The sequence below is a fragment of the Streptomyces sp. NPDC059256 genome (assembly GCF_042753785.1).
Taxonomy (GTDB): domain Bacteria; phylum Actinomycetota; class Actinomycetes; order Streptomycetales; family Streptomycetaceae; genus Streptomyces.
The window spans coordinates 1-57,224 of the sequence record NZ_JBHYZO010000011.1 but is presented as its reverse complement, the minus strand read 5'-3'; the positions used below and the strand labels follow the sequence as shown (position 1 = coordinate 57,224).

The 57,224-nt window shown below is 69.1% G+C and carries 52 protein-coding genes; 35 read left to right on the top strand and 17 right to left on the bottom strand.

Going from position 1 to position 57,224, the window contains the following annotated elements; translation table 11 throughout:
* The first annotated feature begins 220 nt into the window (after window positions 1-220).
* Window positions 221-922 carry an HAD family phosphatase gene (locus tag ACFXJL_RS22845; protein WP_329016384.1) on the top strand — a complete coding sequence of 234 codons (702 nt, stop codon included), beginning with the start codon at window positions 221-223 and terminating at the stop codon, window positions 920-922.
* Window positions 923-1,432: 510 nt separating this feature from the next.
* Complete coding sequence (locus ACFXJL_RS22840; protein WP_384695163.1) at window positions 1,433-3,031, top strand: ABC transporter substrate-binding protein; 1,599 nt, start codon at window positions 1,433-1,435, stop codon at window positions 3,029-3,031.
* Between the two features lie 78 nt (window positions 3,032-3,109).
* Here the strand turns inward: ACFXJL_RS22840 and ACFXJL_RS22835 are convergent, their stop codons facing one another.
* Entirely contained in the window at window positions 3,110-3,781 is a 672-nt protein-coding gene (locus ACFXJL_RS22835) for a response regulator transcription factor (protein ID WP_358878241.1), read from the bottom strand.
* Window positions 3,782-3,791: 10 nt separating this feature from the next.
* On the bottom strand, window positions 3,792-4,676 hold the full coding sequence (locus tag ACFXJL_RS22830; protein WP_358878240.1) for a RecB family exonuclease: 885 nt from the start codon (window positions 4,674-4,676) through the stop codon (window positions 3,792-3,794).
* A gap of 123 nt (window positions 4,677-4,799) precedes the next feature.
* Here ACFXJL_RS22830 and ACFXJL_RS22825 point away from each other — a divergent pair, with 123 nt between their 5' ends.
* From ACFXJL_RS22825 to ACFXJL_RS22815, 3 genes are all read left to right on the top strand, one after another.
* Entirely contained in the window at window positions 4,800-6,068 is a 1,269-nt protein-coding gene (locus ACFXJL_RS22825) for a site-2 protease family protein (protein ID WP_329016372.1), read from the top strand.
* A gap of 109 nt (window positions 6,069-6,177) precedes the next feature.
* Window positions 6,178-7,065: a tRNA (adenine-N1)-methyltransferase gene (locus ACFXJL_RS22820; RefSeq protein ID WP_358878239.1), complete on the top strand. Its 888-nt coding sequence runs from the start codon at window positions 6,178-6,180 to the stop codon at window positions 7,063-7,065.
* A gap of 236 nt (window positions 7,066-7,301) precedes the next feature.
* Window positions 7,302-7,883: a hypothetical protein gene (locus ACFXJL_RS22815; RefSeq protein WP_358878238.1), complete on the top strand. Its 582-nt coding sequence runs from the start codon at window positions 7,302-7,304 to the stop codon at window positions 7,881-7,883.
* A 57-nt stretch (window positions 7,884-7,940) separates the two neighbouring features.
* Here the strand turns inward: ACFXJL_RS22815 and ACFXJL_RS22810 are convergent, their stop codons facing one another.
* Window positions 7,941-8,252 carry a ferredoxin gene (locus tag ACFXJL_RS22810; RefSeq protein WP_358878237.1) on the bottom strand — a complete coding sequence of 104 codons (312 nt, stop codon included), beginning with the start codon at window positions 8,250-8,252 and terminating at the stop codon, window positions 7,941-7,943.
* A gap of 273 nt (window positions 8,253-8,525) precedes the next feature.
* Here ACFXJL_RS22810 and arc point away from each other — a divergent pair, with 273 nt between their 5' ends.
* The 6 genes from arc (at window position 8,526) to prcA (ending at window position 14,613) form a co-directional block, all read left to right on the top strand.
* Window positions 8,526-10,292, top strand: a complete 1,767-nt coding sequence (gene arc / locus ACFXJL_RS22805) for a proteasome ATPase (RefSeq protein ID WP_329016362.1) — start codon at window positions 8,526-8,528, stop codon at window positions 10,290-10,292.
* Between the two features lie 240 nt (window positions 10,293-10,532).
* A complete protein-coding gene (dop, locus tag ACFXJL_RS22800; RefSeq protein WP_358878236.1) occupies window positions 10,533-12,044 on the top strand; it encodes a depupylase/deamidase Dop in 1,512 nt (503 codons plus the stop codon).
* Between the two features lie 149 nt (window positions 12,045-12,193).
* Window positions 12,194-12,409: a ubiquitin-like protein Pup gene (locus ACFXJL_RS22795; RefSeq protein ID WP_329016359.1), complete on the top strand. Its 216-nt coding sequence runs from the start codon at window positions 12,194-12,196 to the stop codon at window positions 12,407-12,409.
* A gap of 403 nt (window positions 12,410-12,812) precedes the next feature.
* Window positions 12,813-12,989: an endonuclease domain-containing protein gene (locus tag ACFXJL_RS22790; protein WP_358878235.1), complete on the top strand. Its 177-nt coding sequence runs from the start codon at window positions 12,813-12,815 to the stop codon at window positions 12,987-12,989.
* A complete protein-coding gene (gene prcB / locus ACFXJL_RS22785) occupies window positions 12,941-13,786 on the top strand; it encodes a proteasome subunit beta (protein ID WP_358878234.1) in 846 nt (281 codons plus the stop codon). The genes ACFXJL_RS22790 and prcB overlap by 49 nt, the downstream gene beginning before the upstream one ends.
* A gap of 62 nt (window positions 13,787-13,848) precedes the next feature.
* Complete coding sequence (gene prcA, locus ACFXJL_RS22780) at window positions 13,849-14,613, top strand: proteasome subunit alpha (RefSeq protein WP_329016351.1); 765 nt, start codon at window positions 13,849-13,851, stop codon at window positions 14,611-14,613.
* 136 nt (window positions 14,614-14,749) lie between these two features.
* On the opposite strand, the gene ACFXJL_RS22775 is transcribed toward prcA, so the two are convergent.
* Entirely contained in the window at window positions 14,750-15,826 is a 1,077-nt protein-coding gene (locus ACFXJL_RS22775; RefSeq protein ID WP_384695154.1) for a LacI family DNA-binding transcriptional regulator, read from the bottom strand.
* A 146-nt stretch (window positions 15,827-15,972) separates the two neighbouring features.
* Here ACFXJL_RS22775 and ACFXJL_RS22770 point away from each other — a divergent pair, with 146 nt between their 5' ends.
* From ACFXJL_RS22770 to ACFXJL_RS22715, 12 genes are all read left to right on the top strand, one after another.
* Window positions 15,973-17,283 carry an MFS transporter gene (locus ACFXJL_RS22770; RefSeq protein ID WP_358878232.1) on the top strand — a complete coding sequence of 437 codons (1,311 nt, stop codon included), beginning with the start codon at window positions 15,973-15,975 and terminating at the stop codon, window positions 17,281-17,283.
* Between the two features lie 9 nt (window positions 17,284-17,292).
* Window positions 17,293-18,654, top strand: coding sequence for a Pup--protein ligase (gene pafA / locus ACFXJL_RS22765; RefSeq protein WP_329016342.1), 1,362 nt, complete (start codon window positions 17,293-17,295; stop codon window positions 18,652-18,654).
* A 130-nt stretch (window positions 18,655-18,784) separates the two neighbouring features.
* Window positions 18,785-19,723: an FKBP-type peptidyl-prolyl cis-trans isomerase gene (locus tag ACFXJL_RS22760; RefSeq protein WP_384695150.1), complete on the top strand. Its 939-nt coding sequence runs from the start codon at window positions 18,785-18,787 to the stop codon at window positions 19,721-19,723.
* Between the two features lie 97 nt (window positions 19,724-19,820).
* Complete coding sequence (locus ACFXJL_RS22755) at window positions 19,821-20,192, top strand: FKBP-type peptidyl-prolyl cis-trans isomerase (protein WP_384637369.1); 372 nt, start codon at window positions 19,821-19,823, stop codon at window positions 20,190-20,192.
* A gap of 144 nt (window positions 20,193-20,336) precedes the next feature.
* Complete coding sequence (locus ACFXJL_RS22750) at window positions 20,337-21,317, top strand: helix-turn-helix transcriptional regulator (RefSeq protein ID WP_384695147.1); 981 nt, start codon at window positions 20,337-20,339, stop codon at window positions 21,315-21,317.
* A gap of 17 nt (window positions 21,318-21,334) precedes the next feature.
* Window positions 21,335-22,345, top strand: coding sequence for a WYL domain-containing protein (locus tag ACFXJL_RS22745; protein ID WP_358878229.1), 1,011 nt, complete (start codon window positions 21,335-21,337; stop codon window positions 22,343-22,345).
* Window positions 22,346-22,441: 96 nt separating this feature from the next.
* Complete coding sequence (locus tag ACFXJL_RS22740) at window positions 22,442-22,705, top strand: hypothetical protein (protein WP_384637363.1); 264 nt, start codon at window positions 22,442-22,444, stop codon at window positions 22,703-22,705.
* A 10-nt stretch (window positions 22,706-22,715) separates the two neighbouring features.
* On the top strand, window positions 22,716-22,913 hold the full coding sequence (locus ACFXJL_RS22735; RefSeq protein WP_384695143.1) for a hypothetical protein: 198 nt from the start codon (window positions 22,716-22,718) through the stop codon (window positions 22,911-22,913).
* 399 nt (window positions 22,914-23,312) lie between these two features.
* Window positions 23,313-23,606, top strand: a complete 294-nt coding sequence (gene tatA / locus ACFXJL_RS22730) for a Sec-independent protein translocase subunit TatA (protein ID WP_358878227.1) — start codon at window positions 23,313-23,315, stop codon at window positions 23,604-23,606.
* Window positions 23,607-23,668: 62 nt separating this feature from the next.
* A complete protein-coding gene (gene tatC / locus ACFXJL_RS22725) occupies window positions 23,669-24,631 on the top strand; it encodes a twin-arginine translocase subunit TatC (RefSeq protein ID WP_358878226.1) in 963 nt (320 codons plus the stop codon).
* Between the two features lie 89 nt (window positions 24,632-24,720).
* Window positions 24,721-25,620, top strand: a complete 900-nt coding sequence (locus ACFXJL_RS22720; protein WP_384695140.1) for a diacylglycerol kinase — start codon at window positions 24,721-24,723, stop codon at window positions 25,618-25,620.
* 260 nt (window positions 25,621-25,880) lie between these two features.
* Entirely contained in the window at window positions 25,881-28,712 is a 2,832-nt protein-coding gene (locus ACFXJL_RS22715; RefSeq protein WP_384695338.1) for a DEAD/DEAH box helicase, read from the top strand.
* Window positions 28,713-28,882: 170 nt separating this feature from the next.
* On the opposite strand, the gene ACFXJL_RS22710 is transcribed toward ACFXJL_RS22715, so the two are convergent.
* The 6 genes from ACFXJL_RS22710 to ACFXJL_RS22685 form a co-directional block, all read right to left on the bottom strand.
* The gene (locus tag ACFXJL_RS22710) at window positions 28,883-29,812 is read right to left on the bottom strand and encodes an ADP-ribosylglycohydrolase family protein (protein ID WP_384695137.1); all 930 of its coding nucleotides are present in this window, start codon (window positions 29,810-29,812) and stop codon (window positions 28,883-28,885) included.
* A 204-nt stretch (window positions 29,813-30,016) separates the two neighbouring features.
* Window positions 30,017-31,387: a cryptochrome/photolyase family protein gene (locus ACFXJL_RS22705; protein WP_384637353.1), complete on the bottom strand. Its 1,371-nt coding sequence runs from the start codon at window positions 31,385-31,387 to the stop codon at window positions 30,017-30,019.
* 257 nt (window positions 31,388-31,644) lie between these two features.
* Window positions 31,645-32,391 carry an anti-sigma factor domain-containing protein gene (locus tag ACFXJL_RS22700; RefSeq protein ID WP_384695133.1) on the bottom strand — a complete coding sequence of 249 codons (747 nt, stop codon included), beginning with the start codon at window positions 32,389-32,391 and terminating at the stop codon, window positions 31,645-31,647.
* The gene (locus ACFXJL_RS22695; RefSeq protein WP_384695130.1) at window positions 32,388-32,972 is read right to left on the bottom strand and encodes a sigma-70 family RNA polymerase sigma factor; all 585 of its coding nucleotides are present in this window, start codon (window positions 32,970-32,972) and stop codon (window positions 32,388-32,390) included. The genes ACFXJL_RS22700 and ACFXJL_RS22695 overlap by 4 nt, the downstream gene beginning before the upstream one ends.
* A 271-nt stretch (window positions 32,973-33,243) precedes the next feature.
* On the bottom strand, window positions 33,244-33,705 hold the full coding sequence (locus ACFXJL_RS22690; protein WP_384695127.1) for an ABA4-like family protein: 462 nt from the start codon (window positions 33,703-33,705) through the stop codon (window positions 33,244-33,246).
* Window positions 33,702-34,652, bottom strand: coding sequence for a hypothetical protein (locus ACFXJL_RS22685; protein ID WP_384695124.1), 951 nt, complete (start codon window positions 34,650-34,652; stop codon window positions 33,702-33,704). The genes ACFXJL_RS22690 and ACFXJL_RS22685 overlap by 4 nt, the downstream gene beginning before the upstream one ends.
* 139 nt (window positions 34,653-34,791) lie before the next feature.
* Here ACFXJL_RS22685 and ACFXJL_RS22680 point away from each other — a divergent pair, with 139 nt between their 5' ends.
* Window positions 34,792-35,442 (top strand): MerR family transcriptional regulator, encoded by a 651-nt coding sequence (locus tag ACFXJL_RS22680; protein WP_358878218.1) that lies wholly within the window; start codon window positions 34,792-34,794, stop codon window positions 35,440-35,442.
* Window positions 35,443-35,765: 323 nt separating this feature from the next.
* On the opposite strand, the gene ACFXJL_RS22675 is transcribed toward ACFXJL_RS22680, so the two are convergent.
* Together ACFXJL_RS22675 and ACFXJL_RS22670 are read right to left on the bottom strand one after the other, a co-directional pair.
* Window positions 35,766-36,611 (bottom strand): siderophore-interacting protein, encoded by an 846-nt coding sequence (locus ACFXJL_RS22675; protein ID WP_384695119.1) that lies wholly within the window; start codon window positions 36,609-36,611, stop codon window positions 35,766-35,768.
* Between the two features lie 85 nt (window positions 36,612-36,696).
* On the bottom strand, window positions 36,697-37,602 hold the full coding sequence (locus ACFXJL_RS22670; RefSeq protein WP_384637535.1) for a 5'-3' exonuclease H3TH domain-containing protein: 906 nt from the start codon (window positions 37,600-37,602) through the stop codon (window positions 36,697-36,699).
* A 469-nt stretch (window positions 37,603-38,071) separates the two neighbouring features.
* Here ACFXJL_RS22670 and ACFXJL_RS22665 point away from each other — a divergent pair, with 469 nt between their 5' ends.
* The 4 genes from ACFXJL_RS22665 to ACFXJL_RS22650 all read left to right on the top strand — a co-directional run bounded on the left by ACFXJL_RS22665 (window position 38,072) and on the right by ACFXJL_RS22650 (window position 42,578).
* Complete coding sequence (locus tag ACFXJL_RS22665; protein ID WP_384695117.1) at window positions 38,072-39,271, top strand: glycine betaine/L-proline ABC transporter ATP-binding protein; 1,200 nt, start codon at window positions 38,072-38,074, stop codon at window positions 39,269-39,271.
* Window positions 39,264-41,060, top strand: coding sequence for an ABC transporter permease/substrate binding protein (locus tag ACFXJL_RS22660; protein ID WP_384695114.1), 1,797 nt, complete (start codon window positions 39,264-39,266; stop codon window positions 41,058-41,060). Before ACFXJL_RS22665 ends, ACFXJL_RS22660 begins: the two co-directional genes overlap by 8 nt.
* A gap of 174 nt (window positions 41,061-41,234) precedes the next feature.
* Window positions 41,235-41,831, top strand: coding sequence for a helix-turn-helix domain-containing protein (locus tag ACFXJL_RS22655; protein ID WP_384695111.1), 597 nt, complete (start codon window positions 41,235-41,237; stop codon window positions 41,829-41,831).
* Between the two features lie 21 nt (window positions 41,832-41,852).
* Window positions 41,853-42,578 carry a helical backbone metal receptor gene (locus ACFXJL_RS22650; protein ID WP_384637532.1) on the top strand — a complete coding sequence of 242 codons (726 nt, stop codon included), beginning with the start codon at window positions 41,853-41,855 and terminating at the stop codon, window positions 42,576-42,578.
* On the opposite strand, the gene ACFXJL_RS22645 is transcribed toward ACFXJL_RS22650, so the two are convergent.
* Complete coding sequence (locus tag ACFXJL_RS22645; protein WP_384695108.1) at window positions 42,505-43,647, bottom strand: TDT family transporter; 1,143 nt, start codon at window positions 43,645-43,647, stop codon at window positions 42,505-42,507. The two genes, ACFXJL_RS22650 and ACFXJL_RS22645, sit on opposite strands and share 74 nt — an antisense overlap.
* A 70-nt stretch (window positions 43,648-43,717) precedes the next feature.
* Between ACFXJL_RS22645 and ACFXJL_RS22640 the strand changes: the two genes are divergently transcribed.
* A complete protein-coding gene (locus ACFXJL_RS22640) occupies window positions 43,718-44,641 on the top strand; it encodes a LysR family transcriptional regulator (RefSeq protein WP_358878212.1) in 924 nt (307 codons plus the stop codon).
* On the opposite strand, the gene ACFXJL_RS22635 is transcribed toward ACFXJL_RS22640, so the two are convergent.
* Complete coding sequence (locus ACFXJL_RS22635; protein ID WP_384637529.1) at window positions 44,529-45,341, bottom strand: gamma-glutamyl-gamma-aminobutyrate hydrolase family protein; 813 nt, start codon at window positions 45,339-45,341, stop codon at window positions 44,529-44,531. The genes ACFXJL_RS22640 and ACFXJL_RS22635 overlap by 113 nt on opposite strands.
* Window positions 45,342-45,926: 585 nt before the next feature.
* A complete protein-coding gene (locus ACFXJL_RS22630; protein WP_358878211.1) occupies window positions 45,927-46,655 on the bottom strand; it encodes an FCD domain-containing protein in 729 nt (242 codons plus the stop codon).
* 79 nt (window positions 46,656-46,734) lie between these two features.
* Here ACFXJL_RS22630 and ACFXJL_RS22625 point away from each other — a divergent pair, with 79 nt between their 5' ends.
* The 3 genes from ACFXJL_RS22625 (at window position 46,735) to ACFXJL_RS22615 (ending at window position 50,476) form a co-directional block, all read left to right on the top strand.
* The gene (locus ACFXJL_RS22625) at window positions 46,735-48,099 is read left to right on the top strand and encodes a glutamine synthetase family protein (protein WP_358878210.1); all 1,365 of its coding nucleotides are present in this window, start codon (window positions 46,735-46,737) and stop codon (window positions 48,097-48,099) included.
* Between the two features lie 214 nt (window positions 48,100-48,313).
* Window positions 48,314-49,687, top strand: coding sequence for an aldehyde dehydrogenase family protein (locus tag ACFXJL_RS22620; RefSeq protein WP_384695104.1), 1,374 nt, complete (start codon window positions 48,314-48,316; stop codon window positions 49,685-49,687).
* Between the two features lie 6 nt (window positions 49,688-49,693).
* Window positions 49,694-50,476 (top strand): 3-oxoacyl-ACP reductase, encoded by a 783-nt coding sequence (locus ACFXJL_RS22615; RefSeq protein WP_384695101.1) that lies wholly within the window; start codon window positions 49,694-49,696, stop codon window positions 50,474-50,476.
* 42 nt (window positions 50,477-50,518) lie between these two features.
* On the opposite strand, the gene ACFXJL_RS22610 is transcribed toward ACFXJL_RS22615, so the two are convergent.
* Window positions 50,519-51,721, bottom strand: a complete 1,203-nt coding sequence (locus ACFXJL_RS22610) for an amino acid deaminase/aldolase (RefSeq protein ID WP_384695098.1) — start codon at window positions 51,719-51,721, stop codon at window positions 50,519-50,521.
* 1,277 nt (window positions 51,722-52,998) lie between these two features.
* Between ACFXJL_RS22610 and ACFXJL_RS22605 the strand changes: the two genes are divergently transcribed.
* On the top strand, window positions 52,999-54,000 hold the full coding sequence (locus tag ACFXJL_RS22605) for a hypothetical protein (protein ID WP_384695095.1): 1,002 nt from the start codon (window positions 52,999-53,001) through the stop codon (window positions 53,998-54,000).
* A complete protein-coding gene (mycP, locus tag ACFXJL_RS22600; protein ID WP_384637320.1) occupies window positions 53,997-55,271 on the top strand; it encodes a type VII secretion-associated serine protease mycosin in 1,275 nt (424 codons plus the stop codon). Before ACFXJL_RS22605 ends, mycP begins: the two co-directional genes overlap by 4 nt.
* 138 nt (window positions 55,272-55,409) lie before the next feature.
* Here the strand turns inward: mycP and ACFXJL_RS22595 are convergent, their stop codons facing one another.
* Entirely contained in the window at window positions 55,410-55,997 is a 588-nt protein-coding gene (locus tag ACFXJL_RS22595) for a serine hydrolase (protein ID WP_384695091.1), read from the bottom strand.
* A gap of 129 nt (window positions 55,998-56,126) precedes the next feature.
* Here ACFXJL_RS22595 and ACFXJL_RS22590 point away from each other — a divergent pair, with 129 nt between their 5' ends.
* Window positions 56,127-56,867 carry an SseB family protein gene (locus ACFXJL_RS22590; RefSeq protein WP_384695088.1) on the top strand — a complete coding sequence of 247 codons (741 nt, stop codon included), beginning with the start codon at window positions 56,127-56,129 and terminating at the stop codon, window positions 56,865-56,867.
* The last annotated feature ends 357 nt before the right edge of the window (window positions 56,868-57,224 follow it).

Below are 57,224 nucleotides of genomic sequence, written 5' to 3'. Positions count from 1 at the left end.
CGCGTCCAGTCACCGCCCTACGGCCCCCTGCGCTGCCCTGCGGCACTCGTGCCGTCGTGGGGTACGTGCCGCCGTATGGCCCCCGGGGTAGCGCATTGGCCGAGCACATCCATCTGACGAGCCGTACACTGGTCGGTCCAGTACAGGCCGGTCGACTGTCTCCGCGGGAAAGCCATGGGGAGAGGCGGCCGGCCTTCTCGTCCCTCATGGAGGTGTGCCGATGACCAGCACGGTCCCTGCGTCCCTGACCCGGTCGGCGGAGAGCTCTGCCCTACAGGCGGTCTTCCTCGACATGGACGGCACCCTCGTGGACACCGAGGGCTTCTGGTGGGAAGCCGAGCGTGACGTCTTCGCCGACCTCGGTCATGAGCTGGACGAAGCCTGGCGCGATGTCGTCGTCGGAGGGCCGATGACCCGCAGCGCCGGATACCTCATCGAGGTGACGGGCGCCGACATCGCCCTCCCGGAACTGACCGTGCTGCTGAACGACCGCTTCGAGAAGCGCATCGCCAGCGGGGTGCCCCTGATGCCGGGTGCCGAACGGCTCTTGGCCGAGTTGGCCGAGCACCAGGTGCCCACCGCTCTGGTGTCCGCCTCCCACCGAAGGATCATCGACAGGGTGTTGGACTCCCTGGGGCCGCAGAACTTCCGGCTGTCGATCGCGGGCGATGAGGTGCCGCGCACCAAGCCCCACCCCGACCCCTATCTGTTGGCCGCCCGTGGCCTGGGTGCCGAGCCCGCTCGATGCGCCGTCATCGAGGACACGGCGACCGGGGTCGCCTCCGCCGAGGCCGCTGGGTGCCGGGTCGTCGCGGTCCCGTCGGTGGCGCCGATCGCACCCGCCGTGGGCCGGGCGGTCGTCGGATCGCTCGAAGAAGTGGACCTCGGCTTTCTCCGTGGGCTCATCACCTCGATGAACTGATGGGCATACGGTCCGAGTTTCTTGAAAGTCGAATTAAACTCGGGCCGTATCCCCTGGCCGGGAATTCGCTTTTCCCCTGGCCGGAACGTCATTTATGCAAGGCCCTTCTCGTATGTATTTTCGCGTGACGTTCATCACTGTAAGCCTTCTGGGGCGTGTCGTTCTGGGTGTTCCGCGCCCCTACCGGGCGATACCGCACGTGCCCTTGTGTCCATATTGATCACGTTGCTCTACGAAAAATTCCATGGTGATGCCATCTACACACAGCCATGAGACATCACTCAGCGAATACACCGCAGCTTCGCGTTGTCCGACAGCACCGTGAGCGCCGACTAATCTCTTCGCGAGCCTTCGTCGCACCACCGACGCACCCCGGCGGCTGCCAACACTGCCGCGAACACGGGGGAGTCGTCCTGTTCATTCGAACGGTGGGACCCGTCCCACCGGGCGGTCGCGACGAAGTCCTCCGTACCCGCTGTATCCCAGTGTCGGATGAGGAGAACGTCCAGGATGAACCGTAAGACTCTGGTGCTGCCGGCCGTCGTCGGTCTGCTCGCGCCCGTGCTCGTCGCGTGCGGCGGGGCAGAGGGCGCCGCTGGTGGCGGTGACTCCATTGTCGTGGGCACCACGGACGAACTCATCGCCGACAAGGACGCCCCCGCACCCCTGGACCCGGCCCACGCCTACGACACCGGCTCGTGGAATGTGCTGCGCCAGACGCTCCAGACGCTGATGCACGCCCCTCGCGGTGGCGGCCAACCCGTCCCGGACGCCGCGAAGACCTGCTCGTTCACGGACAAGGCGAGCGAGAGTTACCGCTGCGAACTGCGCCCCGACCTCACCTTCGCCGACGGCAGTCCCATCACCGCCGAGGACGTCAAGTTCTCCATCGAGCGCGTTCTGAAGATCAACGATGACAACGGTGCCGCAGCCCTGCTGGCCAACATCGAAACCATCGACGTCAAGGGCGACCACGAGGTGGTCTTCCGCCTCGCAACACCGGACGCGACCTTCCCGTACAAGCTCTCCACCCCGATCGCCGGCATCGTCAGCAAGAAGAAGTACGAGGGCGACAAGCTCCGTGCGGGCTTCGGTGTGGACGGCTCCGGGCCGTACACCATGACCACCCTGGTCGAGGATGACGCGGTCACCAAAGTCACCTTCAAGAAGAACGGCTCCTACAAGGGAGACGTCAAACTGCACAACAGCAAGGTCGAACTGCGCGTCTACGAGGACCCGGAGGCCATGGCCAAGGCCCTCGACAAGGGCGAGATCGACATTGCTACTCGCGAACTCGGGCCCGAACAGGTCGCACAGATGAAGGAAAAGCCCAAGGAGAACATCACCCTTACCGAACTCCAGGGCTTGTCCATCTTCTACCTCGCGTTCAACACCGACCACCCGGCGGTGAAGGACAAGGCGGTGCGACAGGCGATGGCGGCACTCGTCGATCGCGGTCAGATCGCCGGCCAGGTGTATTCCGCCACCGCGGAACCGCTCTATTCCCTCATTCCCGCCAGCGTCAGCGCACACAAGAACGCCTTCTACAACCGGTACGGCGAGCCCAGCCGTGCCCAGGCCAAGCAGATCCTCCGCAAGGCCGGCATCAAAACTCCCGTGAAGCTCTCGTTGCATTACTCCAAGGACCGTTACAGCGGGGCCACGGCCAAGGAGTTCGGTCTCCTCAAGACCCAGCTGAACGCCTCCAAACTGTTCGACGTCACCGTCGAGGGCTCCGACTGGGCCACCTTCCGCACCGCCCACAAGCGCGGTGACTACCCGGTGTTCGGTCTCGGCTGGGTCCCCGACTACCCGGACCCCGAGAACTACATCGCTCCGTTCCTGGAGAAGGACAACTTCCTCAACTCCCCCTACGTGAACACCGAGGCGCGCAAGCTCATCCCGCAGTCCCGTCGACAGGCCGACCGCACCGCCGCCGAGCCGACCTTCGCCCGGTTGCAGGAGATCGTCGCCAACGACGTCCCGGTGCTGCCGCTGCGGCAGGACAAGCAGTACGTCGCCGCCCGGGTCGGCGTCACCGGTGTGGAACGACTCCTCAACGGCAGCTCCGACCTCCAACTGTGGGAGCTCGGCCGCGGCGACAGCTGAGCGCCGCCCACGAACGCCAGTGGCGGCCGGGCAATCGCCCCGGCCGCCACTGGCACACCCACACCGCCCACAGGGCCCTCACTGCGCCCCCGGACGCACCAGACCGCTCTCGTACGCATAGACGGCGGCCTGTACCCGGTCCCGCAGCCCCAGCTTGGTCAGCACATGGCCCACGTGCGTCTTGACCGTCGTCTCACTGACGAACAGGTCCGCGGCGATCTCGGCGTTCGACATCCCCCGTGCCACTAGCTTCAACACCTCCACCTCGCGCTCCGTCAGCGTATGGAGGGTGTCGGGGACCGGATCCTCCCCCGAGGGCAGATGCACGGCGTACTTGTCGAGCAGTCGGCGGGTGATGCTCGGGGCCAACATCGCCTCACCCGCGGCGACCACCCGGATCGCCTGCACCAATTCATTGGCGGGCGCGTCCTTGAGCAGGAACCCACTGGCTCCCGCCCGCAGCGCCTCCACCACGTACTCATCGAGGTCGAAGGTGGTCAACACCAACACCTTCGCCTGACCGTCCCGACCCGGGCCGGCGACCTGCCGGGTCGCTTCCACCCCGTCCATCCGGGGCATCCGGATGTCCATGAGCACTACATCGGGCTGGAGCGCCCGCACCTGGTCGAGGGCCTGGAGACCGTCCCCGGCCTCGCCGACGACCGCGATGTCCTGCTCGGCCTCCAAGATCATCCGGAAACCGGTGCGCAGCAGAGGTTGGTCATCGACCAGTAGAACGCGGATGGCCACGGGCAACTCCTCACAATTGGTCAAGACCCATTCTGCCCTGACCATCCTGCGACGGACCGGCCGGGGAAATGCTCAATGGATAAACCGGGGGAGTACCACCGAACTCAGGACAGACCGCCCGATGGTCACACCAGCCGCAGAGCTTCGTCGGCCGCGGACGCCAGTCCCCCGACTCCGTCGCCTGTCTGATCGCATCCCACAACGCCAACAGCTTGCGCTCGACCCGCTCCAGGTCCGCCGGCACCGGGTCGTACGTCAGTACGTCCCCACTGCCCAGATACACCAGCTGGAGCCGTCGGGGGACCACCTTGCGCAGCCGCCACACCACCAGGGCGTAGAACTTCATCTGGAACAGCGCCCCCTCGCTGTACTCGGGCCGCGGCGCCTTGCCCGTCTTGTAATCGACGATCCGCACCTCGCCTGTCGGCGCCACGTCCACCCGGTCGATCACCCCGCGCAGCCGCAGACCCGACTCCAACTCCGTCTCCACGAACATCTCCCGCTCGGCGGGCTCAAGCCGGGTCGGATCCTCCAGGGCGAACCAGCGCTCCACCAGCGCCTCCGCCTCGCCCAGCCAGCGCCCGAGACGCTCGCCGTCGGCATCCCCCTCGAACAGCCCGCCCAGCTCAGGCCGGGACTCAAGCAGCCGGTCCCACTGCGCCGGAACCAGCGATTTCGCCCGCGGCGGCGTACGCTCGCCTGCTGGAACGTCGAACAAGCGCTCCAGCACGGCATGGACCAGCGTGCCCCGGGTCGCCGCCTCGCTCGGCTTCTCGGGAAGCCGGTCGATCACCCTGAACCGGTACAGCAGGGGACACTGCATAAAATCGCTCGCCCGCGAGGGCGAAAGCGACGTGGGCGGTCCACCCGGCGAGGGCTGCTGGCTCGTACTCATGACGCAGACCCTACGGCCCGCCACTGACAGCGAGCGCAATACCATCGACGTCAGAGGCCCCGCACTGCATGATCGAGGTGCCGGGTCGGCGCACCGACAGCGCACCCAAGACGAAGGGAACCCGTGAACGAGGACGACAGGCGAGGCGAGCGCGAGCGAGCAGAGACCGGAACGGAGGGACCAGCCCCCCAGGGCACCCCTCCGGACGGCAAGCCGCGGCGCCCCGAGGGTCGCCAAGGACCGGGAGGCGGTCTCCTCATGGGCCGCCCCTTCGGCGTGCCCGTGTACGTCGCCCCCAGCTGGTTCCTCGTCGCCGCCCTCATCACCTGGGTCTTCGGTGGCCAGCTCGACCGCATCCTGCCCGACCTCGGCGGTCTGCGGTACCTCGTCTCCCTCTTCTTCGCCGTCGCCTTCTACGCCTCCGTGCTCGTCCACGAACTGGCGCACACCATCGCCGCACTCCGCTTCAAACTGCCGGTGCGCCGCATCCAGCTCCAGTTCTTCGGCGGCGTCTCCGAGATCGAGAAGGAGTCCGAGACCCCCGGCCGAGAGTTCATCCTCGCCTTCGTCGGACCACTCCTGTCCCTGGTCCTCGCCGGCGTCTTCTACCTGGGCATGCAGGCCGTCGAGCCCGGTACGGTCCCCGGGGTCCTGCTCGCCGGCCTGATGATCTCCAACCTGATCGTCGCCGCGTTCAACCTGCTGCCCGGCCTCCCGCTGGACGGCGGTCGGATGCTGCGCGCGATCGTCTGGAAGATCACCGGCAAGCCCATGAGCGGCACCATCGCCGCCGCGTGGGTCGGCCGGGCGCTGGCGGTCGCCGTACTCATCGGGCTGCCGCTGCTCACCCACACCGGAGTGCTCGGCAGCCCCGCCCAGGACATGGGTGGCATGGAGACCGTCACCGACGCCCTCCTGGCCGCCATCCTCGCCGCGATCATCTGGACCGGAGCGGGCAACAGCCTGCGGGTGGCCCGGCTCCGCGAGCACCTTCCGGAACTCGAAGCGCGCACCCTCACCCGCCGTGCCGTTCCCGTCGAGTCCGACACCCCGCTCTCGGAGGCCCTGCGCCGAGCCAACGAGTCGGGCGCCCGCGCCCTCGTCGTCGTCGACGGACAGGGCGAACCGATGGCACTCGTGCGGGAGAGCGCCATCGTCGGTGTGCCGCAGCACCGCCGGCCCTGGGTCGCCGTCGGTGGGCTCGCCCAGGACCTGACCGATGACATGAGGCTGCCCGCCGAGCTGGCGGGCGAAGCGCTCCTGGACCGACTGCGCACCACCCCCGCCACGGAGTACCTGGTGGTGGAGGAGTCCGGGGAGATCTACGGCGTCCTGTCGACGGCGGACGTCGAGCGGGCCTTCGTCGCCGCCATGGCACGCCCCGGCAGCTGAGCCCCGAGGCGTCCGGCGCATTCGCCCTGAGGGCGCCGCGGCCCTGCCATCCCACCGGTCGGTGGCAGCCCTGGTCCCCGGGCCTCCAAGTGGCCGGTAGGCTGGTCACATGTCCGAACCGACCGGTGCCGCCCGCCGTCGCGGGCCCTTCAAAGTCGGGGACCAGGTCCAGCTCACCGATCCCAAGGGACGCCACTACACGTTCACGCTCGAAGCGGGAAAGAACTTCCACACCCACAAAGGGTCGTTCCCGCACGACGAGCTGATCGGCGCTCCTGAGGGCAGTGTTGTCCGAACCACGGGAAACGTCGCCTACCTCGCGCTGCGCCCCCTGCTCCCCGACTACGTCCTGTCCATGCCCCGCGGCGCCGCCGTGGTCTACCCCAAGGACGCGGGGCAGATCCTGGCCTTCGCCGACATCTTCGCCGGTGCGCGGGTCGTCGAGGCGGGAGTGGGCTCGGGCTCGCTCAGCGCCTTCCTGCTCCGCGCCATCGGTGACCACGGCATGCTGCACTCCTACGAGCGCCGCCCCGACTTCGCCGAGATCGCCCAGCAGAACGTGGAGCGCTACTTCGGCGGTCCTCACCCGGCCTGGCAGCTCACCGTCGGTGACCTCCAGGACCACCTCGACGACGCCGATGTCGACCGGGTCATCCTGGACATGCTCGCCCCCTGGGAGTGCCTCGACGCGGTGTCCAAGGCGCTGGTCCCCGGCGGCATCCTCTGCTGCTACGTCGCGACCACCACCCAGCTCGCCAGGACCGTGGAGTCCATCCGGGAGATCGGCTGCTTCGCCGAGCCGCAGCCCTGGGAATCCATGATCCGCAACTGGCACGTCGAGGGCCTGGCGGTCCGCCCCGATCACCGCATGATCGGACACACCGGCTTCCTGGTGACCGCACGTCGCCTCGCCGACGGCGTGGAGCCCCCGATGCGTCGCCGCCGTCCCGCCAAGGGTGCCTACGGCGACGACTACGAAGGCCCCAACAAGGGCTGACGCCACGACAGAAACCCGACGCCGCCGTCGAGTTCCGCAACCGCTGCACTTCGCATCGGGGAACTCGACGGCGGCGTTGTGGCGTTGTGCGTCGCAGCATCCGGAAAGGGGCGCCAGATCCCCATGGGTCGGTGTCCACCCCGGTGTTCCCCGTGGCTGTGACGTGTGGCACGATGCAAACCTCCCGCCCGCCGCCGACACCTCCGCCGGCTCCGTATGCTCAGGAGACTTCACGCGTGCAGACCTCCGCCGTCCCGGACCTCGCGCACACGCGGACCCGCCCGGTGCACTGGCTCGCCACCGCGACCGCGATGGCCGCGGTGGTGGCACTCGCCGGATGGCTTCAGCCCGACAGGGCGACGGCGGGAGCGGCCGGATCCAAGTCCGGCAGTGCGATCGCCGCAGCGCCCGCACAGGCCCCGGATCCGACCGGAGTGCAGTTGCCGCTGGAGTGTCCCGGCGTGCCGAGCCTGATAACCCAGCGTGCCAGCGGCGACCTCGACGGTGACGGCAGGCCCGAGACGGTGGTGGCGGCACGGTGTGATGCGGGGTCCGGCACTCCGCCTGCCGGAGTCTTCGTCCTGACCGCCGCCGGCGACCAGGCTCCGCGCGTGGTGGCGACCCTCGTGGAACCGGGCGCCCAGCGCAGTGTGAGCAACCTCGCCCTCAAGGACGGGACGATCACCGCGACCCTGCTCGGCTACTCCTCGCCCGAGGTGCCCAGCTGCTGTCCGGACGAGAGCGAGAACGTGGAATGGCGGTGGAAGGGCGGTAAGTTCCTCCGTACGGTACAGAACCCATCAGATCAGGCTCTGTAGGTCGAAACCCGTACAGAGGGTGCATCTCTCATGTGAGAACGCTGTGTATCTAAATTGTTACTCAGCGTTGGGGCCGTAGATTTCTACGCTGTCCGAAACGCGTCGTACATGGATGCAATCCCCTGGGCACTCCCGCGCCGAGTCCACCACGTCCTGGAGGAGTGGCAGAGGTACGGGCGTTGTCGCTCCGGTGTCCTGGAGCAACTCGTCCTCCGCGCTCTTGACGTACGCGAGGCCGTCAATGTCCAGCTCAAAGACGTCCGGTGCGTACTGGGCGCAGATCCCGTCCCCGGTGCACAGGTCCTGGTCGATCCAGACCTCCAGCGCCTCCGCGGTGGCTTCGGATGGGGCCTCGTGCTGCACGCTCATGTCTCCTGCCGTTTCCATCGCCGAGTGGCGCGACCCTCGGCGATGTGACCGAAAGTGAGGCAAGTCGCGCGGGGTCTGACGGGTGTTGAACGCTTCGACGATACAACCGGCCGCTTTCCGATGTTGATGGGTGGGTATTCCCTTGGCGTGAGGGAGAGCGCAAGGGTGAAGATCGGACACACCCCCATCCTCTTTGTGATCTAGGGGTTTCAATCACCACCCACGCAGGTAGGGTCAGGAAGCGTCCAGCTCCCCTTGGAGGAGGTGAGGACCGTGGCAGCCCACGACGACGACATCAACCGCGGCATCCGGCCGGGGCGGGGGTCTGAAGACCCAGCCGGCCAGGTCGCCTACCTAGAGCAGGAAATCGCCGTCCTGCGCCGCAAGCTCGCCGACTCTCCGCGGCACACGAGGATTCTCGAAGAGCGGATCGTCGAGTTGCAGACGAATCTGGCCGGCGTGTCCGCACAGAACGAGCGACTTGCCAACACGCTCCGTGAGGCCCGCGACCAGATCGTGGCCCTCAAGGAAGAGGTCGACCGGCTCGCACAGCCGCCGGCAGGCTTCGGTGTCTTCCTGCACACCAACGAGGACGGCACCTGCGACATCTTCACCGGGGGTCGCAAGCTCCGGGTGAACGTCAGCCCCAGCGTCGAGCTTGAGGAACTCCGACGCGGCCAGGAAGTCATGCTCAACGAAGCGCTCAACGTGGTCGAGGCCATGGAGTTCGAGCGTGCCGGGGACATCGTCACACTCAAGGAGATCCTTGAGGACGGCGAGCGGGCCCTGGTCGTCGGTCACACCGACGAGGAGCGGGTGGTGCGGCTCGCCGAACCACTGCTGGACATCACCATCCGTCCCGGTGACGCCCTGCTGCTCGAACCTCGTTCCGGCTATGTCTACGAAGTGGTCCCCAAGAGCGAGGTCGAAGAGCTCGTCCTCGAAGAAGTTCCGGATGTCGACTACACGAAGATCGGCGGGCTGGGCAACCAGATCGAGCTGATCCGCGATGCGGTCGAGCTGCCGTACCTCTACCCCGACCTCTTCAAAGAGCACGAGCTGCGTCCGCCGAAGGGCATCCTGCTCTACGGTCCGCCCGGCTGCGGCAAGACACTGATCGCCAAGGCCGTCGCCAACTCGCTGGCGAAGAAGGTCGCAGAGGTCACCGGTCAGCCCGCGGGGAAGAGCTACTTCCTCAACATCAAGGGCCCCGAACTCCTCAACAAGTACGTCGGTGAGACCGAGCGGCACATCCGCCTGGTCTTCCAGCGGGCCAGGGAGAAGGCCAGCGAGGGCACCCCCGTCATCGTCTTCTTCGACGAGATGGAGTCCCTCTTCCGCACCCGTGGATCCGGTGTCAGCTCGGACGTGGAGAACACCATCGTCCCGCAGCTCCTCGCCGAGATCGACGGTGTGGAGGGCCTGGAGAACGTCATCGTGATCGGCGCCTCCAACCGCGAGGACATGATCGACCCCGCGATCCTGCGCCCCGGCCGGCTCGATGTGAAGATCAAGATCGAGCGTCCGGACGCAGAGGCCGCGAAGGACATCTTCGCCAAGTACCTGACGTCGACCCTGCCGCTGCACTCGGACGACCTGTCCGAGCACAACGGCTCCAAGCCCGCCGCCGCCCACGCCATGATCCAGTCGGTCGTCGAGCAGATGTACGCGGAATCCGAGGAGAACCGCTTCCTGGAGGTCACGTACGCCAACGGTGACAAGGAAGTCCTCTACTTCAAGGACTTCAACTCGGGCGCGATGATCCAGAACATCGTCGACCGGGCCAAGAAGATGGCCATCAAGGCTTTCCTCGACCACAACCAGAAGGGCATCCGCGTCTCCCACCTCCTCCAGGCGTGCGTGGACGAGTTCAAGGAGAACGAGGACCTGCCCAACACCACGAACCCGGACGACTGGGCTCGTATCTCCGGCAAGAAGGGCGAGCGGATCGTCTTCATCCGTACCCTCGTCACCGGAAAGCAGGGCGCCGACACCGGTCGCTCCATCGACACGGTGGCCAACACCGGTCAGTACCTGTAGGAGGCACACCGGCTGCGGATGCCCTCGGCCGGGCATCCGCAGCCGGTTGCTTTCCCCACAGGTCCGGCCACACCCCGGCAATGACGCAATTGATCTCCCCACCGGCGCGACAGCGTTCTAGGCTCATCCGTACCGCCGAGTCGCGCGCCGCGGGGTCGGGCACCGCAGCGCGCATCGGAGCACCAGCGGTACTTGAGCGCCGCTCCCGGACGGGGAGCGTCGCAGGGCAAGGAGGGCCGCATGACCGTACGGCGAGTAATGGGCATCGAGACGGAGTACGGCATTTCCGTTCCGGGCCATCCGAACGCCAATGCCATGCTCACCTCGTCCCAGATCGTCAACGCCTACGCGGCGGCGATGCACAGGGCGCGCCGCGCCCGCTGGGACTTCGAGGAGGAGAACCCGCTGCGGGACGCCCGTGGCTTTGACCTCGCCCGCGAGGCCGCCGACTCCAGCCAGCTCACGGACGAGGACATCGGCCTGGCCAATGTGATCCTCACCAACGGGGCCCGTCTCTACGTCGACCACGCCCACCCGGAGTACAGCTCACCCGAGGTGACCAATCCGCGCGACGCCGTGCTGTGGGACAAGGCCGGCGAGCGCATCATGGCCGAGGCCGCCGAGCGGGCCGCCCAGCTCCCCGGCGCCCAACCGATCCACCTCTACAAGAACAACACCGACAACAAGGGCGCCTCCTACGGGACGCACGAGAACTATCTGATGAAGCGGGAAACGCCCTTCTCGGACATCGTGCGCCATCTGACGCCGTTCTTCGTCTCACGGCAGGTCGTCACCGGGGCCGGCCGGGTCGGGATCGGTCAGGACGGCCACGAGCACGGCTTCCAGATCAGCCAGCGGGCGGACTACTTCGAGGTCGAGGTGGGGCTGGAGACCACCTTGAAGCGCCCCATCATCAACACCCGCGACGAACCGCACTCGGACGCCGAGAAGTACCGCAGGCTCCACGTCATCATCGGTGACGCCAATCTCTCCGAGATTTCGACCTATCTGAAGCTGGGCACCACCGCCCTGGTGCTCTCCATGATCGAGGACGGCTTCATCGCGGTGGACCTCGCCGTCGACCAGCCGGTCCGCACACTGCACCAGGTCTCGCACGACCCCGGTCTGACGCGGCTGATCACCCTGCGCAGCGGCCGGACACTCACCGCGGTCCAGCTCCAGATGGAGTACTACGAGCTCGCCAGGAAGTACGTCGAGGAACGCTTCGGCGACGACGCGGACGAGCAGACCAAGGACGTCCTGATCCGTTGGGAGGACACGCTCAACCGGTTGGAGAACGACCCGATGAGCCTGTCCGGGGAACTGGACTGGATCGCGAAGAAAGAGCTGATGGAGGGCTATCGGCGGCGGGACGGCCTGGACTGGGACGCCGCACGGCTCCACCTGGTGGACCTCCAGTACGCCGATGTGAGGCCGGAGAAGGGCCTCTACAACCGATTGGTGGCCCGCGGCAAGATGAAGCGCCTGCTGGACGAGCAGGACGTCCTGAGGGCCGGCAAGAAGCCGCCCGAGGACACCCGGGCCTACTTCCGCGGTCGCTGTCTGGAGCAGTACGCCGACGACGTCGCCGCGGCCTCCTGGGACTCGGTCATCTTCGACCTTCCCGGCCGTGACTCATTGCAACGGGTGCCCACCCTGGAGCCGCTGCGGGGCACCCGCAACCACGTCAAGGAACTGCTGGACCGCTGTCGGACGGCGGAAGATCTGGTTCGGGTCCTCTCCGGCGGCTAAAAGGTTCCCGGCCGGGAATCATCTCCGGGAATCATGGAGGTGGCCCCCGGACGTTGGGAAAAGTGCCGGGCCGATGTCGGACCCGGCTTGTAGGGTCTGATCTTGACCGAACCGACTCACATCAGGGCGAACCGAGCGGGGTGAGGGACATGGCGAAGGACACCGGCGGCGGGCAGCAGAAGGCCACGCGTTCCACGGAGGAGGTCGAGGAGCAGGCGCAGGACGCGCAGGCTTCGGAGGACCTCAAGGAGCGCCAGGAGAAGCTCAGCGACGATGTCGATTCCGTCCTCGACGAAATCGATGACGTCCTGGAGGAGAATGCGGAGGACTTCGTCAGGTCCTTCGTCCAGAAGGGCGGACAGTAGTCCGTCGGATATTGCCGGGGCGGCTGAGAATGCCGGAGTGAAGCGTCTCACTCGCTGTTGACCCGCGCTGTCGCGGGAAGCCTTTGCCGAAAATTGAGGCTTCCCGCGACGAATATCAGGCATATGGTCGACAGTATTCAGCTCTTTTGCATCCGCCCGACTGAGCGGATCCTGGAGCGAGGGCTCCGGCGCATCGGAGGATCGATGCACAGCAGTGGTCGCCGGCCTGTCGTCAGGCACGGCCCGAATCGGATATCCACGCTGTTCACTCCCCGGTTTCGCCCGGGAGCGGAGCAGTCGGGGACCGGTTGGCACCGGCGTCCGTACGGCGTGGGCGCGGCCGGGCGGAGCAGGCTGATCGCTGGCCGGCGAGGATTCCGATGTATCTGCCTCCGCCACACATGTGGATCACCGTCACAAGACGGGTAGTGTCCGTGGCGTATCGTGCTTCAACTGCAATTCGGCCATCGGCGAGTTGGGCGATGAGCCCCGCACCGTCCGTCGCGCTGCCGCTTACTTGGAGGGAAACGCGTGGAAGCCAACACTCGTAGCACCGGGCGTCTACCAGCTGCCTTCCTGACGCCTGGCTCGTCCTCATTCATGGACTTCCTGGGGGCGCACTCCCCGGACATGTTGCCGGGCAAGCGCGTCCTGCCTCCGCTCCAGGGGGCGGTCGAGGCGCCGCACGGCACGACCATCGTCGCCACCACGTTCCCCGGCGGTGTGGTGCTCGCCGGTGACCGACGGGCCACGATGGGCAACATGATCGCGCAGCGCGACATCGAGAAGGTCTTCCCCGCCGACGAGTACTCCGCGGTGGGCATCGCGGGCACTGCCGGTCTCGCGGTGGAGATGGTCAAGCTCTTCCAACTGGAACTGGAGCACTTCGAGAAGGTCGAGGGGACCCAGCTCTCCCTGGAGGGCAAGGCGAACCGGCTCTCCACGATGATCCGCAGCAATCTCGGCATGGCCATGCAGGGCCTCGCCGTCGTACCGCTCTTCGCGGGCTACGACGTCGATCGGGAGAGGGGCCGGATCTTCTCCTACGACGTGACCGGCGGCCGGTCCGAGGAGCACGGATACGCCGCGACGGGCTCGGGTTCGATCTTCGCCCGGGGCGCCATGAAGAAGCTCTACCGCGACGACCTCACCGAGGAGCAGGCGACCACACTGGTCGTCCAGGCGCTCTACGACGCGGCCGACGACGACTCGGCGACTGGTGGGCCCGATGTGGCCCGGCGGATCTACCCGATCGTCGCCGTGATCACGGAGGAGGGCGTTCGCAAGCTCAACGCCGAGGAGTCCGCTGGGATCGCCCGCGCGATCCTGGAGCGCCGCCTCGAACAGCCCGACGGCCCGCGCGCCGCGCTGCTCTGATGTTTCCCTGCCCGCCGCCGGGCGTTGCGCCCATGCCACTGACAGAAAGGGATGGATAGCCGGTGACGACACCGTTCTATGTCTCCCCAGCACAGGCCATGCAGGACCGGGCGGAGTACGCCCGGAAGGGCATCGCCCGTGGACGCAGCCTCGTTGTGCTGCAATACGCCGACGGCATCGTCTTCGTCGGCGAGAACCCCTCCCGAGCCCTGCACAAGTTCAGCGAGATCTACGACCGGATCGGCTTCGCCGCCGCCGGAAAGTACAACGAGTACGAGAACCTGCGCATCGGCGGTGTGCGCTACGCCGATCTGCGCGGATACACCTATGACCGTGACGACGTGACGGCGCGCGGTCTGGCCAACGTCTACGCCCAGACCCTCGGCACGATCTTCTCCAGCGCGGCCGAGAAGCCGTACGAGGTGGAGTTGGTCGTCGCCGAGGTCGGAGCCACCGCGGACGGCGACCAGATCTATCGGCTCCCGCACGACGGGTCGATCGTGGACGAGCACGGCTCGGTGGCGGTCGGCGGCAGCGCCGAGCAGATCAGCACCTTCCTCGATCAGCAGCACCGCGAGGGGATGACGCTGGCGGAGGCGCTCAAGCTGGCCGTCCAGGCGCTGTCCAACCAGCCCAACGGAGCCGATCGGGAGATTCCTGCGGATCGGCTGGAGGTCGCGGTCCTGGACCGCACCCGTCCGCAGCAGCGCAAGTTCAAGCGGATCGTGGGCCGGCAGCTGGTCCGCTTGCTGGAGGCTGACGGCGCGGCTTCGGCACCGACGGACGCGCCCTCGGACACCGAGGAGAGCGAGGGCGGCGAGGAGTAGCACGCTCGACGACCTGAAGGTGCCCCGGTCCCCCACCCGTGCGGTGGGGGACCGGGGCACGCTCATGATCTCCGCCGCCGCACGGGCCGCGGATGCCGTGGGCGCAGCAGGCGGCGTCACGGCCCCCGGGCGGGCCTCAGCCCGAGGAGGGGGAGGGCGCCGCGGTGGAACCCCGGACGACCAGGGAGACCGGTAGATCGCCCTCCGAGACCGTTTCGCCCGCCAGGAGGGCCAGGAGCGCCGACATGCCGCGCTCTCCCACCCGTTCGGCGGGCAGGCTCACGGTGGTGAACTCCGGTTCCACGGCGACGGACAGGGCGAGGTCGTCGAATCCGGTCACCGACACATCACCCGGGACGCTCAACCCCAGCCGACGAACGGCCTTGCAGGCCCCCGCGGCGAGGATGTCGCTGTCGCAGACGACCGCGGTCGCCCGCGCGCCCGGTTCGGTCAGGGCGTGCTGGACCACGTCGCGGGCGGCGTTCACGTCGAAGGGCGCGCGAACCGTCCGCAGCGATGTCCCGGCGACGCCCGCGAGGGCCTCGGCCAGTGCTCGGGCCCGTACGTCGAAGGTCCACGAGGGGATCGCCGACGCCAGATGGACGAAGCGCCGGTGACCGAGTTCGAGGAGGTGATCGGCGACCTGGTGGATACCGTCGCCGATGTCCAGGTTGACGCAGGCCGCCGCCTCCCGGTCGGATGGATCGCTGTCGAGCATCACCAGCGGGAGGTCCGCGTCCCGCAGGTCGGACAGTGCCTTCGCGGCCATGGACGAGGCGATGACCCCGTCGAGCGCGGCGCGTGCGGAGGCGAAGGGGTTCTTCGCCGGTCCGATGCCGTCGGGTGACGGGTAGACGACCACACCGAAGCCATGGTCGGCGGCGAGGGCCGCGGCGCCCGTGTAGACACGGGCGAAGAACTCGTTGGTGATCGCCGGGACGACGAGCAGTGCGGTCCTCGTGCAGCCGAGCCTGAGATTCCGGGCCGCGAGGTTGGGGCGGTAGCCGAGGGTGCTCGCCGCCGCCCGCACGGACTCCGCGGTGCGCACCGAGACCCGGCCGCGCCACTTGTCCCCGAGCACGAGGGAGACGGTCGCCTGTGAGACGCCGGCTACCCGGGCGACGTCACGGCTGGTCGGACGGGCTCCCGGTGTTCCGCCCGAGGCGCCGTCGCCCTGTCGTCGGGCGGGGCCCTGCGAAGAGCCGTTCGCCATCGTTGCCGTCCTCGGACTTGTTGGAGCCGCCCTGTTCCCCATGAATCCGGGGCGGCGGCACAGTAGACCCCCGGACTGTCGACATGGTACGTATAACGGCGGAAGTTATACGTAACACTCCGGTGTTTCGGGGAGAGGGACGAGCCATGGGTGCCAAGGCCACCGGAGCCACCGGATATGCAGACATCCTGAAGGCGCCGCACGCGGCGCGCCTGCTCGCGGGCACCCTCATCGGACGCCTCCCCAATGCCACGGCCCACATCGCCATCGTCCTGTTCACCCGGGCGGAAGGCGGTAGCTACACCCTCGCCGGCGGTCTCGCAGCCGCCTACGGCATCGCCACGGCGATAGGTCAGCCCCTCCTGGGGCGCGCGATCGACCTCCACGGCCAGCCGAAGGTGCAACTTCCCGCAGCCGTCGTATCGGCGCTCGGCATGGTGTTGCTGGCCGTGGTCGGCATCGGCTCGCTGCCGCTGGCGTACCTCGCCGTGGCGGTGGCCGGACTGTTCACCCCACCCCTCGAAGGCGGCTTGCGCGCACTGTGGCCCAGCGTGCTCGGGCGTCAGGACCGGGTGCACCGCGCGTACGCGATGGACGCGGTGGCCCAGGAGATCATGTTCACCCTCGGCCCGCTGTTGGTCACCGTGATCGTCTCCGTCTGGTCCGCCGCAGCCGCCCTTTTGGTGATCAATGTGATCGGGGTCCTCGGGGCGCTCTCCGTGGTCCTGTCCGAGCCCTCCCGCACCTGGCGCTCAGCCCCGCGGGACGCCCACTGGCTGGGCGCTCTGCGCTCGCCGGGACTGCTGGCGCTGCTGGGTTCCTTCTTCTTCGTCGGCCTCGCCCTCGGGTCCATCACGGTCGCGGGGGTGGCCTACGCGGACGACCACGGCCGGGAATCGGTCTACGGGATCCTGATGGCCGCCCTCGGCCTCGGAGCCCTCATCGGCGGCACCTTCTACGGCGCACGGCAGTGGGCCGGCGCCCCCGAGCGACGCTTGATGGTCCTGATCGCCCTGCTGGCGCTCGGCTATCTGCCCCTCGTGCTCACCCCGGGGGTGGTCCTGATGACCGTTCTGTCGGCCGTGGCCGGTGTGTTCCTCGCCCCCGCGATCGCCTGTGCGTTCATCGTGGTGGACCGCCACGCCCCCAGGGGCACGGTGACCGAGGCGTTCTCCTGGTTGGTCACGACGTTCGGCGTGGGAGCCGCGGCCGGAACCGCGGTCGCGGGCCCCGCCGCCGAGTGGGGCGGCACCGACTGGAGCTTCGCCGTCGCGGGTGTGGGAGGCATCGCCGCGCTCGTGGTGCTGGTGGCCACCCAGCGGGTCCTGGCGGCTCCCGAACGCACCAACGACATCGTGGGTTTCGGAGGCGGCCTTTCCGGACAGGGGGAGCCCGCAGCGGAAAATGATCGGAATGGGGCCGCCGAACCCGGTTTCAGCTCAGGGCTTGAGGCGTAATGTTCAGACATGGACCGCCGCATTTTCGGGCTGGAGAACGAGTACGGCGTCACGTGCACGTTCAGGGGACAGCGCCGACTGTCACCTGACGAAGTGGCGCGCTACCTCTTCCGCCGAGTTGTCTCCTGGGGCCGCAGTAGCAATGTCTTTCTGCGGAACGGCGCCCGCCTCTATCTCGATGTGGGTTCGCATCCGGAATACGCCACACCCGAATGCGACAACGTGACCGAGCTGGTCACCCACGACAAAGCAGGCGAGCGCATTCTCGAAGGTCTACTTGTCGACGCCGAAAGGCGTCTGCACGAGGAGGGGATCGCAGGCGACGTCTACCTGTTCAAGAACAACACCGACTCGGCCGGAAACTCCTACGGCTGCCATGAGAACTACCTGGTCGCACGGCACGGGGAGTTCTCCCGACTCGCGGACATCCTGATCCCCTTCCTGGTCACGCGCCAGCTGCTGTGCGGCGCGGGCAAGGTCCTTCAGACTCCGCGCGGCGCGGTGTACTGCGTCAGCCAGCGCGCCGAGCACATCTGGGAGGGCGTCAGCTCCGCCACCACCCGCTCACGCCCCATCATCAACACCCGGGACGAGCCGCACGCCGACGCCGAGCGCTACCGGCGCCTCCACGTCATCGTGGGCGACTCCAACATGTCCGAGACGACCATGCTGCTCAAGGTCGGCGCCACCGATCTGGTGCTCCGCATGATCGAGGCGGGCACCGTCATACGCGATCTCACCCTGGAGAACCCGATTCGGGCGATCCGCGAGGTCAGCCATGACATCACCGGCCAGCGCAAGGTCCGACTGGCCAGCGGGCGCGAAGCCTCCGCACTGGAGGTCCAGCGCGAGTACTACGAGAAGGCCGTGGACTTCGTCGACCGGCGCGGCATCCGTACCGGCACCGTCGAGCAGGTGCTGGAGCTCTGGGGCCGCACGCTCGACGCGATCGACGCACAGGACCTCGACCGGATCGGCACCGAGATCGACTGGGTCATGAAGTACCAGCTCATCGAGCGGTACCGGGCCAAGCACAACATGACCATGTCGCATCCGCGGGTCGCTCAGATAGACCTCGCCTACCACGACATCCACCGCCGGCGCGGCCTGTACTACCTTCTGGAGCGCAAAGGTCAGGCCGCCCGCATCTGCAACGACGTCAAGATCTTCGAGGGCAAATCGGTGCCCCCGCAGACCACCAGGGCCCGGCTGCGCGGCGACTTCATCCGTCGTGCACAGGAGCAGCGCAGGGACTTCACCGTCGACTGGGTCCACCTCAAGCTCAATGACCAGGCGCAGCGGACCGTGCTCTGCAAGGACCCGTTCCGTTCCGTCGACGACAGGGTGGAGAAGCTCATCGCGGGCATGTAGCGACGCGAGCGGTGCCGGACACGTACACACGTCTGGAACGCCACCCGGGCCCCGTGCGTTCTTCGTGCGGGGCCCTTGGCACGCCCTAGAGTATCCGGGACCGTAGTGACGTCTGAGATCTGAGGAACACGTGCGCCGACTAGCCGGCCTTGTTGTCGTCCCCTTGCTGCTGTTGTCGACAGTGGCTTGCGGCAGCGAAGACAAGGGCTCTGACTCCGTCTCGTCCAAGGGCGGGCTGCCCGCCATCACCGCCGGTGCGAAGTTCGGCGAGAAGCCGACGCTGGCCAAGGGCGAAGGCGATCCGCCCAAGCAGCTCAAGATCGAGGTCATCAGCGCGGGCAAGGGCGAGGTCCTCAAGAAGGGCGACCTGACCCAGGTGAACTACCTCGGTCAGGAGTGGGACGAGGACAAGCCCTTCGACAACAGCTTCGACCGCGGCAAGCCGTTCGACGTGACGATCGGTGCGCCCGGCGTCATCGAGGGCTGGCAGAAGGCGCTCGCCAACCAGAAGGTCGGCAGCCGTCTTGAGGTGTCGATCCCGCCGGACCTCGGGTACGGCGCGCAGGGGCAGGGCGACATCAAGGCCAACGCCACGCTGGTCTTCGTGATGGACATCGTGGGTGCGAAGGCCGTGCCGGTCTCCGCGAAGGGCTCCGAGGTCGCGCAGGACAACAAGGACCTGCCGAAGGTCGCCACCAACACCGACGGCAAGGCCCCCAAGGTAACCATCCCCGCCTCGGCCCCGCCGAAGGACCTCGTCTCCTCGTACGTCCTGGAGGGCACCGGTCCCGAGCTGACCGCCAAGGACGGCGTCGTCGTGAAGTACGACGCGTTCGTCTGGCAGGGCGCGAAGCCGCTCGGAGGCACCTACCAGTCGGACGCCACCATCACCTGGCAGCTGGGCCAGCTGCCGGTGAAGGGCATCAAGGACGGCGTGATCGGCAAGAAGCTCGGCAGCCGGATCCTGCTGGTCATCCCGCCCGGCCAGGGCTTCCCCGACCAGGAGCAGCAGGGCATCCCCAAGGACGCCACGCTGGTGTTCACGGTCGATCTGCTGACCAAGCCGTAGCCGACCGCGGACCGGCACCGGCCCCGGGCGGCGTCACCCCGTTTGAAGTGCAAGACTGTCCGGGTTGCCGCGTTCACGATTCAGAGGAGCAGTAGTAGTGAGCATCGAGAAGCCCGAGATCGACTTCCCGGGCGGCGAGCCGCCGGCCACCCTGGAGATCAAGGACATCTGGGAGGGCGACGGCCCCGAGGCCAAGGCGGGCGACGTCGTCTCCGTCCACTACGTGGGCGTGGCCTTTTCCACCGGTGAGGAGTTCGACGCCTCCTGGAACCGCGGCAATCCGCTTCAGTTCAAGCTCGGCGTCGGCCAGGTCATCGCGGGTTGGGACCAGGGTGTGCAGGGCATGAAGGTCGGCGGCCGTCGTCAGCTGATCATCCCCGCCAAGCTGGCCTACGGGGACCGCGGCGCGGGCAATGCGATCAAGCCCGGCGAGACGCTGATCTTCGTCTGTGACCTGATCGCCGTCTGACCGGTATTCGCCGTTCGGCCTCCAAACGGCCGGTAAGGGCCCATGCTCCTAGGAGCATGGGCCTTCGGCTTTTGTCCGGACACCCTGGGGCGGTACGGTCAGCAGGGCGGAAGCGACTCGATCAGATAGAGGTGCAGGGCGTCGATGGCGATTGCCAAGGCCGAGCGGCTGGTGAACCTGGCGCTGTGCCTTCTCGGGACGAGGCGTCCGCTGTCCAAGCGCGAACTCCGCGGCTCCATCGAGGCGTACGTGGAGACGTTCGGTCCGGGGGACGGCGCGGGCAGCTCGGACGAGTCCTTCAACCGGATGTTCGAGCGCGACAAGGATGACTTGAGGGAACTCGGACTCGTCATCGAGACCGTGGAGAACCTCGACGGCGAGATGGGCTACCTCGCCCGCAGGGACAGCAACCGCCTGCCACCGATCACCCTGGACGCCGAAGAGGCCGCCGCCCTGGGCGTTGCCGCAGGCGTCTGGCAGCAGGCGCGGCTGGCCGGTGCCGCCAGCGGCGCGCTCCAGAAACTGCGCGCGGCCGGGATGCCCGAGGCCGAGGACGCGTTCGACAGTCAGCTCACCGCGCTGGAGCCGCGCATCCCGGTCCGGGAGGCCGCGTTCGAGCCGTTGATGCTGGCCTGCCGTGACCGGCGCCCGGTGATCTTCGAGTACCGCAAGGCCACCGCGGCCCGTCCGGAGCAGCGTCAGGTCGAACCCTGGACGCTGGAGTGCTGGCGCGGGCATTGGTATCTGGCGGGTTGGGACCGCGACCGGGGCGGTGAGCGGGTGTTCCGGCTCTCACGCATCACCGGCAAGGTCCGTTCGCGTGCCGGCGCGTTCACCGCCCCGGTGCCCGATGTGGTCACCGTGCGGGAGACCGTGGAGAGCTGGGCGGGGGAGACCGCCACCCGTACCGCCCGGATCAGGCTGCGCACCGACTGCGGCTATCCGCTGCGGGCGCGGGCGACGGCCGTACGGGAGATCGACGCCGACTGGGACGAGTTGGAGATTCCCTACGGACACGGGCTGGACGCGTGGCTCGTGGAGTTCGGCCCGGACGTCGTGGTGGTGGAGCCCGCTGATCTGCGGGCCGAAGTGGTGGACCGGCTGCTCGCCGTGGCACAGGGCTGAGGGGGACTCGTACGACTATGGCCGCCAACGCCATTGACCAGACCCGGCGGATGCTGTCGCTGGTGACCTATCTGAGGGAGCGCCCCGGCGCACGCGTCGGGGATGTCGCCCGGGCCTTCGGGATCACCGAGGACGAACTGATCGCCGACCTCGACGTGCTGCCGATGTGCGGAACCAGCTTCCGCGGCGGCGACCTCCTCGACATCGACACCGACGGGGACCACATCTGGTGGCACAACCCCGACGATGTCGCCGAACCGCTGCGGATCGCCGCGGACGAGGCGACCGCGCTACTGGTCGCGGCGCGTGCGGTGGCGACGCTGCCCGGGCTCCGCGAGGGGGACCGGGACGCCCTGCTCCGCGCCACCGCCAAGTTGGAAGCGGCGGCGGGGGAGGCCGCGGGCGCCAGTTCCCGGCTCTCGGTGACCTTCGAGTCCGAGGGCGGGGTCTTCGCCGATGTGGATCGGGCGATCTCCGAGCGGCGGCGGCTCTGGCTGCGCTACTACTCGCCCGCGCGGGACGAGCTGACCGAGCGCGAGGTCGATCCCATCCGGCTGTTCGCGGTGGGGCACACCTATCTGGAGGGATGGTGTCGGCTCTCGGAGGCCCGCCGTACCTTCCGTCTCGATCGCGTTGCCGAGATCAAGCTGCTCGACGCTCCCTCCGCGCCGCCCGAGCTTGAGCTGCGGGACCTGTCCGAGGCTCTGGTGCAGCCCTCGGCAGATGACCCGGAGGTCGTGGTCGAGGTGGGTCCCGCCGGTCGGTGGGTGGCGGAGTACTACCCGCACGAAGGGGCCGAGGAGCTCCCCGACGGCGGTCTGCGGATCACGGTGCGCACCCCGGTTCCGGCGTCGCTGCGCAGGCTGGCGCTCAGATTGGGTCGCGACGGGCGGATCACGGCCCCGGTCGAGTTGGCGCAGAGCGCCAAGCTGGCCGCACGGCAGGCACTCGCCGCCTACGGGGTGGACCCGGAGACCGGAGAGGGTACGGGAGTCCCGGTGCCGGAGCAGTTGTCCGGCCAGCTCTAGTCGCCCCCGACGTCGGGGTTCCGGACGGTCCGGATCGACCCCGGCGATCAGATGGGGAAGTCACCCCGCCGGTCAGGACAAGGAGAGCCGCACCGCATGTCTCTGATGTCGTCAGTCACTTCCGCACACGGGCCGGTGCTGTTCACCGCCGCCTGTCCCGACTGCCGCGCCCGCTTCGACTTGTCGGCCGAGGCGCTGCGACTGGCGATCGGGGCCAGTCACCGTACGACCTTCTACTCCTTCACCTGTCCCGAGTGCGGTACGTCGGTGCGCAAGCCGGCCGGGGAGCGCATCGTCGAGATGCTCACCGTCGGCGGGGTCCGCACCCTGCGGCTCACCCGGCCGACGGGAACCGTCTAGGCTCGGCCGCATGTTCTGGCCCATGATCGCCATTGCCCTCGGCTTCCTCGGGATCGCCATTCTCGGTGTCCTCGGCGTCCGGGTGTTCATCGAGACGCAGCGGCTCGGGCGCGAGGTCGCCCGGACCACCGATCGCATCGGCCGTGCTGTGGAGGACCTGGAGCGGGCGGCGTCCGACCTCGCCCGCACCGGCGAGACCCTGCGCTAGGTGTACTGATCACAAGCCGCTAGGTGTACTGATCACAAGCGTTGACCACAGGGGCTGCGCCCCGAGCCTGCTGTGGGCCCCCGGGGGCCGGGTGCGTATCACGGAGTGGGACGCCGAACACCCGGAACGAAAGCTTCCGAAGGGGATCGGGCGATGTCCAATCACCTCAGGGGGGCACACTTCGGGAGATCGCCCCCGATCTCGCCCCTGCTGTATGCCTCGGCAGGACGGTACGCTGAGGGACGGCGGTCACGGGTAATGAGGCGCCGGCCGCAAACGGGAGTACGCAAGGGGATTGCCTTGTGTTCACCCGTGAGAGTTACGATCGCAGCCGGTCGCGGCTCGACCACCGCTACCGCAGCTCAGCCCCATGCCGCCTCGGTGAGAAGGTACACGCTTATGTTCGGACGGATCGGCGCTCCGGAGATCATCCTGATCCTCGTCGTCATCATCCTGCTGTTCGGTGCCAAGAAGCTTCCGGACATGGCCCGTTCCCTCGGCAAGTCCGCCCGAATCCTCAAGAGCGAGGCCAAGGCGATGAAGTCGGACGGTCAGCAGACCGCCCCGGCCGCTCCGCCGCAGCCCGGCGCCCCGGAGGACAACGTCCCCGCCCCGCGCACGATCAAGGCAGCGCCAGGGGACGTGAGCAGTTCGCGTCCCGTGGCCGAGCCCACGGACTCCACCCAGCGCTGAGACAGGGCCGCCCACAGGCCCGGTCACCGGTGCGGGCCTGTCGCACGAGATGAGGACGTGGGTTGCTCAAGTCTGCCCGCAAGCAGGAGAAGGACCCCGAGGGCCGGATGCCCCTCGTGGAGCACCTGCGTGAGCTCCGGAACCGCCTCGCCAAGGGGCTGCTGGCCGTTGTCGTCGTCACGGTCGTCGCGGCCTTCTTCTACAACGACATCATCAACTTCTTCACCAAGCCGGTCCTGGAGTCGGTCGGATGCGCCGACTCCTTCTCCGAGCTGAGGAAGCAGCCGGCGGGCACCACCTGCGCCCAGATCACCATCAACGGTCTCCTGACGCCCTTCACCCTGGCCCTCAAGGTCTCCCTGATGGCGGGTGTGGTGCTTGCCTCGCCGATCTGGCTCTACCAGCTCTGGGCGTTCCTCGCGCCCGGTCTCCACAAGAGCGAGAAGAAGTACGCGCTGGCGTTCGTCGGCGCGGGGTTCCCGCTCTTCCTCGGCGGCGGCTGGTTCGCCTACCAGGTGCTGCCCACCACAGCGAAGGTCCTGATCGAGTTCACCCCGTTCGGCGTGGACAACCTGTTGCCGCTGGACGACCTGCTCGATCTGGTCACCCGCATGGTGATCGTCTTCGGACTCGCCTTCGAACTACCGCTGCTCCTGGTCCTGCTCAACCTCGGTTCGGTGATGACCGGGCGCAAGATGCTCGGCTGGTGGCGCGGAATGATCATGGGGATCACGGTCTTCTCCGCCCTCGCGACCCCGAGTACCGACCCGCTGACGATGGTCCTCCTGGCCGCGCCGATCGTCGTCCTGTACTTCTTCGCCACCGCCTTCTCCCTGCTCAACGACCGACGGCGGGCGATCCGCGAGGCCAAGGGACCCGGTGCGGACGAAGCATCCGACCTTGACCTCACCCCCGAGGACGTCGGTGGCATCGAGCCGGTGGGAGCCTCGCGCTCGCTCCCGGAGCAGGCGAGCGGCGACGGCAGACGGGCCCACCAGCTCAACGGGTACGACGACATCACCTGAGACCTGCCCGCTACCGAGGGCGGAACCCGTCACCGTCCGACGCCGCCGAGCCTGCTGGCACGGCTGCGACGTGCAGTAACGTCTCGCGGGTGACCAGCGAGATCACCCTTTTCGTCAATCCCACCGCAGGGCGCGGTCGCGGTGCGGGCGCGGCCCAGCCCGCCGCCCGTGCCCTGCGGGAAGCCGGCTTCTCGGTACGCACCCTCGTGGGCGAGGACGCCCCGGACGCCCTGCGCCGGGCACGTGCCGCCGTCGTCGGCGGTACCGGGGCGCTGATAGCCGTCGGCGGTGATGGAATCGTGTCCCTCGCCCTCCAGGCCGTCGCCGGGACCACCACCCCGCTCGGAGTGATCGCCGTGGGCACCGGCAACGACTTCGCCCGAGCACTGGATCTGCCCATAGGAGATCCAGCGGGTGCAGGGAGGGTGACGGCACGGGCGCTGCGCGACGGCACGACTCGTGAAATCGACCTGGGGCGGGTGGGGCGGACCTGGTTCGGCACGGTCCTGGCCAGCGGCTTCGACTCGCGTGTGAACGACCGCGCCAACCGGATGAGCTGGCCGCGCGGTCGCTTCAGCTATGACATCGCGATGCTCGCCGAACTCATGGCCCTGCGTCCGCTCTCTTACCGCATGAGCCTCGACGATGGACCGCCGCGCACCCTGGAAGCCACCCTCATCGCCATCGGCAACGGACCTTCCTACGGCGGTGGGATGCGGATCTGTGCGGGCGCTGAGATGGACGACGGGCTCTTCGACGTGACCGTGGTCGGACAGTGCACCCGCACCACCCTGCTGAGGGTCTTTCCCCGTGTCTACCGCGGGACCCATCTCGACCATCCGAAGGTCACCGTCCACCGGGCCCGCTCGATCACCCTGGAGGCGGAGGGGATCACCGGCTACGCGGACGGCGAGTCATTGGGTCCGCTGCCCCTGACCGCCACCTGTGTGACCGGAGCGGTGCAGGTGCTCACCCACGGTCACGGGTGACGAACTCCCCGCGGCGATGGATCCGCAGGGCTTCCCCGCCGGACACCGTGTCCCCGACCCGCTGGACACCGTGTCCCCGACCGTTCGGGTCGCCCCTCGACATCCGAGGGCCCGAAGTCAGGCAGGGCGGGCGCCACGGCTCGACGCCCCACGTTTGCCGGTCCATCACCCGACCAGGGCGGCGACGCGCACCCGGGGCGACAATCCGTCGATTAAGGCCGCGCTGACTGTCGTACCCGGCGGGTAGGCTCGTGAGCAAGATGACCGAGGATCTCTCTCCCGCAGAGCGCTACGCCGCCGCCCGCATCCGCGCCGTTGAGGAAGCCACCGCGCTGGCCCCCTTCCGCGAGATGTACGAGTTCGATCTGGACCCCTTCCAGATCGAAGCCTGTCAGGCCCTGGAAGCGGGCAGGGGTGTGCTCGTTGCCGCGCCCACCGGCTCAGGGAAGACCATCGTCGGCGAATTCGCCGTCCATCTCGCCCTGCAACAGGGCCGCAAGTGCTTCTACACCACGCCCATCAAGGCCCTGTCCAACCAGAAGTACACCGACCTCGCCAAACGGTACGGGGCGGACCGGGTGGGCCTGCTCACCGGCGACAACAGCGTGAACGCCGACGCCCCGGTGGTCGTGATGACCACCGAGGTCCTGCGGAACATGCTGTACGCCGGGTCCCAGGCGCTCCGCGGCCTCGGCTATGTCGTGATGGACGAGGTTCACTATCTGTCCGACCGCTTCCGGGGCGCGGTCTGGGAAGAAGTGATCATCCACCTCCCCGAGTCGGTGACGCTGGTGTCGCTCTCGGCGACCGTGTCGAACGCCGAGGAGTTCGGTGACTGGCTCGACACGGTCCGTGGCGACACCGAGGTGATCGTCTCGGAGCACCGCCCGGTGCCCCTGTGGCAGCACGTCATGGCAGGTCGCCGGATGTACGACCTCTTCGAGGAGGAGACCGACCACGGAGGTCGCGGTGTCGGCCGCCGCGAGGTCAATCCCGATCTCGTCCGGCTCGCCCGGATGGAGAACCAGCGCTCGTACAACCCTCGTGACCGACGTCGCGGCAAGATGGTCCGCGAGGCCGACCGTGAGCGCGAGCGGCGTCAGCGCAGCCGGATCTGGACGCCGGGGCGGCCTGAGGTCATCGAGCGCCTCGACGCCGAGGGGCTGTTGCCCGCGATCACCTTCATCTTCAGCAGGGCCGGCTGTGAAGCCGCGGTCCAACAGTGTCTGTACGCCGGGCTGCGGCTCAACGACGACAGTGCGCGGCTGCGGGTCCGCGAGATCGTGGAGGAGCGCACGGCCAGCATTCCCACCGAAGACCTCCATGTCCTTGGCTACTACGAATGGTTGGAGGGCCTGGAGCGGGGCATCGCCGCGCACCACGCCGGAATGCTCCCCACCTTCAAGGAGGTCGTGGAGGAGCTGTTCGTCCGTGGGCTGGTGAAGGCCGTGTTCGCCACCGAGACCCTTGCGCTCGGCATCAACATGCCCGCGCGTTCGGTCGTCCTGGAGAAGCTCGTCAAGTGGAACGGCGAGCAGCACGCCGACATCACCCCCGGTGAGTACACGCAGCTCACCGGTCGGGCCGGGCGGCGCGGCATCGATGTCGAGGGCCACGCGGTGGTGTTGTGGCAGCGGGCGATGGACCCGGCCGCACTCGCGGGCCTCGCCGGCACCCGTACCTATCCCCTGCGGTCCAGCTTCAAGCCGTCGTACAACATGGCGGTCAACCTGGTGCAGCAGTTCGGTCGACACCGCTCGCGGGAGCTGCTGGAGACCTCGTTCGCCCAGTTCCAGGCGGACCGCTCGGTCGTGGGCATCTCACGGCAGGTCCAGAAGAACGAGGCGGGGCTCGAAGGCTACCGCGAGGGCATGACCTGTCACCTGGGCGACTTCGAGGAGTACGCACGGCTGCGCCGCGACCTCAAGGACCGGGAAACGGAGTTGGCCAAGCAGGGCAGCGCGCAGCGTCGGGCCGCCGCGGCCGTCTCGTTGGAGCGGCTCAAGCCGGGCGATGTGATTCATGTGCCCACGGGCAAGTTCGCCGGGCTGGCGCTCGTCCTGGATCCGGGGCTGCCGGCCGGGAGGACCAACGGACACCGCGGGTTCGAGCACCACGACGGTCCTCGTCCGGTCGTCCTGACGGCAGAGCGGCAGGTCAAGCGGTTGGCCTCGATTGACTTTCCGGTGCCCGTGGAGGCCCTGGACCGGATGCGCATCCCCAAGACCTTCAATGCGCGCTCACCCCAGTCCCGGCGTGACCTGGCGTCGGCGTTGCGGACGAAGGCCGGACACATCGTGCCCGAGCGGCACCGCAAGGAGCGCTCCGCCGCGGCCGATGACCGGGAGATCGCCCGGCTGCGGACCGAACTGCGCGCCCATCCGTGTCATGGCTGTGCCGAGCGGGAGGACCATGCCCGCTGGGCCGAGCGGTACCACCGACTCCAGCGGGACACCCGGCAGTTGGAGCGGCGCATCGAGGGGCGCACCAACACGATCGCCCGCACCTTCGACCGCATCGTCGCCCTGCTGACCGAGATGGACTATCTGCGCGGTGACGAGGTCACGGCGCACGGCAAACGACTGGCCCGGCTCTATGGAGAGTTGGACCTCCTCGCGAGCGAATGCCTCCGGGACCGGGTGTGGGAGGGACTCAGTCCTGCGGAGCTCGCCGCCTGCGTCTCGGCCCTCGTCTACGAGGCACGTCAGTCGGATGATGCGGTCGCACCCAAGGTTCCCGCCGGCAGGGCACAGGCCGCGCTCGGTGAGATGGTCCGCATCTGGGGTCGACTGGACGCCCTGGAGGAAGACTTCAAGATCAACCAGGCGGAGGGGGTGGGCCAGCGGGAGCCCGACCTCGGCTTCGCCTGGGCCGTCCACCAGTGGGCGTCGGACAAGAGCCTCGACGAGGTGCTCAGGGAAGCGGAGATGCCCGCCGGCGACTTCGTCCGCTGGTGCAAGCAGGTGATCGACGTTCTGGGTCAGATCGCCGCCGCGGCGCCGACCGAAGACGGCAGCACGGTGTCGAAGAACGCCCGCAAGGCCGTCGACGCCCTGTTGCGCGGTGTGGTGGCGTACAGCTCGGTGGGGTGACGCCCGTTGGTCAGCTGGGGCCGGGGTGCCGTACGGCGCTCCTGCCCCAGCCTGACCGGTGAGCTGCACACCGTTCGCCGACCGGCCGACCAGGACCGTCGCCACTGAACGGCGGATCGACGACGGCCGGGCTGAGCTTCAGGGCGGCAGAGCATCAGGGTGCCAGGGCGTTAGTGGGTGAGTGCCATGGCCAACGACACCAGATCCGGTGTGCGCAACACGGAGCCGAATCCGGGCAACGGTACGTGCAAGGGCTCCAACCAGCGGTCGGGGATCGCCGAACCCCCGTACACCGCCCCCGTCAGCATTCCCGTCACTGCGGCCACCGTGTCCGTGTCGCCGCCCAGGTCGATCGCCGCGGCCAGGGACTCCTCGTAGGAACCGGTCGTCCGAAGCGCCCACACCGCGGATCCGAGGCACGGCCACACCGCGCCGTTGAACTCGGTGGCGTCCTGGGGTTGCCAGTCCGGTGCCAACACCGTGGCCCAACGGTCCCGATGCGCCGAGTCCACCTGCTCCAGGGCGGAGTCGACCGCAGCACCGGGGTCCTCGCCCGCCAGTGCCACGCGGACCAACTCATGCAGGATCGCCGTGCCTTCCCACGCCGCCCGGTCCCCGTGGGTGAGTGCCGCTATCCGGCGGCCGGCCGACATCGTCACCTCACGTCCGGCGGGGGCGAAGTACACGGCAGCGGTGGAGGCACGCATCAGGGAGCCGTTCCCCGCCGAGTGGCCGGTGATCCGGAAGTGGTGGGCCGCCGCCCGATCCCAGGGGAGTCCACTGGTGAGGACGTCCTCCGTCTGTAGCCCTATGTCCTTGGGCTCGCCGGTCACCCACTGTTGGAACCGCCCGAAGACGTCCACCGGGTCGAGGCCGCGGTGCAACAGGAGCGAGTGCCCCACCAGGACCGCCATCTGCGTGTCGTCGGTGGCCTCGCCCGGATCCCAGCCGCCGCCCCCGCACATCACGCCGACCCCGCTCGGGAACTCCCGCGCGAACACCCCTCGTTCACGGAACTCGAAGGGCGCCCCCAACGCGTCCCCGACCGCCGATCCCACAACGGCACCCACCACCCGGTCCAGCCGGTCCTTGTGTTGCATCGCCCCAGCCTAGGCCCAGGCGGCACATGTCAGTCCGGCCCGGGGTGCGGTGGACGCCCAACGACCCAACGCAGCCCCGGATCCAGCTCCCTTGCCCCGATCCGGGCGGCCACAGCCCTGAATCACGCGTGCCCGATGTGATCCGACGGCACATCGCGGGTGTGACAACACGGCGATGAAATGTGGCCCGCACTCCACCCGATCTCAGTGGAGGCCGCGTGCGTGCTCGAACCGGGCCCTGCCCTCCGCCGGGTCGATCAAGGGTTCCGGATAGTCGAGTCGGGCCCGCTCCAGGTCTCCCAGCTCCTGTGGTCGATGGATCTTCGCCCCGGCAAGCTCGGCCAACTCGGGCACCCACCGCCGTACGTAGTCGCCCTTGGGGTCGAACCGCTGCGCCTGCGCCAGCGGGCTGAGGACGCGATTGGGTCGGGTATCCGTCCCCGTTCCCGCCACCCACTGCCAGTTCAACTGGTTGTTGGCCATGTCTCCGTCGACCAGCAGGCTCAGGAAGTGCCGCGCACCCGCCCGCCAGTCCAGATAGAGGGTCTTGGCCAGATAGCTGGCGGTCAGCAGCCGGGCCCTGTTGTGCATCCACCCCTCGTGCAGCAGCTGCCGCATCCCCGCGTCCACGATCGGACAGCCGGTGCGTCCCTCCTGCCAGGCGGCGAGTTCCTTGTCGTCATGACGCCAGTGGTCCTGTCGGGAGCGGTAGTCGGTGTGGGCTGCGTCAGGACGGGCTGCCAGTACCTGATGGTGGAAGTCCCGCCAGGCCAGCTGGCGTACGAAAGCCTCGGCGCCCGGGCCGCCGCGCTTGCGGGCCCGCTGCACGAGTTCGGTCGCCGACAGCGTGCCGAAGTGCAGATGCGGCGACAACCGGGAAGTGGCGTCGCCTTGGAGGTCGTCGTGGCGTTCTTCGTAGGCGTCCGCACCGGCGGTCCGATCGGCCAGCCAGGCGGTCAGCCGAAGCCTGCCCTCCCGTTCGCCACCGCGGGCCAGCCCGGGGGAGAGCCCCGGGACCGCTGAACGCCGAGGCAGCGGATGGCCGGGCAGCTCGGGGACGTCGATCCGGCGCGGCGCGCCCAGCGCCCGGCGCAATCCGATCGCTTCCCAGCGGCGGAAGTAGGGCGTGAAGACGGCGAAGTGGTCCTTGCCCGTGGGAGTGACCTGACCCGGCGGCAGCGCGGTGATCACCCCGTCGTGGACTTCGAGGGTGCAACGCAACTCTTGGAGCGCGCGTCGGAGCTGGTCCTCGCGTTGGCGGGCGTAGCTGCTGACACCCGCAGCGATGTGCACCGTGTGGGCTCCGGTCTCGGTCACCACCCGACAGACCTGCTCGGTGACATCGCCGGTACGGACCACCAGCCGGCCGCCACGCTCCCGTAGATGGGTGTCGAGGGAGGCCAGGCAGTCGGCGAGGAAGGCCCGTCGATTCGGGGCGTCGAAGCCGGCCAGGCTCACCCCCCGGTCCACGACAAACAGGGGGACGACCGAGTCGGCGGTACGGACCGCTGCACTCAGGGCGGGCTGGTCGTGCACCCGCAGGTCGGAGGTGAACAGCATCACGGACACACTCATGCGCCGACCCTCCCGGGGTGCGGCGGCAGGGGTGTACACGCTGGTGCGGGGGGCGTGGGATCGGTCAGGGCGAGCTCCTCGGTGAGAAGGGACGGAGGGACGGGAAGGGACGAAGGGGTGGAGGGACGGGAAGGGACGGAGGGACGGGAAGGGACGAAGGGGTGGGACGGATGGAAGTGCCGGGTGGGGTCGGTACCCACCCGGCACTTCTCGTACGGTGTCGGTTTGCCGGCTGGTTGCACGGCTCACCGGAGCGGTCAGGCCGGGAAGTCCATCACCGCGAGGGGCGCGGACGTCGGCTCAGCAGAGCCGCCCGAGGGTTCCACGGTCAGTCCCATGCCCGATGCGCCGTCCACCGGACCCTTCATCAGTACGGCATTGTCGGACGCAGCCGAGTCCATCAGACCGGCCGAACGCATGGTCCCGTCGTCGTTGAACCACAGTTGGTACACCTTGCCGGCCGGCGGTTCTGGCATGTTGGTGGTGAAGAAGGCCGCCTGGTTGAGGGATCTGGCGACCACGATCGTGCCGCTGCCCCCACCGGGCAGTGCACCGGTGGTGACCTTGGCGTCCGGGGCCGCGAGGACCGCGGCGAGATCGGCCGATCGTTGCTCCGCACGCTGCGCGTCCTGCCTGGCGTCTTCGGCCTGCTGGTGCTGCCAGACGGTGGTGCCGCCGAGACCCACCGCGGCAGCCACGCAGGCCGCGAGGGCGAAGCGGGACAGCGCGCGGCCACGGCCGCCGCGTAGCGGACGGGAACGGCCCGGCCCAGGGGGCACCTGGCGCTCGTTCGATATCCGGCGCATCACCTGCTGCTTGAGCTCGGGCGGAGGCACCATCGCCACGGCCATGCTCAGTCTCCCCGCGGTGGCGGCCAACTCGCGGACCTCCTGCCCGCAGGAGGAGCAGTCGGTGAGATGGCGCTCGAATTCGGCTCGTTCCTGCGGTCCCAGTGCGTGCAGCACATAGGCGCCGGTCAACGTGTGGAGGTCGGCGGCGGTCATGCATTCACCCCCAGGCAGTCGCGCAGCCGGATCAGTCCGTCGCGCAGTCGTGTTTTGACCGTGCCCAAGGGCACCGCGAGCAATTCGGCGACCTCGCGATAGGCCAGCCCTCGGTAGTAGGCGAGGGTCACCGACTGCCGTTGCAGTTCGGTGAGTCCGCCCAGACATCGACGGACCTGCTCCCGTTCGAGACTGGCCTCCACCTGCTCGATGACCTCGTCGTACTCGGGCGTCCGGTCCAGGAGCGCCGCTCGCTGTTCACGATCGGATGCGGCCTGGGCGGAGCGGACCCGATCCACCGCGCGCCGGTGGGCGAGCGTGAGTATCCAGGTCATCGCGGAGCCTCGGGAGGGCTGGTAGCGGGCGGCGGTGCGCCACACCTCGATCAGCACCTCCTGGGCGACCTCCTCCGACTGGGCGGGATCGCGCAACACGGCTCGCACCAGGCCGAGCACCGGACCGGACACCACGTCGTAGACCCGCGAGAAGGCGTCCTGGTCACCGCGGGCGACCAGGCCGAGCAACTCCTGTAGGTCCGGTTGTGCCGGGGCCGGACCGCCGACGAATACGGGTTCTTTCACGCGGTCTTTCCTCCAGTGAGCGGTCTGTCGTCCGACAGTCTTCACCAGGTATTCGAGGCTGCGGCGCCGATGGATTGGTCCGGGTGGGCGGTTGGTTGCAGGGGTATCGCATCGGGCCGGGTCGGGGTACGGCGGATCCTTTCGGCAGACTTCACTCGATCAGGTGAAGTCGCCTGGTGTGTGGGGAGGCGTACGGACAGGGGCACCGCAGTTGCGGCGCCCCTGGTGCACCTCCGTAGGTGTACTCCGTACCGCCGTCGTCGGTTTCGGTTCAGCTCTCCCGGGGCTCGGACTGCTGTGGATCGCGTCGGGCGATCCGTACACCCTGCACCGCGCGCAGCACCAGGAAGACGGGCAGGGCGAACGGGGAGAGCAGGATCGTGAAGACGAGCAGCGGGCCCATCACCAGCGGGTGGATGCCGAGCCGTCGGGCCTCAAGAAACATCCACTGTCCGACCAGCAGGTCCCACGCGATGATCTGGGCCCAGACCGCTCCGGCGCCGTCCGCGATCTCCACCAGGTCCTGGAGCTTGGTCAGCGTCGGCTCGGAGACCAGCGTCCACAACTCGGGCAGGACGGGCAGCACGAGCGCCAGGTACACGACCAGGATTGGCACCACCGTCAGCGGCGAACGGGCGACGCGGGAGGTCACCCGCCAGGTCGGCGCGAAGATCATCAGCAGCCAGACGGGGACCGCCAGGAGGAAGGAGAGGTCGAAGAGGGTTTCGGTCATACGGGCAGCCTCGCTTCGGTGGATTCCTGGCCGCTGCCGTCCTGGTCCTGGGGGGACGGCGTTTCGCCGCGCAGGGAGAGCAGGACGCCCAGCGCGCCGCCAGCGGCGATGACGGCGGCTGCGGTCAGCGTCGCGGCATCGGGGTCGATCAGTGACTGACCGCGCAGAGCCTGCCAGGTGACCAGGGCGAGCACGGCGGAGTAGACGGCCGATGCCGTCAGCACCAGGCGCACCTGGACGCGTTCGTCCCGCAGACGGGGAAAGCGCGTGGCGAGGAGGAGCAGGGCGAGCAGCAGCAGCGGCAGTACCTGGAGGGCGTGCATGCCCACGAAGTGCGGGATCCGCAGGTCCCCGCCGGTCGTCGACCAGCCGGTGAGCGGCATGGACGCGCCTCCGTCGGCCACTCCCACGCTGTGCGCCCCGATCACCGTGGTGGCCGTGCCGTTGTCACTGGCCGACTGCTGCTCGGAGGTGGGCAGGGTCATCAGGACTCCCAGACCTGCGCCGACCAGGGCGATCGCCGAGCCGAGCCGTAGGGCCCAGGTGGAGGCGCGGTCCTCGATGCGGGAGCGGAACAGGAGTACGGCGATGACCAGGGCCGCCGTCCACAAAGCCATGATCGAGAACGCCATGATGTTGTAGAGCAGGATGTCGAAGTCGGTCTCGTTGTTGAAGTGGCTGCGCTTGCCGCGGACGACCTGTCCGGTGATGATCACCATTTCGATGACGCCGGTCGCGGCGATGGTGGTGCCGGCCCACCAACTGGCCCTTGGGGCGCGGGTGACCAGCGAGAGCATCCAGGCCAGGGATACCGCGTACACCAGCAGCGACACGGAGAACTTGAACGGCTTGAACCAGATGCGCGAGCCCACGAGTATTCGGTCGTCCACCAGCATGCCGATCGCCGATACGGCCGCCAGTACGGCCATCGAAGCAGCGAAGAGCATGAGTGGGCGATGCCAGGAACGCCAGGAAGACATGAAGGACCCCCGTCCAGAGTATAGATAGTGGCACTGTCCACTATCCGTGAGCGCCACTATCTATGATGAGGAACGGCAAGAGCAAGGGCGGAGAGGTGGACGGGCTGTGCGTATCGGTGAGTTGAGTCGCAGAACCGGGGTTCCCGTCCCGACGATCAAGTACTACGTACGGGAAGGGCTGCTACCGGCAGGGGAGTTGACCAGCCCCAATCAGGCGTCCTACGGCGACGCCCACGAGCGTCGACTACGTCTGATCCGAGCTCTGCTCGACGTCGGGGGGCTGAAGGTCGCTGCCATCGCCGATGTCCTCGCCGCCGTGGACGATCCCAGCAAATCGGTGCACAAGGTGCTGGGCGTCGCCTCGGACCTCCTGGTCCAGCGCTATCCCGAAGTCGAACCGGACGAGGCACTGGAGACCGCCCGGGAGCAGGTGGCGGATCTGGTCGCCCGACGGGAGTGGCAGGACGTGGACGACTGTCCGGCGATGGAGGCGCTGGCCGGAGCCCTGGCCACCCTGCATCGCATCGGACACGGTGACTTCTCGGAGGTGTTGGACGCCTACGCGGATGCCGCGGAGGGCGTGGCCCGTGCCGACCTGGACTTCGTGGCGACCAAGGCGTCCTTGGACGGCGTGGTCGAGCGAGTGATAGTGGGCACCGTGCTCGGCGAGGCGATGCTCGCGGCGCTACGGCACCTCGCCCATGTGGACCGCTCGTCGCGGATGTACGGGACGGCGGCGGGGCACCCAGCGAAGTGAGCAGGGCGATCGAGGTCGGCCGGTCCGGTGCAGCCGATTGGGCGGCGGTGCCGTCGCCCGGCCGTCAGGCCCGCATGCTCGCGACATGGCGCGGTGGGAGCGGTCCCACCCCAGCGCGAGGTGCGACGGCGTGCGAGGGCGGTTACGCACCGGACGGGGCGGCTTCCGTACGTCCAACCGGCAGGCCGCTTCCGTACGCCCGGCCGTCGTGCCGCGATCCCCGGCCGTCGTACCGCTGATCGTCGTGGAGCGCCGTATGTCCAACACCCCCGGCCGTCAGTCGGCCAGGGGTGTTGGGGGGATGGTGGAGCTCTGTGGTGCGGTCAGGCCGACTGCTCCTGCTCCCGCTCCACCTGCTCGTTCCATTCGCGCTTCACCGCACGCCATGCTTCGTCGTTCTTGCCGTAGCGCCAGTACCCCGAGATCGACAGCTGTTCGCGCGGCACCTGGCGCTCCAGCCGCAGATGGCGTCGGAGCTCCTTCACGAAAGCCGCCTCGCCGTGCACGAAGGCGCAGAGCTTGCCCTCAGGGAAGTCGAGTTCGGTGACCGCCTTCACCAGGGCCTCGCCGACCGGACTCTGTCCGCGGTGGAACCACTGGACCTCGACGCCGTCCGGAGTGATGAGCTTCTGCTCCTCCTCGGCGCTGTCGACCTCGACGAACGCATGGACGATCGCACCGGCCGGCATCTGCTCCAACGCCGCGGCGATCGCGGGGAGCGCGCTCTCATCGCCCACCACGAGGTGCCAGTCGGCCGAGGGGTCGGGGGCGTAGTCGCCATGGGGGCCGAGCACGTGCAGCAGATCGCCGGGCTTGGCGTTGGCAGCCCAGGGGCCGGCGAGGCCCTCATCGCCGTGCACCACGAAGTCGATGGTCAACTCGCCCTGGGCGTCGTCCCAGCTGCGGACCGTGTAGGTGCGGTTCAGGGGCCACTGGTCACGTGGGAACTCCTGCCGGATGCGGACCAGGTCGAAGGGCTCGGGATAGGTGATGCCCTCGGTCAGGAAGATCAGCTTCACATAGCTGTCGGTGTGACCGTCCATGGTGAAACCCGCCAGGCCCTCCCCGCCGAAGACCACGCGCACCATGTGCGGCGTGAGTCGTTCGGTATGGACCACACGAGCTTCGTAGATGTCCCTCGGTGCAGTGCGGGCAGGTCGTTCCGCCACGGTGGTCTCCCTGAATTCTGGCATTGCTTAGGCTTGCCTAAGTTAACACCTTGCTCAGGAAAGTACAGATTGCGCGCGAGACGCATCACTTGTCGAGTGTGGCGAGCAGGCGTCCCAGCGCATTGCCGAGTCCCCAACGCAGCGAAAGTGCCTCCAGCGCCGCCGGATCGCGTGGCACGGTGGGAAGTGCTGCGTCAAAGGCGGGCAGGGCCACATCGGAGGCCACGGCGACGACGGTCGGAGCGACGGCGAGGTACCCCCGGGCCTCGTCGAGTCGCTTGCGCTGTGAGGGGGTGAGCTTCGCGGTCGGATCGTCGACGGCGGCCAGCACTCCGGCCAGATCGCCGAAGGAGTCCAGCAGTTTGACCGCCGTCTTCTCGCCGATCCCCGGTACCCCGGGCAGTCCGTCGCTGGGATCTCCCCGCAACACCGCCATCTGTGCGTAGCCCGGCCCGTCTACCCCGTACTTCTCGTGCAGCCAACTCTCGTCCGTGACCTGGAGCGTGCCGACGCCCTTGAGGGGATAGAGCACCCGTCGTTCCCGGGCGTCGTCGACCAACTGGAAGAGGTCCCGGTCGCCGGTGACGATGTCGACCGGTCCGGTGGCACGGGCCGTGAGGGTGCCGATGACATCGTCCGCCTCGTAGCCGTCGGCGCCGATGCGGGCGATGCCCAGGGCGTCCAGCACATCGGCGATCACCGGCACCTGGGGGGCCAGGGTGTCCGGGGTCTCCTCCTCGTCGGGACCGGTCTCGGTCTCGACGGCGACCCGGTGCGCCTTGTACGACGGGATCAGATCGACCCGCCACTGTGGTCGCCAGTCGTTGTCCCAGCAGGCGACCAGATCGTCGGGCTGGTGGTCCTGGACCAGCCGGGTGATGAATTCGAGCAGGCCCCGCACGGCGTTCACGGGGGAGCCGTCCGGGGCGCGGACGGAGTCCGGAACGCCGAAGTAGGCACGGAAGTACAGGGAGGCGGTGTCGAGGAGCATCAGGCGTCGCGTCACGCCCCTGATGATGCCGTAGCCCACTGACACCGCAGGGCAGCGACGGGCAGGCCGTGCGGGCAGGCCGCACGGGGAAGCCGCACGGGGAGGGGACAGGGAGAGGGAGAGCTCTGCCCCGAGCCGTCGTGTCGTAGGGGACGACGGGTGCGGCGCTCGACCATTTCCCCTCGGTTCGGTCCTCGTCGACTCCCGGCCCTGTTATGCACCCAAGAGCCGCAAACAGGCTATTCGTGATCTGGGTCACCTTTTTGTTTGTCATTGCAGGCCAGGGGCAGGCTCCGCCCCCGGAGCAGCTCCCCATGGTGTCGAGTGCGCGATGTTGTCGAGCACACGATGTGCATGATCAAGCGATCGCGCGATGACCCGGGGGCGTGTGGGCGGAACCCACCGGGCTCCGATGCGATCTGCCGTGCGGGGGACGGCGGATCGTTTCCGTTCAACGCGTGAGGTGTATGTGTCCAGGCTTCAGGCAGAGCATCTGTACAAGGTGTTCGGCAGACGACCCGACGATGCGGTACGCAGGCTCGAAGCGGGCGTCGACCGCGCCGAGCTTCGCGCCGACGGCACGACCGCTGCCGTGATCGACGCCTCGTTCACGGTCGAGCCTGGACAGACGTTCGTGGTCATGGGCCTGTCCGGGTCGGGCAAGTCCACCCTGCTGCGGATGCTCAACGGGCTGCTCACCCCGACCGCAGGCACCGTGCTGTTCGACGGGCAGGACCTGACCGCCCTGAGCCCCCGCGAACTGCGCGCCGTGCGGTCCAGCAGGATCAGCATGGTCTTCCAGCACTTCGCCCTCTTCCCCCACCGCAGCGTCCTCGACAACGCTGCCTACGGACTCCAGGTCCAGGGCGTCCCCGCCGCCGAACGCGCCCGACGCGCGAAGGAGGCGCTGGCACTCGTCGGCCTGGCGGGTTGGGAGGACTCCTGGCCCGATGAGCTCTCCGGTGGCATGCAACAGCGCGTCGGTCTCGCCCGGGCGCTGGCCACGGACGCCGATCTGCTTCTGATGGACGAGTCCTTCAGCGCGCTCGACCCGCTGATCCGCCGCGATATGCAGGACCAACTGCTCCGGCTCCAGAAGACGCTGAAGAAGACGATCGTCTTCATCACCCATGACCTCAACGAGGCCATGCGGCTTGGTGATCGGATCGCGGTCATGCGGGACGGCGCGATCGTGCAACTGGGGACCGCCGAGGACATCCTCGTCACCCCCGCCGACGACTACGTCGCCAGCTTCATCCAGGACGTCGACCGTTCCCGGGTGCTCACCGCCGGCGCGATCATGGCGGACGTGGACAGTGCGTACGGCATGGTGACCGACCGCGGCCGAAAGCTGACGAACGCTCGGGACGTCCTGGCTGCCGCGCCCGCCTCGGTATCGGCCGATGCGCCCATCGTCGAACTCTTCACGCCCTGCTCCACCACCGACGCACCCGTCGCCGTCGTCGACGACCGGGGCGAGCTCACCGGAGTCGTCCCGCGCTCGCGACTGCTGGCCGTCCTCGGGGAGCCCGTGGTGCGGGAAGCCCCGCCGAGCCGTTCCGCGGGCCGTGCGGACGACTCAGCCACCACGAGCCACACGCACCCTGTTGCAGACGCAGACGCAGACGCAGACGCAGACGCAGACGCCCGGGCGGTGGCCCGTGCCTAGGATCCCCCTCGGCGACTGGGTCGACCGCGGCGTCGACTGGCTCCAGTTCCACCTCTCCTGGCTCTTCGAAGCGATCAGTTCCCTGGTCACGGGGATGTACGAGGGCATCGACGCGGCCCTTTCCGCCCCGGAGCCGCTCCTGTTCGCGGGCATCCTCGCCGTGCTCGCCTGGTGGTTGCGCGGGCTGGTCGCCGGTGGTCTCGCCTTCGTGGGCTTCGCGCTGATCGATTCCATCGAGCTGTGGGACGAGGCCATGTCGACCCTGTCGCTGGTGCTCGTCGCCACCGTCGTGACCCTCGCGATCGCCGTGCCGCTCGGCATCTGGGCCGCGCGCTCCACGACCGTCAGCACGGTCATCCGGCCGGTGCTGGACTTCATGCAGACCATGCCGGCCATGGTCTATCTGATCCCCGGCATCATCTTCTTCGGCGTCGGTGTGGTTCCCGGCATCATCGCCACCATCGTGTTCTCGCTGCCGCCCGGGGTACGGATGACCGAGCACGGCATCCGCCAGGTGGACGAGGAACTCGTCGAAGCCGCCGATGCGTTCGGCACCACACCGCGCAACACCCTCGTGCGCGTACAGCTCCCCCTGGCCCTGCCCACCATCATGGCCGGGGTGAACCAGGTCATCATGCTCGGACTGTCCATGGTGGTCATCGCGGGCATGGTCGGCGGCGGCGGTCTGGGCGGAGCGGTCTACCGAGCCATCGGCAACGTCGACATCGGCCTCGGGTTCGAGGCGGGCGTCTCCATCGTCGTCCTCGCCATGTACCTGGACCGGATCACCAGCGAACTCGGCCGTCAGGTCTCGCCGCTCGGCCGGCGCGCGATCGCCCGGGCGAAGGCGGCGGCCGGCGGTCCCTCGCTGTGGAACCACCGTCCCCAACCCGTCGTGGCCCTCGTCGGCGTCGCCATCCTCGCTCTGGTCGCCGGAGGCATGGGCATCGCCAGCGGCGACGACACCCGGGACGGCAAGAGCGCATCCGGGATCGGCAAGGGCCGAGAGGTGACCATCGGCTACATCCCCTGGGACGAGGGCATCGCCTCCACCTTCCTGTGGAAGGAGGTCCTGGAGCGCCGCGACTTCACCGTCAAGACCCAGCAACTGGAGGCCGGCGCGCTCTACACGGGGCTGGCGGGCGGTCAGATCGACTTCCAGACCGACGCCTGGCTGCCGACCACCCATGCCACGTACTGGAAGAAGTACGGCAAGGACCTTGAGGACCTCGGTTCCTGGTACGGCCCCACCTCGCTGGAACTCGCCGTACCCGCCTACGTCAAGGGCATCGACTCCCTCGACGACCTCAAGGGCCGGGCCGGCACCTTCAAGGGCCGCATCATCGGCATCGAGCCGAGCGCCGGAATGATGCGGCTCCTCAAGGACGAGGTCCTCCCGCAGTACGGTCTGGAGGGCGAGTACACCGTCGTCGACGGGTCCACCCCCGGGATGCTCGCCGAGTTGAAGCGCGCCTACCAGAAGAAGGAACCCATCCTCACCACGCTCTGGTCCCCGCACTGGGCCTACAGCACCCACGACCTGAAGAAGCTCAAGGACCCCAAGGGTGCCTGGGGCGAGGGCGACGGCGTCCACACGGTCGCCCGCAAGGGCTTCTCCGCCGACGAGCCCGAGATCGCCCGCTGGCTGAAGGACTTCCAGCTGACCGAGAAGCAGCTGACGGACCTGGAGGCGGAGATCCAGCAGGCGGGGAAGGGCGCGGAACAGGATGCGGTCCGCGCCTGGCTGGCCAAGAATCCGCAGGTGGAGAAGGCGATGACAGCGCAGTAGCCGCAACCGCCGCAGCATCGGCGGGTAACGCATGGTGATGGGGTGGTCTCCGCTGGTCGCGGGGGCCACCCCGGTGCTGCGTACCCCTCGATGCCTGGCCCGTGCACCGTATACGCGCGACCGAGCCCGGAAGCTGCGTATGGTGAGACAGGACCAGGAAGGGGAGCTGGGCGGATGGACACGAAGGACGGCAAGGACCCGAAGGAGACCGAACCCCTTCGGGTGGGCGCGGCCGTGCGTCGGCGCCGCCGCGCCCTTGAGCTCACCCTGGCCGTGGTCGCCGAGCGCAGCGGTCTGTCGGTGCCCTTCCTCAGCCAGATCGAGAACGAGCGGGCCCGGCCCAGCAACCGTTCTCTGGAGCGGGTCGCCAACGCCCTGGAAACCACCGTGGGCCGATTGATCGCGGCCTCCGATGCCGCGCGGACCGTCGCCGTCGTCCGTGCGGACACCCCACCCGCGCTGGACGATACGGATCGTGCCGTTCATGGCGGTACCACCCGGCGGCTGGTGCACGGCCGTCACCAACTGGAAGCCCTGGAGTTCACGGGCGAACACGACACGGACGGCGAGTTCGAGCACCGCAACGACGAGATCATGTACGTCGCCGACGGGGTGGTCGAGGTCGAGGCCGAGGGTCGTGCCTACCGGCTGGGCAGCGGTGACGCCCTCTTCCTTTCCGGAGGGGTACGCCACCGCTGGCGGGCCGCCCTCCCGGAGACCCGGATCGTCGTGGTCACCGTGGCCGATCACCTCGGCCCCCCGGAGCGCTAGACCGTGGCCGGGCCACCTGCGATGCCGCGGGTCGTCTCCCTGGTTCCCTCCCTCACCGAGGCCGTGGCCGTCAGCGCGCCCGGTGCGCTGATCGCGGCCACCGACTGGTGCACCCATCCCGCCGACCTCGACGTACCGCGCATCGGGGGCACCAAGAACCCCGATGTGGCAGCGGTGATCCGACTGGCGCCCGATCTGGTGATCGCCAATGAGGAGGAGAACCGGCAACCGGACCTGGACGCCCTGCGCGCCGCCGGCATCCCGGTGCTCCTGACCGAGGTACGTGATCTGGAGCAGGCCCTGCGCGAACTGGAGCGCGTCCTCGTCGACGGCTGCGGGCTGCACCGGCCGGCCTGGCTGGCTCGCGCCGCCGATGCCTGGTCGGGCGATCTACCGGGCGCGGTGCCCGCCGTGGCCGCTGTGGTGCCCATCTGGCGGCGACCGTGGATGGTGCTGGGGCGGGACACCTTCGCCGGGGACCTGCTGCACCGACTCGGGGTCGACAACGTGTACGCACGGCACCCGGACCGCTACCCCCGGATACCCCTTGACGAACTCCACCGCAGCGGCGCCGACCTCGTCGTCCTCCCCGATGAGCCGTACCGCTTCACTGCTGAGGACGGACCCGAGTCCTTTCCCCGCCTCCCCGCTGCCCTGGTCAGCGGTCGCCATCTCACCTGGTACGGGCCGTCCCTGGTGACGGCGCCCGCGGTGCTGGGCGCGGCGCTGCGAGCAGCTCTGCGTTGAACAGCCCGCGCACCGTACGACCCGCGGCCACCGCCCACGCCGTTACGAGGAGGACGTACAGCCCGCCCGCCAGCAGGGTCAGTGCGGTGAGCTCCGTCCTCTCGCCGAGCGCCGCCGCGCCCGTGACACAGGTGCCGACCGGGAAGGTGAACGCCCACCACCCCAGGGTGAAGGGCAGCCCCCGGCGCATCGCCCGTACCGTCGCCGCTCCGGCCAGGGTCAGCCACAGCACCGCCAGGCCCATGGCCACCACTCCATAGCCCGTGGCGAACGCCGAGACGGTGCTCGGCTGGAGCGCAGGGAACACACTTCGGGACGCGTACGCCATCGCGTCGGCGGCCGTCGTCGACTGCCCCAGGGGCCCGAGGACCAGGAACAGGGCCGGAGTGAGAGCGAGCGGGAGCGGACCGTGGCGCAGCAGCCTGGCGATGACCAACGGCAGGACGGCGAGCGTCGCCAGCAGGCTGAGACCGAACATCGCAGCGCTGGCCAGCAGTACCGCGGTGGGCCACTGGCCTGCGGGCAGTTCGGGGATGAGCGGGGGCCAGGAGGCCGCGGCCACCATCGGAGGGACCACGGGGAGCAGCCACACAGGGGACGCAGAGCCCGGCTCGATCCGCCGGTTGACCACCATCAGCCAGGGGATCACCGAGGCCGTACCCACTGCGACGACGGTTCCCAGGACCAACAGCAGCACGGCGACCGGTACCGCTGTCGCGGCCCCCATCAGGGGCGCGCCCAGGGGCAGTGTGCCGGCCCCCACGGCGAGTGTCGCCATCGCAGCGCACCCGTAGAACGGCGCGATCGTCGGATCCAGCAGATGCGCCCTGGCCCGGTCCCGGTGGTGGCGCCAGTGCAGGAGGCGGGCGATGACCACCGCGATCAGCAACACCGCTGACAGCGCCCATACGGCGGTGAGCAGTGGCCGGGTGCCGGGGATGTCGAGTGCCGCGCCCGCATTGGCCACGATGGCGGTGCCCATGACCGTGGCGTACCAGTTGGGGGTGAAGTGCCGCAGAAGCGGCAGTGGGACGGAGACGGGTGCGGGTACGGGTGGTGCCAGGGCCATGGCGCCACTGTGGGCCGATTCCTCCCGTCCCACCAGGGATCTTCGCGTTATGACCTCATAAGCTGGACTGATGAGCGATGACCGTGTGGAGCGGGGCCCACTGGCCCATCGGGTGCCCGACCTCGGCGCCCTGGAGCTGCTGCTCGCCGTCGCCCGGCACGGCAGTCTGGGCCGAGCGGCCCGCGAGATGGGGATCACCCAACCGGCGGCGAGCAGCCGCATCCGTTCGATGGAGCGTCAACTGGGACTGGTTCTGGTGGACCGCTCGCCGCGGGGCTCCCGGCTCACCGAGGCCGGGGCGCTCGTCACGGACTGGGCGCGGCGGGTCGTGGAGGCGGCAGAGGTCTTCGATGCCGGCGCCCAGGCCCTGCGGGGGCGCCGGGACTCGCGGCTGAGGGTCGCGGCCTCGATGACCATCGCCGAGTACTTGCTACCGGGCTGGCTCATCGCGCTGCGCACCCAGCGCCCGGACACCGTGGTCTCCCTCCTGGCGGGGAACTCCGCGACGGTCGCGGAACGACTGCTCGCGGGCGATGCGGAGCTGGGGTTCGTGGAGGGCCTGTCCGTGCCCGACGGTCTGGACGGGGCCGTCATCGGCCACGATCGACTGGTGGTGGCGGTCTCCCCGCTGCATGAATGGGCACGTAAGCGGGCGCCCCTGACCGCCGCCGAACTGGCCGTCGCCCCGCTGATCCTGCGGGAGCGGGGGTCGGGTACGCGACAGGTGCTGGACTCCGCACTGGCCGCGTACGGGGGACCGGCTGAACCGCTGCTGGAACTGGGCTCGACGACAGCGGTCAAGGCGGCTGCGGTCAGTGGTGCCGGACCGGTGGTGCTCAGCGAACTCGCCGTGCTCGACGAGTTCGCCGCACGACGACTGATCAGGGTGCGGGTGGAGGGAGTGGAGCTCCGGCGGGCGCTGCGGGCGGTCTGGCGACGTGCCCAGCGTCCGACAGGGCCGGCGCGGGACCTGCTGGGACTGACGAAGAGTTGACCGAGGGTTCGGCTCCGGAGGCCACGGCGACGAGCGCGCGCACGATCCGAAGGTCCCGCCCGACCTCGGGGTGCCACTGCACCCCCAGCAGCCAGCCTTCGCCTGGGAATGCCGGTTCCACCGCCTCCACCGTGCCGTCCTCGGCATGGGCGCTCGCCCTGAGAAGGGGTGCCAGTTGGGCGACGGCCTGGTGGTGATAGGTGGGTACCTGTGTGGTCTCCGGCACGATCGACGCGTACCGGGTGCCCGGCACCGGCCGCACCGGATGGGTGCCGAAGATTCCTTCCGCCTCCATGTGTCCGTCCAGATGTTGGAGCAGCGTGCCGCCCAGGGCCACGTTGAGCAGTTGCATGCCCCGACAGATCCCCAGGATCGGGGTGCCCACCGCACGTGCCGCGTCGATCAGGGCCAACTCCCAGTGGTCCCGTTCGGGGGCCGGGGGACCGGCGCGCGGGTCCGGTGTGGCGCCGTAGTGCTCGGGATCGACATCGGCACCGCCGGCGAGGATCAGACCGTCGAGCCGGGCCACGGCCGCGTGGGCGGCAGCGGGGTCCGGGTCGGGCGGCAGCATGACCGCCACCCCTCCCGCCCGCTGGACGAGGGCCGGATAGTCGGCCGGCAGGAGGGCCGCCGGCCGTCGCCACACTCCCCAGGCGGCCGTGTCGAGGTACGTGGTGATGCCGATGAGGGGTCGGGGCATGTCCGTCACTTCCATCACATCCGTCATGTCCGTCGTTTCTCTCGCTTCTGTCGCCTCGGCCGGGGAGTACGGCTGCGGTCGGAGGCGGAGCACCCGGCTGTTGCTTCGCCTGCCCCGCCGGCCGGCGTACAACGATCTCGACGCCGCCCAAGATGCCGGGGCGGGACTGTGACTGCCGTGCGAGGGCCCGAAGCGAAGGCGGCTTGTCGTTGGGGGCGCCCAGAGGGGTGGTTGATGGACCATCCGCTTCAGGTCAGCTCAGGCGTAACCGGCCACCGTCGCATCGGCGCGGCGCCGCAACCTGCGGACGCGGGGCGTCTGAGGAGGGGGAACAGCCGGTGCCTACGGCCATGGGAGCAGCCCTGCCCTTCAAAGGTGTGACTGAGTACCTTTGCTGAAGGTGTGGGTCCGCGCAAGCCTCGTGCGTCGGATGCCGCAGGACGTGGCGGCGCATAAAGCGCGCACCCGAAAGCCGGTAGCCACGGGTCGGCGCAGAGACCAGTACGAGCGTCAGGCAGAGTCCAGTACGAGCGTCAGGCAGCGATCAGTACGAGCGTTGGGCAGAGCCCAGTACGAGCGTCCGGCTCAGGACAGAAAGCCCCGCAGCAGCGCCGCCGTGCCCTCGCAGTGCTCGCGCATCACATCCCGCGCCCCGTCGGCGTCCTTGTCGAGCACCGCATCGACGAGGGCGGTGTGCTGGTGCTGCGAGTGCTCCAGGTTCCGCACGAGCAGCGGGATGCAGTCGAGGAGGTCGTTCAGATCCGCCCGGACGGCGGCGTAGTGCACGGCCAGCGTGGGAGAGCCGGACAGCTCCGCGAGCGTGAGGTGCAGGAGCGTGTCACGGCGGCGGTACTCGTCCAAAGGGGCTTCGTTCGTGGCCAGTAGGGCGCTGCGCAGCCGTATCGCCCCGCCGTCGGTCAGCCCGTTCGACGCGCACAGCCCGGCCGCCCCCACGTCCAGCACCTCGCGGAAGTGCAGGGTGTCCGTCACGTCCACGGTGCCCACCCGGCGGCGCAACTCCGCTTCGCCGCGGGCCTCGGGCCGGCTCAGGACGAACGTTCCGCCGTACCGCCCCCTTCTGCTCTCCACCAGGCCCTGGTCGGTGAGGACCTTGAGCACGTCGCGCAGGGTGACCCGGCTGATCCCCAACCGCTCCGCCAGTGCCCGTTCCGCCGGCAGTCGTTCGCCGGCCGGCACCAGGCCGAGGCGCAGCAGACGCAGGATCTGCTCCAGGGCCTCTTCGAACCCGTTGCCCGCGCGCACCGGGCGCAGGACGGCCGTGAGCCGGTCGGTCACCACATCATTCTTCGCCACGTCGTCGTTTCTTCTTCCCAATCAATGGTCCACAGCAATACCTTAGGGCTGCTGGCTCATCCAAGGAGGCATCATCCCTGTGGCAGATCGCACACCTCCGCTCGGGGTCGACGAGCTTCGCGCACGTGTGGCGAGCGGCGAGATCGACACCGTGGTGCTCGCCTTCCCCGACATGCAGGGCCGGCTCCAGGGCAAGCGGTTCGCCGCGCCGTTCTTCCTCGACGAGGTCCTCGCCCACGGCACCGAAGGCTGCAACTACCTCCTCGCCGTCGACATCGAGATGAACACCGTCGACGGGTACGAGATGTCCTCCTGGGACCAGGGCTACGGCGACTTCGCGATGCGACCCGACCCCGCCACCTTGCGATGCGTGCCCTGGTACGACGGCACGGCCCTGCTCTTCGCCGACCTCGCCTGGCACGACGGCTCGCCCGTCGTCGCCGCCCCCCGGCAGATCCTCCGCCACCAGTTGGCCCGACTCGCCGAACTCGGCTTCACCGCCAAGGTCGGGACCGAGTTGGAGTTCATCGTCTTCAGGGACACCTACGAAGAGGCGTGGGACCGCGACTACCGCGGGCTCACACCCGTCAACCAGTACAACGTCGACTACTCGCTCCTGGGCACCGGCCGCATCGAGCCCCTGTTGCGCCGCATCCGCAGGGACATGGCCGCGGCCGGACTGACGGTCGAGTCGGCCAAGGGCGAGTGCAATCCGGGCCAGCACGAGATCGTCTTCCGCTACGACGACGCCCTGGTCACCTGTGACCAACACGCCCTCTACAAGACGGGGGCCAAGGAGATCGCGGCACAGGAGGGGTACGCGCTCACCTTCATGGCCAAGTACGACGAGCGCGAAGGCAACTCCTGCCACATCCATCTCTCCCTCGCGGATGAGGACGGCCGCAATGTGATGGCGGGGGACGGGCCGGGGGGAATGTCGCCCGTGATGCGGCACTTCCTCGCCGGACAACTCGCCGCCCTGCGGGACTTCTCCCTGCTGTACGCGCCCACGGTGAACTCCTACAAGAGGTTCCAGCCAGGCAGCTTCGCACCCACGGCCGTGGCCTGGGGGTTCGACAACCGCACGTGTGCCCTGCGCGTGGTGGGACACGGTCGCTCGATGCGCTTCGAGAACCGGCTGCCCGGCGGTGACGCCCATCCGCACCTCGCGGTCGCCGGCATGATCGCCGCAGGCATCCACGGCATCGAACAGGGCCTCGAACTCCCGGCTCCCTGTACAGGGAACGCGTACGCCGCCGACTACGCCCAGGTGCCCACCACCCTGCGGGAGGCGGCCGAGCTCTGGGAGACCAGTCCCATCGCCAAGGAGGCATTCGGCGATGAGGTCCTTGCCCACTACCGCACCATGGCCGGGGTGGAACTGGCCGCTTTCGACGCGGCCGTCACCGACTGGGAACTCCGCCGCTCCTTCGAACGGCACTGAACGCCACTGAGACAGCACTGAGGCAGCACTGAGGCAGCACTGGATCGCCGATGCAACGCCGATGAAGAGCCACGGATGCGCACCGGCCCCGTGTGCCGGGTGCTGGAGACCGTCTCCGTACGGCGGGAACCGACCCTTCGGCGGCCGAGCCGCTCGGACCGCCGAAGGGTCGGTTCCCGCCGACACCGTTCTCTGACCCCACGTGAGGAATGTCTTGCCGTACGCGTCGCACCATGAAGTGCTCAATCCCACCACCGGCCGACTCCTCCGCAGCGTCCCGGCGACCACCCTCGACGAGGTCGACGCCGCCGTCGCCCTCGCAGCGAGGGCGCAGCAGCGCTGGACGCGACTGGCGCCCGCCGACCGGGCCCGGCTGCTCCGCCGCTTCGCCCTCGCCGTCGACGCGCACCTCGAAGAACTTGCGCAACTGGAGGTGCTGGAGGCAGGTCACACCATCGGCAACGCCCGTTGGGAGGCCGGTAATGTCCGAGACCTTCTGGACTTCGCCGCCGGCGGGGTCGAGCGGCTCAACGGTCGGCAGATCCCGGTCCCCGGCGGGCTGAACATCACGATCCTCGAACCGCTCGGTGTCATCGGGGTCATCGCGCCCTGGAACTTCCCGATGCCGATCGCCGCCTGGGGTGCCGCCCCCGCCCTCGCGGCCGGCAACGCCGTTCTCCTCAAACCCGCCGAGACCACCCCGTTGACGGCGCTGAGGCTGGCGGAACTCGCTCTGGAGGCCGGACTTCCGCAGCACCTGTTCCAGGTGCTCCCCGGCGCCGGTGACATCGTCGGCAACGCACTCGTCGAACACCCCGGAGTCGCGAAGATCGTCTTCACGGGCTCCACCCGCGTCGGCAAGGCCATCATGGCCCGCTGTGCCGAGCAGGTGAAGCGGGTCACCCTCGAACTCGGCGGCAAGAGCCCCAACATCGTCTTCGCCGACTGCGACCTCGAAGCCGCCGTCGCGGCGACGCCCATGTCCTTCCTCGACAACAGTGGGCAGGACTGTTGCGCGCGAACCCGCATCCTGGTCCAGCGCTCCGTCCACGACCGCTTCCTGGAACGTCTCGCTCCCGCCATCGCCGCGATCACCGTGGGGGATCCGGCCGACGAGAAGACCCAGATGGGTCCGCTGATCTCACGGGCCCAACTCGATCGGGTCCGCGCCTACGTACCCGACGCATTGCCAGGCATCCGTGGCACCGCCCCCACAGGTGCCGGCTTCTGGTTCCCCCCGACCGTCCTCACCGAGGTCGACGCCGGAGCGCCGGTCGCCTGTGAGGAGGTCTTCGGGCCGGTCGCGGTCGTCCTGCCCTTCGACGACGAGGCCGACGCCATCCGCCTCGCCAACGCCACCCCCTACGGGCTCTCCGGTTCCCTGTGGACCCGGGACATCGGCCGGGCCATCCGCGTCAGTCGGGCCGTGGCCGCGGGCAATCTATCCGTCAACTCCCACAGCAGCGTCCGCTACTGGACCCCGTTCGGCGGCTACAAACAGTCCGGCCTCGGCCGTGAACTGGGCCCGGACGCACTCGCAGCCTTCACCGAGACCAAGAACGTCTTCTTCAGCAGTACGGAGGTCTGACCACCCATGACCGAAACTCCCGTGTGCCGTCGTCTCGTCGGCCGTACCGCCGTCATCACCGGAGCGGGCAGCGGCATCGGCCTCGCCACCGCGCGGCGGCTCGCCTCCGAGGGCGCGCACATCGTCTGCGGCGACATCGATGAGACGACCGGCAAGGCCGCGGCCGAAGAGGTCGACGGCATCTTCGTCAAGGTCGACGTCACCGACGCCGAACAGGTCGAGGCGTTGTTCAGCGCGGCCCACACCACCTACGGATCCGTCGACATCGCCTTCAACAACGCGGGCATCTCCCCGCCCGACGACGACTCCATCCTCACCACCGGGATCGAGGCATGGCGGCGGGTCCAGGACGTCAATCTGACCTCCGTCTACCTCTGCTGCAAGGCGGCCATCCCCTACATGCAGCGCCAGGGCCGCGGCTCCATCATCAACACCGCCTCCTTCGTCGCGATCATGGGGGCCGCGACCTCCCAGATCTCGTACACCGCATCCAAGGGCGGGGTCCTGGCCATGACCAGGGAACTCGGTGTCCAGTTCGCCAGGGAAGGCATCCGGGTCAACGCGTTGTGTCCCGGCCCCGTCAACACCCCGCTCCTTCGGGAGCTCTTCGCCAAGGACCCCGAACGAGCCGCACGACGACTCGTCCACATCCCACTGGGACGGTTCGCGGAGGCCCATGAGATCGCCGCCGCGGTCGCCTTCCTCGCGAGCGACGACTCCTCCTTCGTCAATGCGACGGACTTCCTCGTCGACGGCGGCATCTCGGGCGCGTACGTCACCCCGCTCTGAGTCGGGACCGCCCGACCGGTCGGCACGGCAGGGGCCGGGCCCTCACAGGAAGGTCCGCCCCTCGCCTCGATAGGTGTGCACCGTGTCGATGACCTGATCGCCCTCGATCAGGTGCAACTGGGCGAAGCGCTCGCACAGTTCACCGGCCTTCGCATGGCGGAACCACACCTTGTCGCCGATCAGCAGATCGTCGGCCGCCGGACCGAGCAGGGGGGTCTGCACCTCGCCCGCACCCTCGCGGCCGTCGAAGCGCAACCCCGTGGGGAGATGCGGCGTGGGCAGCCGATCCGGGCCGGCCGCACCTGACGCCGGATAGCCACCACCCAGCACCGTCACCACCCCCACACCCGGCCGCCGCACCACCGGGAGGGCGAAGAGGGCGGCGGGCCGCCCCGAGAAGGACGAGTAGTCGTCGAACAACCGCGGTTGGTACAGCCCCGAACCTGCCGCGACCTCCGTCACCGCCTCCTCCGCGGCCGTGTGTTGGACGCTGCCGGTGCCACCACCGTTGACGAACTCCAGATCCGGTGCCACCGCCCGTACCGCCCGTACGGTCTCCGCCCGGCGCACCGCGAGTTCGGCGCGGGAGATCCGCTGCATCAGCGAGATGGCGCGCGAGAGCACGGGCCGGCCCTCGTACGCATCACCGACCCCGGCGATATGCCCCTCGTACGCCATCAGTCCCACCAGCCGAAATCCCGGGCGGCGCACCACCGAACGCGCCAACTCCGCCAACTCGGCCGGCTCGCTCAGCGGGGAGCGCCGGGCACCGATCCGCACCCGTCCGCCCAACAGCCGCAACGCCGTGTCCAACTCCAGACAGACACGGATCTCCTCACGACCGCCGGCGCGCGCCGCGTCGATCAGCTCCAACTGCGCCGTGTCGTCGACCATCACGGTCACCGCCGCGGCCAGTTTGGGGTCAGCCGCCAACTCGGCGAATGCGGACCGGTCGGCGGAGGGGTAGGCGAGGAGCACATCGTCGAACCCGGCCCGCGCCAACCACAGCGACTCGGCCAGCGTGAATGCCATGACGCCGGTGAACCCCTCCTTGGCGAGCACCCGTTCCAGCAGGGCGCGACATCGCACGGACTTGCTCGCGACCCGGATGGGCGTGCCCCCGGCTCGCCGCACCAGATCGTCGGCATTGGCGTCGAAGGCATCGAGATCCACCACGGCGAGTGGAGCGTCGAGGGAGGCGGTGGCCCCGTCGAGACGGGCCCGGTCGGTAGCGCGGGGCATCATGGGCCGAGCCTGCCAGAGCATGCCAGAAGTGGCTACCGATCAGTAGAGGGGATGTTCTGGGCAGATCCCCCCGGAGCCGCTGCGACGGTCCCGTGAGACGGGTTCCAACCCGTAGAGTGACGCACAAGCCATGACCGACGCGCCGGCCTCCTGCAGCCTGCCCATCGGTGGTACGTGGAGGAGAAACGGGGGGCTCGATGAGTACGGAGGCGCAGCCCCCGTCCGTACCCGAAGACTCCTCGGCTGCTCCGGTCACCTCCCGCATCACCGACGCGTTGGTCCCCCAGGAGCAGGCATCCCAGGCGCTGCGGGCCTCCGGGATCACCGATCTGCTGCCGTCCGAAGGACAGCCCGCGGCGGACACCTCAGAACAGCCGGAAGGCGATCCGACACGATCCCGCCGGGCCTCTGTCCCTGGCCCGTCCCGCCCCTTCCGCATCCCCCTGCTCCCCGGACAGTCCGACGTCGACACCCGACGGCTGCGCCGGGATGAGTCCGAGGGCGGCGCGGAACCACGCGCCGGCGCATGCTCGTGCCCCGGTTGCGATAGCGGCGGCGCAACAGACGATGTATCGAGCACATCGAGCACATCGAGCACATCGGTCACATCGGTCACATCGGTCACATCGGTCACATCGGGCACATCGGGCACTGTCTGTACTTGCCCCGACTGTGATGCGGCAGCAGGTCCGTACGCCATCGACCTGCCGCCGTGCGGTGTACGAGGGTGCACCTGTTCGTTGAACGGGCCCACAGCCGCGGCCCCCACTCCGTACTGCCCCGCGGGGGAACCGGGCTGTTTCTGCGCCGGCACCCCGGAGTCGGTGCCGCGCCGACCGGAGTCGGTACCCCCCGTTCCGTCCCGTCCCGCTCTGTCCGCGGCGGCCGGCGATGCCCCGGACGACCGCCCTGCGGCCCGGCCCGCCACGACTCCCCGCTCCCCGGACGCCGAAGCCCAGGGCCCCGACGTCGACACCCGACAGTTGCGCCGTGATGCTCCGCCAGCCCCGACCCGACCCCCGCGTGAAGCCCAACAGGACCACGCCGGCAGTCAGCCGGGGACGACGGCCGATGTGCCGCCCCGCCCGTCCGCAGCCCCCAGGAGCACCCCCGGAGGGCGGCCGTCCGCACCCCCGGCCATACCGGTGCAGCCCAGCGCGCCACCCCGCCCGTCCGCAGTCCCCGGCGTCACAGACCCCCGGGTGCCGTTGCCCCCCGAGCGGTCGACCCCGAAGGTCCCTCCGCCCACCGGTACGCCGGACCCTCTTCCCGCTGCCATGGACCGAACCGCCAGCAGCGGCGGCGGACGCACTCCCCGGGAGTCCGATGACCGCCCGCTGGTGACCGCCCACAGTGCACCGGTGTCGGACGAGCCCACGGCCAGGCTGCGCGCCATCCGTGAGTCCCCTGAGCCCCACCCGTGGGGCACACCCGCCCCCCGGCACGTCTCGTACCCCGGCTCTCCTTGGCCCCCGCCCGAGACCCCCAGCGAGCGAACGGGCGGACTGCAACCCCTTCGGGTCCGCCGTCCCCTGCGCACGATCGGCGCCCTCGCCTGTGTGGTGTTGGGACTCGGGCTGATCGGCGGGGCCGTCACCGGGAGTTGGCTCACCGAGGACTCCAGCGCCGACACCGCCACCGACACCGGCTACTCCGAAGCCCGGACGCTGTGGCACAGCGTTCCCGTGGACACGCTCTTCCCCGTCAAGGTGGAAGGCAAGGGCGCGGGTCCGGGCAAGGCCGATCGGACCTGGTCACGCGTGGCTGTCGCCCCCGACGGCAACTGCACCGCCGCACTCGATCCCCTGCTGGTGAGCACCCTCCAACCCGTCGGCTGCGCCCGTGCCCTGCGCGCGACGTACACCGACGCCACCTCCAGCTACGTCACCACCGTCGGGCTCGTCTTCACCGAGGGCGACAAGACGACCATGAAGACCCTCAAGGCCCGATTCGGCAATGAGGACCTCGCCAAGAGGTCCGATCTGATGCCCCGTGCCTTCCCCGCGCCGGGCACGGTCGCGGCGGGCTTCGGCGACCGACAGCGCGCCAGTTGGACCGTCACCGTCCTCACCCAGGTGCCCGTGATCGTCTACGCGGTCTCCGGATTCGCCGACGGGCGTCCGGTCAACGCGCCCGAGCCCGCGTCCGTCGCCCGGGTCGACCGCGGCAAGACCACGGCGGCGCAGGCCGGCCTCGGGCACGAGGCGGGCGGGCTGGCGGACGGCATCGAGAAAGCCCTCGTACGCGCCCTCAGCACCGCAGCGGAGCCGCCGGAATGACCTCGTCGAGTCCGCTCGGTGTTCTGCGCGTTGCTCGCGCCACCCAGGTGCCCCCCGCTGCTCGTGTTCCTTCTGCGCGCAGCCATTCCCGTGGCTTCCGTGCATCTCGCCGCCGTCGGCGGCTCGCCTGTGTCGTGGCGGCCACGGCCCTGGTGTTCCTGTCCGCCGCACCCGCCCACGCGGACGGCATAAGGCCCCAACAGTGGGGCCTGGACGCGCTGAACACGGACCACGCCTGGCGCACCACCAAGGGCGAAGGCGTCACGGTCGCCGTGCTGGACACGGGCGTGGACGACCAGCACCCCGACCTGGACGGCAACGTCCTGCCGGGCAAGGACTTCATCGGCTTCGGCGCCGGCCCCGGCGACCGCTCCTGGGCCCGCCACGGCACGGCCATGGCCGGCATCATCGCCGCCCACGGCCGGGGACCCGAGGACCGGGACGGAGTCATGGGCATCGCCCCGAAGGCCAAGATCCTCCCGGTGCGCGTGATACTCGAAGGCACCGACCCCGCCCGAGGGAAGGCCCGCAGCTCACGCGGGACCGCCCTGGCCCAGGGCATCCGCTGGGCGGCCGATCAGGGCGCCGACGTCATCAACCTCTCACTCGGCGACGACAGCGAGTCGGCGCACGCAGAGGCCAGCGAGGACGCCGCCGTCCAATACGCCCTGGCCAAGGGCTCGGTGGTGGTGGCCTCCGCGGGCAACGGCGGGGAGAAGGGCGACCGCATCTCCTATCCGGCCGCCTATCCCGGCGTGATCGCCGTGACGGCGGTCGACCGCTTCGGCAGCCATGCCGCCTTCTCCACCCAACGGTGGTACGCCACGGTCAGCGCACCCGGCGTGGACATCGTGATCCCCGACCCCGACCGCAAGTACTACGAGGGGTGGGGCACCAGCGCTGCGGCGGCCTTCGTCTCGGGAGCCGTCGCCCTCGTTCGCGCGGCCCACCCCGACCTGAAGCCCGCACAGGTCAAGAAGCTCATCGCGGACACGGCCCGTGACCGTCCCCAGGGCGGCCGGGACGACGCTCGGGGCAACGGCATGGTGGACCCGGCTGCGGCGATCGACCGGGCCAAGGGGCTGCGCCCCAGGGACCCCAGGCAGTCCACCGCCGGCTACGCCAAGAAGTACTTCGGCCCCGGCCCGCAACTCGACCAACCCGACCATGCACCGGTCGGCTGGCTCGCCCCCCTCGCCGGAGGCGTCGGCGCACTGGTCCTGGTGGGCGCGGTGGTCCTCTGGCGGGCCGACCGCGACGACCTGGGCTGACGGCTTTTCCCGGCCGCGCCGGCGAGTGACCGCCATGACCCGGGCTGTCCGGTCTGAAAGTCCCGGCGAGCCTGCTGGCCAGGGGGCGGGGCCAGCCATCGCCGGGCAGACCCGCCGCTCCACGGGTGCGCCCGGTGCTCAGGGCGCTCGTACTGCTTCCCGCACCGCAGCCTCCACCCGGCAGACACCCGCCGCCAACGTGGGGTGCCCGTCCGAGAGGACCGCGATCAATCGTCCGCCGACCCGGCCCATCGAATGCACCGCCCACAACCCGCTGGGTCGCACCGGCAGCCAGCCGTTCTTCAGGGCACAGGGTCCGCCCGCGGCGGACACGCCCCACCGCTGCCCCTCGACCACCTGCCCCATCAACGTGGTGAGCAGCGGATACCCGCCGTCGAACACGGTCTCCAGCAGCCGGAGCTGATCCGGTGCCGTGGTCCGGGTCAACCCCCATGCCGGCCGCGCCAAGGTCTGCCGCAACCCGAGTCCGGCCGTGGCAGCCGACAGACCAGGGGCACCTCCCAGGACGTGCCACAACTCGGTCGCGGCCTCGTTGTCACTGCGTACGATCATGGCCCGAGCCCACTCCTCCTCCCGCGCACCGAGTCCATCGCGCCGCTGGAGCAGGGCCGCCAGGATGGCGACCTTCACCAGACTGGCGCAGGGGTAGTCGTGTTCATCGCCGTAGGAGCGGCCAGGCAAGGCCACTGAGATGCGGACGGTCACCCCGGGAGCCTAGATCCGTCCGGCAGATTCCGCCCGGCCCTGCGACGCCCGGTACCAGAGGGCGCCGGTCCCGCCTTCGGGACGCGACCCTGGGGCACAGCGTCCCCGGCGAGGAACTAGGCTCGACCCGTGGCGCTCAAGAACATCCCGGACCCCGGTTTCTCCGACGACGACGGCACCGCCGACCCCCGACTGGCTGCGGCGCTCGCCATCTGGGCGAAGGACCGCACCGCAGAGCGGCAGGTCCTTGAGGCACTCCAGGGAGCGCGACTGCTGGTTCCCGTCGTCGCAGTCCTCGGCGAGGTCGAAGTGGACGAGGCGGGGCTGCGCCGGGAGAAGACCAGCGACATGGCCGTGCCGACGCTCACCGCGGGTGATCGTCGGGCCTTGCCCGCCTTCACCTCGCTGGATTCCCTCGCCCGCTGGGACGCCCAGGCCCGGCCCGTCGCCGTGCCCCTGCACCAGGCGCTACAGGCCGCCGCCCATGAGAAGGCCGACACCCTGGTCCTGGATCTGGCGGGGCCGGTGCCGTTCCAGCTGAGCGGTGCGGCGCTGCGGGCACTCGCTGAGGGGCGCACCAGCGCCGATCCGCTGGATGACCCCGCGGTGCTCGATGTGCTGCGGCAGACGGTCAGCGCCGAGCCCGCCGTGCTCCGGGCCCAACTGGTGCGCGGTGGCCAGGGCGCGGACGGAACCCTCGCCCTGGTGCTGGCCGAAGGCGCGCCGCAGGCCGATGCCGTGCGCGGGGTGGCCGAGGCGCTGGCCGGCCACGATGTGCTGAGGGCCCGCCTGGTACGCGGCCTCGACCTGGCGTTGCTGCCGGCCGGTGCGGCGCCCGTGGGCGAGCCCTTGTTCGTCAGGGTCGGCTGAAGCTCGGCCGAGTCCGACTGTGCGGTCTGGCTCAGTCAGTCCGGGCGGTCTGAAGGCCGCCCGAAGGTCGTCTGCGGGCGGGTTCCGGGCCCGAGGGGGTGAAAGCTGCTACAGATTTTCTAGTCATTCATAGTCACTTCTAGTCGCACGTCCCGGATATCTTGATCTTGTGAAGCTTTCGGAGTGGGCGCGGCAGCAGGGCGTGAGTTACCAGACCGCCTGGCGATGGGTGAAGGACGGCAGGATGCCCGTTCCAGTCACTCAGGCGCCGTCCGGGACCTGGCTGGTCGCCGTGCCCGCTCCGGATGCCTCTGCGGTGTCGGGGCGGGTGGTGGCGTACTGCCGTGTCTCGTCAGT

Excerpts from the sequence above, each read along its gene's own strand:
- ACFXJL_RS22640 (WP_358878212.1), top strand. The coding sequence starts at position 43,718 with ATGAGCGATGACCGTGTGGAGCGGGGCCCACTGGCCCATCGGGTGCCC.
- dop (WP_358878236.1), top strand. The coding sequence starts at position 10,533 with ATGACCGTACGGCGAGTAATGGGCATCGAGACGGAGTACGGCATTTCC.
- ACFXJL_RS22810 (WP_358878237.1), bottom strand. The coding sequence starts at position 8,252 with ATGAGCGTGCAGCACGAGGCCCCATCCGAAGCCACCGCGGAGGCGCTG.
- ACFXJL_RS22635 (WP_384637529.1), bottom strand. The coding sequence starts at position 45,341 with ATGCCCCGACCCCTCATCGGCATCACCACGTACCTCGACACGGCCGCC.
- ACFXJL_RS22740 (WP_384637363.1), top strand. The coding sequence starts at position 22,442 with ATGTCTCTGATGTCGTCAGTCACTTCCGCACACGGGCCGGTGCTGTTC.
- ACFXJL_RS22830 (WP_358878240.1), bottom strand. The coding sequence starts at position 4,676 with ATGAGTACGAGCCAGCAGCCCTCGCCGGGTGGACCGCCCACGTCGCTT.
- ACFXJL_RS22705 (WP_384637353.1), bottom strand. The coding sequence starts at position 31,387 with ATGAGTGTGTCCGTGATGCTGTTCACCTCCGACCTGCGGGTGCACGAC.
- ACFXJL_RS22615 (WP_384695101.1), top strand. The coding sequence starts at position 49,694 with ATGACCGAAACTCCCGTGTGCCGTCGTCTCGTCGGCCGTACCGCCGTC.
- ACFXJL_RS22735 (WP_384695143.1), top strand. The coding sequence starts at position 22,716 with ATGTTCTGGCCCATGATCGCCATTGCCCTCGGCTTCCTCGGGATCGCC.
- ACFXJL_RS22645 (WP_384695108.1), bottom strand. The coding sequence starts at position 43,647 with ATGGCCCTGGCACCACCCGTACCCGCACCCGTCTCCGTCCCACTGCCG.
- ACFXJL_RS22750 (WP_384695147.1), top strand. The coding sequence starts at position 20,337 with ATGGCGATTGCCAAGGCCGAGCGGCTGGTGAACCTGGCGCTGTGCCTT.
- ACFXJL_RS22605 (WP_384695095.1), top strand. The coding sequence starts at position 52,999 with ATGGACCGAACCGCCAGCAGCGGCGGCGGACGCACTCCCCGGGAGTCC.
- ACFXJL_RS22690 (WP_384695127.1), bottom strand. The coding sequence starts at position 33,705 with ATGACCGAAACCCTCTTCGACCTCTCCTTCCTCCTGGCGGTCCCCGTC.
- ACFXJL_RS22610 (WP_384695098.1), bottom strand. The coding sequence starts at position 51,721 with ATGATGCCCCGCGCTACCGACCGGGCCCGTCTCGACGGGGCCACCGCC.
- mycP (WP_384637320.1), top strand. The coding sequence starts at position 53,997 with ATGACCTCGTCGAGTCCGCTCGGTGTTCTGCGCGTTGCTCGCGCCACC.
- ACFXJL_RS22795 (WP_329016359.1), top strand. The coding sequence starts at position 12,194 with ATGGCGAAGGACACCGGCGGCGGGCAGCAGAAGGCCACGCGTTCCACG.
- ACFXJL_RS22745 (WP_358878229.1), top strand. The coding sequence starts at position 21,335 with ATGGCCGCCAACGCCATTGACCAGACCCGGCGGATGCTGTCGCTGGTG.
- ACFXJL_RS22770 (WP_358878232.1), top strand. The coding sequence starts at position 15,973 with ATGGGTGCCAAGGCCACCGGAGCCACCGGATATGCAGACATCCTGAAG.
- ACFXJL_RS22700 (WP_384695133.1), bottom strand. The coding sequence starts at position 32,391 with ATGACCGCCGCCGACCTCCACACGTTGACCGGCGCCTATGTGCTGCAC.
- ACFXJL_RS22715 (WP_384695338.1), top strand. The coding sequence starts at position 25,881 with ATGACCGAGGATCTCTCTCCCGCAGAGCGCTACGCCGCCGCCCGCATC.
- ACFXJL_RS22670 (WP_384637535.1), bottom strand. The coding sequence starts at position 37,602 with ATGCTCCTCGACACCGCCTCCCTGTACTTCCGTGCCTACTTCGGCGTT.
- ACFXJL_RS22650 (WP_384637532.1), top strand. The coding sequence starts at position 41,853 with ATGCCGCGGGTCGTCTCCCTGGTTCCCTCCCTCACCGAGGCCGTGGCC.
- tatA (WP_358878227.1), top strand. The coding sequence starts at position 23,313 with ATGTTCGGACGGATCGGCGCTCCGGAGATCATCCTGATCCTCGTCGTC.
- ACFXJL_RS22775 (WP_384695154.1), bottom strand. The coding sequence starts at position 15,826 with ATGGCGAACGGCTCTTCGCAGGGCCCCGCCCGACGACAGGGCGACGGC.
- ACFXJL_RS22710 (WP_384695137.1), bottom strand. The coding sequence starts at position 29,812 with ATGCAACACAAGGACCGGCTGGACCGGGTGGTGGGTGCCGTTGTGGGA.
- pafA (WP_329016342.1), top strand. The coding sequence starts at position 17,293 with ATGGACCGCCGCATTTTCGGGCTGGAGAACGAGTACGGCGTCACGTGC.
- ACFXJL_RS22840 (WP_384695163.1), top strand. The coding sequence starts at position 1,433 with ATGAACCGTAAGACTCTGGTGCTGCCGGCCGTCGTCGGTCTGCTCGCG.
- ACFXJL_RS22685 (WP_384695124.1), bottom strand. The coding sequence starts at position 34,652 with ATGCTCTTCGCTGCTTCGATGGCCGTACTGGCGGCCGTATCGGCGATC.
- ACFXJL_RS22845 (WP_329016384.1), top strand. The coding sequence starts at position 221 with ATGACCAGCACGGTCCCTGCGTCCCTGACCCGGTCGGCGGAGAGCTCT.
- ACFXJL_RS22820 (WP_358878239.1), top strand. The coding sequence starts at position 6,178 with ATGTCCGAACCGACCGGTGCCGCCCGCCGTCGCGGGCCCTTCAAAGTC.
- ACFXJL_RS22655 (WP_384695111.1), top strand. The coding sequence starts at position 41,235 with ATGGACACGAAGGACGGCAAGGACCCGAAGGAGACCGAACCCCTTCGG.